Origin of the sequence: Caballeronia arvi, from assembly GCF_001544695.2 — a bacterium.
GTDB lineage: Bacteria > Pseudomonadota > Gammaproteobacteria > Burkholderiales > Burkholderiaceae > Caballeronia > Caballeronia arvi.
This window is the reverse complement of record NZ_FCOM02000035.1, coordinates 1-57102: the sequence shown is the minus strand read 5'-3', so window position 1 is coordinate 57102 and position 57102 is coordinate 1. Positions and strand designations below refer to the sequence as shown.

The window sequence follows — 57102 nt, the reverse complement described above, 5'->3', positions numbered from 1 at the left end:
CTGCTTGAGCCGATAGCCCGGCACATACGACTGCACTTTCTTCACCATGTCATGGATGCTAGCCTCGATACGTTCCTGGTCAGCCAGGTCGGAAAGCGTGAACACCGTGTCGCGCATGATCAATGGCGGCTCGGCCGGATTCAGAATAATGATGGCCTTTCCACGGGTGGCACCGCCCAACACTTCGATGGCGCGCGAGGTGGTCTCGGTGAACTCGTCGATATTGGCGCGGGTACCGGGGCCGGCCGACTTACTGGAGATCGACGCCACAATCTCGGCGTAGTGAACCTTGGCAACCTGCGATACCGCGGCGACCATGGGGATGGTCGCCTGCCCACCACAGGTCACCATATTGATGTTGGTGGAGTCGAGCTGTTGATCCAGGTTGATGGCCGGAATCACATACGGACCGATAGCGGCCGGTGTCAGGTCAATCACGCGGACGCCATGTTCCTGCAACTTCGCATTGTGGTGTTCGTGCGCACCGGCCGACGTCGCGTCGAATACCACGCGGATGTCCTTAAATTCCGCCATCTCCGACAGCCCGTCGATACCACCCGCCGTGATGGGGACGTTGAGACGAGCGGCGCGTGCGAGGCCGTCTGATGCGGGGTCGATTCCGACCATCGCGCCCATTTCCAGATGCTTACCGTGCCGCAAGATTTTGATCATCAGATCGGTGCCGATATTACCGGAACCAATGATGGCGGCTTTAATCATGTTGCTTTTCATCATGAACTTCCTCCGTATGCTTGCGCCGAGCATTGCGGTCCCCTTGCTTGAAATGGAGGCGACACGCGTGGCTCTTGCAGGTGCAGCGGATATTATTGACCTACCTAGCAACTGTCAATATATGAGTTTTACTCTCTCATGTCCGGAGTAGACCTAATGAGTTCGTCGCGTGGATGGGGAGCGCTCGAGCGCTGACATCGGCTTTGATAGATCAGTTTTTGCGTGCATATGCAGCAGCTTCGAGACACGTTTAGACGCACTTCTCGATGCGTGAGTTTTCCTGTTGCATAGGGGCTTTTAATTTCGGTTGTTGTGTGGCGCGTGTCGCACTACTCTGCGGGATCGGCTAGAGAAAAACTGAGCATGCGGCATCGGTTTAATTTCCATAACGGACGCAGTGCGAACGGGGTGGTGGTGCAGATGCGCCGCGTTGACCGCGTCGAAGGCCATGCACTTAGAATATCCACGACGTGATAGAAAGTTTTTTTGATATGTATACAGTGCACATTGTGCCGTATTAGCATGTTCGAGGGTGCACGGGGGAAATGTTGGGTGAACTTCGAGGATCGCAACGGGCGATTTCCGAGATTTGAGGGGCGTGTGCTCCCGTTAGGCGACGAAGCCGGCCCGGAGTGTCTTGCCTCCAGCGTGGGGTCGCCCGGAGCCACAGCATACCCCACAAAATGGCCAGGCAGTTCAAACGACAGCGGGTCGGATCGATATTGCCCGACACCAGCAGTGGTATCGGGCCCGGTCGTCTGCCGCAGTCGTGGAGGGCAGGTTGCCTCTATAAAAGTTATCGGATCATTCCCGATATTGACGAGCCGCTACCGAGGCAATGTGTGCAGCGTCATTGAGGTGTCGAGAACAGGGGAAAGTAAATTACACCATTCCCCGTTCCATGTGCGCGGTGACTATTCGCGCTTAAACTACGGAGAACCCTATGGCAAAGATTGTGATGGGAATTGGCTCCTCGCATAGCCCAATCCTCTTAATGAAGCCGCCCGCATGGTTGGTCCGCGGAGCAACTGATGATCAAAATCGTCACGCGCTTCATGACGATACCGGAACACGGGTGAGCTACAGCGAGTTGCTCGCCAAGGCGGACCCGGCGATTCTCAACGAAATTACGCCTGAGAAACTGGAACAACGGCATGCTCAGAATCAGGCTGCAATAGCACGCTTAGCTGAGTTACTCAGTGAGGCAAAACCGGACATGGTCGTTATCATCGGCGATGATCACAAGGAGGTTTTTCAAGAAGACAACATGCCCGCGTTGTCGATTTATTGGGGTGAGACATTGCCATATGAGCCGAAGGGCATCATGAAGTGGAAATACGATCCGGACCTCGATCAAGAGCTTTGGTATCCGCAGGGGGCGAGAGACTACCCTGTGGCAACCGCACACGCTGAGCGTTTGATTCGCGGCATGATGACCGACGGCTTCGACGTAGCCCAATCAAAGTATTTCAAAGACGGGCAGACGATGAGTCATTCGTTTGGATACATCTATCACAAGCTAATGACTGACGGGGCTGTGCCGGTGATCCCCGTTACCATCAATACCTACTATCCGCCTAACAACATTACGCCACTCAGAGCGTATCAGATCGGCCGATCGATCCGTCAGCAGATCGAGTCGTGGGACGAAGACCTGCGCGTCGCGGTCGTGTCGACTGGAGGATTGAGTCATTTCGTGGTCGACGAAGCATTCGATCGCGAATTTCTGGAAAAACTCGCGCTTGGCGGCGAGCAACTTCATGCTAATTTGCCGTTGGAACGGTTACAGTCGGGCAGTTCGGAAGTTCGTTGCTGGTCTCTTTTGGCCGGCGCGGTCGACGGAATGGAAATGTCACTCATCGACTATGTGCCGTGTTACAGAAGCCCCGCAGGAACGGGTTGCGGGATGGCATTTGCTACGTGGTCGTAGAACGAGCGCCGCCGCGCAGATAGTTGTGCAAGACCAAGATGAGCACTGAGTTTCCCAAGTGCTAGATGCATGAGAAACGATGCTTGGCCCCGTGCAAAAAAATGCGTTGTGGCGAAATTTTGGCCTTAATAGCATTTGATTCAACGAAGGGATTCCACCACGTCGGCTGCGGTGGTACCTGCGAGCGGGGCAAGGCACCAACAAGTTACAGAGAGCGCTTATGCACAAAGAAGCAGATGGTCGAACGCTGAAAGTTGGCATCGCTGTATTGGGAACAGTCGGAAAGTCGTTAGCGACGTCCCTGGATCAGACACTTCCAAGTGTCGAACTGGTTGCTGTTGCGGCTCGAAATGCACAGGCTGCAAAGGAGTGGCTCGCGCGATTGACGACCCAACCAAAGGTAGTTGGCTTTGACGCAATGGCCGAAATGTGCGACGTAGTAATCGAATGCGCTCCCCCACATCTGTTGCCAGAGATAGCGGTGCCGGTTTTGACGGCCGGTAAGGAACTTGTTGTGTTGAGTTGCGGTGGGCTCCTCCATCGACCGGAACTCATCGAACTGGCAGAAACGCACGGCGGTCGGATTCATGTTCCGACCGGTGCGTTGCTTGGCCTGGATGCAGTGGCAGCTGCGGCAGAGGGCGAGATCACGTCGGTCAAGATGGTGACGCGTAAGCCATTGAAAGGCTTGCAGGGCGCACCGTTTCTGAAGGAGCAGGGAATCAGCATTGATCAAATCGCCGAGCGAACCTTAGTTTTTTCGGGTTCGGCTCGTGAGGCGATCAAAGGATTTCCGGCAAACCTGAACGTTGCCGTGGCGCTTTCTCTTGCCGGGATTGGACCGGATCGGACGATGCTCGAAATTTGGGCGGACCCGGAGATCACGCGCAACATGCATACCATCACCGTTGAATCTGACGCGGCAATGTTTTCGATGTCGATTGAAAACATTCCTACGGACAATCCGAAGACTGGCCGCATCACCGCGCAAAGCGTTTCGGCTTTGGTTAGGAAGCTGTCAGCGCCGCTGCGAGTAGGTACCTGACAATCATTACACGAGGGCGCGGAGTCGAGCATATTAGTGCTAGGCGCCTTTAGAGCCTATGGTAGACGTGTCTTGATACTTCACTCACAACCGGACGCGCCATTCCCCTCATTTTAGTATTAGGCTAGGGTTTTCCATTAAATCATAATCTGTTGATCTGTGGCAAGAGACAGTGGTGCTGGTTTGTGTTTTGATCACAAAAAAATCAAAAAACTATAGGTGCAAACACTTTTAATTGAGCCCGCGAACATTTGCCACAACTTCGCACGGTTCTGTAGGACTTTGCGCGGAGATTGGTCGCCAATTAAAGATTTTCGAATCGATTCGATTTTAGGATATTAACGGAGGAGAATTTCATGTTGACTTCGCCAATACCATTCAGTCGTCGGGACTGGATGTTTGTCATATTGGGCATGTTCGGTGTGGCGGTTTCGGTTGTTCCGGTCGTGATTTTTGCATTCGGCGCATTCATCAAACCTTTGTCGCACGACTTCGGCTGGGGGCGCGGCGCAATTTCTGCGGCGTTCACGTTCCTGCTCGTTGCAATGGCGGTCGCCATGCCAGTGGCCGGCACGGTGATCGATCGTTACGGTTCGAAAGTACCTGGCGTCATATCGCTGGTGCTCTACGCAGCGGGTATGGCTACTCTGCCAACCCTTCTGCAACGCTTCGGGCTGAATGGGCTTTATTCTGCTAGCTGCTGGATCGGTGCGACGGGAGCGGTATCCAGTTCGATTGTGTACACCAAAACTGTATCGCGCCGCTTCGACAGTCATCGTGGTCTTGCGCTGGGTATTGTTACTACAGGTGTTGCAGTGGGCGCTGCATTGACACCTCTGCTGGCGACGTATCTAATCGGCCACATCAACTGGCAAGCCGGATTCTATGGACTGGCGTTACTGCCTGTCGTCATTGGCGTGCCAATTATGCTCACGATCGGCGAATCCCGAAGTTTGTCGAATGCGCCTGCTGTTACTGCGACTGTCAGCGCAGACACTTTAGAATCCGAGAGCAAACACTTCCGCGGGATAGCTTTCAGCTCAACCTTCTTGGTATTAGTTGCGACGTTTCTGATCTCGGCAATGGCAATCCACGGTATTCAGCTTCACCTATTGCCTATTTTTAGCGATAAAGGGTTCCCTCCGGTCGTCGCAGCTCAATATTATGCATACTTCGCGTTTGTGTCACTTGTCTCGCGACTAGTTTCGGGCTACCTCGTTGATCGATTTTTTGCACCCTATATCGGGGCACTCAGCTATTCGTTGGCCGCTATCGGGATCGTGGTTTTTTCACTTCCATCAGTGCCTATTACAGCGCTTGTCACTGGCGCATCGCTGCTTTGGATTGCGGCTGGTGCTGAGAGTGATTTGCTGGCAATTCTCGCAAGCCGCTACTTCGGCATGAAGGTTTTTGGACGAGTTTACGGTTGGCTGTATGCAGCCTTCTTGGTCGGAAGTGCGGTGGGGCCGTTCGTCCTGGGAACGATGTTCGATAAAACCGGAAGTTATCACAGCGCACTAATCGCCTGTGTAGTCGGCTTGATCTTGACAGTATTGCTGCTCTTTTTGCTTCCGAGTTTTCCTGGTAAAGAAAAAGTGTCTTTCCTGAAAAAGCTGACGAGGGCCTAACCGACTTCACGAGGCTGACCTTGGGTCGGCCTCTCGTGAACGCAGTTACAACTTTTAAATCGAGGATGCAATTGCGTTGCACCAGCTGTTAGCCTCTCGAAATGTTCAAAATTAATCGAATATACGATCAAAAGATTATGCTGTCGGCTTCGTGTGTCTGCAGTGAGGTGGAAATGCGAAGGTTGTCGAATCACAGGCAACGTCAGCTTCCAAAGCGCGCTCCTAATCCGACGAAATCCGGTTGGCGTTTGCTCTTTCACTAAGCGGTCGAGCCTCCGCAAGGCTCAGCGATTTTCATTGATGACGAGAGGATGAATGGCCCGACCGGCTCGGATCCCCGTGCATGTAAGTATCGCCACTTATCGCAACCAGCGAAGAAGGATATTGCCGAGCTATAACGCCGAAGTTCTCCTGACTATGCGAGAAACATTATGTTTCATATTGAAGGCTATTTCGGAAGGTGGAGGGTCGACATTTCGGTCAATGGCGAAACGTTGAATTGTAATTTCGAGTAGTGGTGGCATCCGGGAGGATGATTCAGCATATGGCCACGTCCCTGAAAACCGGCGTTGGAAAATTTTGAAGTTGGCAAGCGCATTTCGCTGAAGTCATTTTCGGCGATGGATTTCATTGCAACACCGATGTTCGAAAACGCATCGGCCACGATAAAAGTGCTTCTTTCTTAGACCACGTTTGCGATCGATTTAACGGGAAGACCCCATGAAACGAGTTTGCTCTGCAATGTTGTTGACATCGGTTATCGCCTCCCCGGCGGCATATGCCCAGTCGTCTCCGTCGAGCAGCGTCACGCTGTACGGCCTCGTGATGGGAGGCCTGATCTACGCAAATAACTCCTTGAAAGGACCGTCGGTGTCGACGGCGACCGGTCCAAGCAGATGGGGCCTCAAAGGCGTCGAAGATCTGGGAGGCGGCCTGCGTACGCTCTTCACACTCGAAGGCGGTTTCAACCCGAATACCGGCTCAATGTCCCAAGGCGGTCGTGAATTCGGTCGTCAGGCGTTTGTCGGCTTGCAAAGCGATACGCTCGGCGTGGTCACATTCGGCCGTCAGTACGACCTCACGCAAAACTGGCTCGCCCAATATTCCGCGGCACTGAAGTGGAACGGCTATGCGGCGTCTATCGGCGATAACAACAATTTCAACTTCCAGTTCCGCACGAGTAACGCGGTGAAGTATTTGTCGCCGAATTATAGTGGGCTGCAGGCGGGCCTGATGTACAGCTTCGGTGGTGTGGCCGGCAGCTTCGGCAATCAGAGTGCCTTAAGCTTCGGGCTGAACTACGCCAATGGTCCGCTGAGTCTCTCAGCTGCGTACATGCGCATGAACCATCCGTCACTGGCGGCGCCCGAGGGCATCTGGAATACGGCGCTGTTCCCGTCGATCACCGCGCAGTCGCCGACGTTTGCGTACGCGCTTACGCCAACGAATATGGAACTTTATGGAGGCGGCGGATCCTACGTGCTCGGTACGACAACTGTCGCAATGGTCGTCACGCATAGTCGTTTTGACAACCTTGGTGTGAGCCAACTTGGCCTCGCGACGGCACGCGCTGGCTTCACCAACATTGAAGCCAATGTGAGCAAATACGTTACGCCGGCTTACCAGGTCGCACTCGACTATATCTACACCATGGGCAAAGTTCAGCCAACCGAGTTCGCACCGAAGTATCATCAGATCTCACTGTTCAACAATTACTCTTTGTCGAAAAGGACGACGTTGTATCTCGTCGGAATTTTCCAGCTTGCCGCCGGTGATGCGCAGCATGCGAACATCGAATACGCGAGCCCTGCTGGCGCGTCAACGACCAAAAGACAGGTGGCAGTCACGGCCGGCATGTTTCACCGCTTCTAACCCCGGCGATGCGTTGCGACCCGCAGCAGTCTCTGATGAATCACTGGGTGCGGGAGGCAACCTCCGCTTGAGCGCAGGAAGTCGGTTGATATATTTGAGCGACAAAATTGCAAATCGCGGAGCTCGCATGTCAGTGAAATCGTCGGGTATGCACTCGGCCCAGCAACACACAACGTGACGGCGCGCTAATAGCGTCAACGAATATGCAGCAAGAGGTCATCATGTTCGATAAGACATCACTCGATCAATTCTCTCTTCTCGATGAGCTTCCGTCGACCACGCCGGTATGGCATCCCTTCGTACCGCATCGGACAGATGCCAAGCAAGATTCCAAACAGGACGTCGAGCTCTGAACGAGAGGCGCGGGAATAGGGCCCGCGCGTTTTTTCATCAACCGCCCGCGCCGATTTCGCCCACGATGTATAGCAGTCGCAGCGGTCCTTGCGGATCGCCGCATTCGCACCGCATGTTGCGCATTGGCGGCCGTGCATCTAGGGAAGACGACCACTTCGAGGCATTTTCTGCTTCATCGGTTACAGCCGCCGGATGCGCGCTGCGGCTTCCTCAATTCAATCGCAATCAAGTACCGTCGCGCGTCCTTGCGCGTGAGGGTGCCGATCGCGCGGCGATGAAGAAGCTTTTGAATCGCATACGCCCGCGCTGCGAATTCCGAATCGTGCGGCGCGGACTGAGATGGCCGTCGAGACGCTCGACGTCGCCGAGACGTGCCTGTCCGCGAGCCCACGAAACCTTGCGCATTACCCTATGCGTGCGCGAGCAAGGACCATGTTGATGCGTTTGGCGGACGTGCTTTAGGCGAGGACACATGAGGAATTATGCGTCCATGCCCTGAGCATAAATCGGTTGTCGCGGGAATATCGACCGCGTAATTTAGCTGATGAACCATGTGCAAAGTGCAGTCTTGGTGTCCGATTGCATACAGTACGCAATGGTAGAAACCTAATCTATTGTCTCCAGGAGATCACTATGGAAGCCTCCAGCAGTTTTGTCGATGAAGCCCTCCTGAATCGCGTTCCGCGGTGGAATAGATACCTAGAAGCGAAGCTTGGTTTCCGGAACCACTGGTATCCGGTCCTTCTTTCGCGCGATATTACAGAGGCGCAGGTCGTGCCAACGACCGTCTGCGGCGAAGAGATTTTGCTCAAGCGTATCAAGGGGCAGGTGAAAGCTTTGCGCAACCGCTGCTTGCACCGGGGTGTGAAATTTTCGGAAAAGGTGGAGTCCTATACCGAGGACACCATCACGTGCTGGTATCACGGTTTCACCTACAAATGGGACGACGGGAAGCTTTGCGACATTTTGGCCTCACCCGATAGCAAGGCAATCGGGCGTCGCAAGGTGAAGACCTATCCTGTGCAGGAGGCGAAGGGGTTGGTTTTTGTTTTCGTGGGCGACGACGACGCAAAGGTGCCTCCGCTATCCGAGGATGTACCGCCGACATTCCTTGATGAAGACCTGTGCATTCAGACCGCGATCTACGAAGTAGATTCCAATTGGCGCGTGGGCGCCGAAAACGGTTTTGACGGACTGCACGTGTATATCCATCGCACTTCGGAGCTCGTCGAGAATACCAAGCGTTCTTTGCCGATCGGTCACCTCGCAGACTCGTCGAAGCTCGACATCTTGGAGACGGACGGCGAGCCGAAGGGCATTTATGACCTTTTTGCCCACCATGTCAGCGTGTGGGAGGGCAAGGTCAAAGGCCAAACGGTTGTGACTGGGATAAAACGGGAATCCGACAAGCCGACGCGAACCACAGCCGCTTCGATCTGGCTGCCGTGCTCGCTGCGTGTCGACAATTTTCCTGACCAAGGGATCAACCAATACGAATGGTACGTCCCGATTACGGCCGATAAGCATCTGTACGTCATCACGTTGGGCAAGTATGCCGCTTCTGACGAAGAACGCGCAGCGTTCGAACACGAGTTCTGGTCGCGATGGAAGCCAGTGAGCTTAGAAAACTTCAACGCGCAAGATGTCACCGCACGCATCGCGCTTCAGAAGTTTTATCGGAATGACAATGCGTGGCTCGACGAGATGCTGATTGAGGGCGATACCCCGATCATCAAGTGGCGCGAGCTGTGTCATCGCCACGCGCGTGGCGTACAGAAACCCGAGCACATGTAATTGATCTGGAGGCAGTGTGATGGCTGAAAAGATTTTCCTGTGCCGCCGCAGTGACATGAGCAACGGAACCATGCGCCAAGTATGTCCGAGTGGCGTAGATGTGGAACTGGCGGTCTACAAGGTCGACGAGAAGCTTTACGTTACAGACGATTTGTGCACGCACGGCATGGTGTCTCTGACCGGTGGCGATCTCGAGGGCACCACCGTGTATTGCCCACTGCACGGAGGGGCCTTCGATGTGTGTACCGGTAAGGCCACGGAGAAGCCTTGCACTACGGCGCTTCGGACGTACGAAGTTGTCGTTGAAGACGACGACATCTTTTGTCTGTACGGCGAGTAGCGGACCCCCAACATCCCCCGGAGTGAATCATGTTTACCCAAGAAGATAATGAGCGACTGTGCCGGGTTGGCCCCGGTCAGCCTATGGGCGAAGCGTTTAGGCGCTTCTGGATCCCTTTCTTGCTGCCCGAGGAACTGACTGCAGACGGCGCACCGCTGCGTGTGCGCCTTCTCGGCGAAGAACTAATCGCCTTTCGTGATACTGAAGGTAAGCTGGGCTTGCTCGACCGCTACTGCCCGCACCGGCGCGTAGACCTGTTCTTTGGCCGCAACGAACAGAGCGGGCTGCGTTGCCCGTATCACGGCTGGAAGTTCAACACGGAAGGCAAGATTCTGGAAATGCCGGCCGAGCCCGAAAACACGCAGATGTTGCAGGACACACGCATCAAGAGCTATCCGATCATTGAGTGGGGGGGTGTGATCTGGGCCTACATGGGCGATCCGGCGCATCAGCCTGAGAAGCCGCCGTTGATGGAATGGGCGACCGTGCCTTCGACGCACCGCTACGTATCAAAGCGCCTCCAGAGGACGAACTATGCCCAGGGCGTGGAAGGCGGCATTGATTCAAGTCACGTTGGCATCCTCCACGGCCGCCTCGATCCGGAAAAGGAGCATTTGCCGTTCCGGCAGAAGCAGGTTTCGCCAGTCACAACGGTGCCGTATCTGGCGATGGACACGGCGCCCAAATTTTTCGTGCGCCCTACCGATCACGGGATGACGATCGGGGCGCGGCGCAACGCGTCCGAAAACGAGTACTACTGGCGCATCACGCAGTTTTTGCTACCGTTTTACACCATGATCGCGCCTCAGCAAGACAATGGCACCGTCATGGGACATTCGTGGACGCCGATCGACGACCATAACTGCTGGGTGTTTACGATCACCTGGAATGGACGGCGACCGTTATCGGCGGAAGAACTGAGCTATAGCACGGTGCATACCGAAACGAAGGACGATGGGAGCTATGAGCCTCTAGTGGGTGCGGCCAAAGACTACGGCATTGATCGCGAGATACAGCGTTTGCACACGACAACCGGTATCGATGGTATCGGGCTGCAGGACACCGCCGTGCAGGAAAGCATGGGTCCGATCGTGGATCGCTCGCTTGAGGTACTCGGCTCAGGGGACGCGGCCATCGTCCGGTTTAGGCGTATGCTGCTTGCTGTCGCCGATGAGCTGGAAAAAACCGGCGAGGTTTCGGCGGCAAATAAGCCCGAACTCTACAAGGTGCGCTCCGCAGGTGTCGTGTTACCTCATGGCGTCGACTTCCAAGAGGGGGCCGCGGAATACATACATGTGAAATGACAATGGCGGTCAGGGACGTACCGTAACCGCGCTTCATGTGTGACATGTACGTGCTGCTTTGCTGGCACTGCCTGGTATTGAGATGCTGTGGCCGATGCATTAATGACGGTTGCGCACGCGGGCAGGCCGGTGAAGTGCCTTGAGAAAGGGCATAAACGATTCCTGAGATACCATCTTCGAAACGACTGGGTCGGTCCGTTGCGTGATCGACCCCGATGACGCGGCAATGGCCGAAGCGCTGCAACCGGTAAATGTGGCGCACGTCTTGAACGTCGTAGTAGTACCTTGGTGACGTGATCGCGAACACAAGTTCGGATATCTTCCGGTACGGATGAGCCCCGATAACTTCATCAAGGCGGCCTTGCGCCGTCACTAAACTTTTTTGCGTCAGGAGTGTGAATCATGCAGGCAGCCCCATTTCATCTCGCGTTTCCCGTCCATGACTTAGAAACGGCGCGCCATTTCTACGGCACCGTTCTGGGGTGTGAAGAGGGCCGCAGCAGCGATCACTGGATCGACTTCTCGTTATTCGGCAATCAGATTGTGACACACCTGTGTGAAAACGCCGCTGACGCTTCGAACAGCGACGTCGATGGCCACGGGGTGCCGGTTCCACATTTTGGCGTCGTCTTGTCGATGGAAGTTTTCGACGCGCTCGCGCAACGGGTTCGCGAAGCGGGGATCAAGTTTGCCCTTGAGCCGCAGGTTCGCTTCAAGGGACTGGTGGGCGAGCAGGCGACGATGTTCTTCAAGGATCCGTCGGGCAATGCGCTCGAATTCAAGGCATTTGCTGACATGAGCCAGTTGTTCGCGAAGTAGGCGGCACTTGGAACGTCCATTCACGACAACATGATCGACAAACTGTCCGTTTGTCTAAGATTCCGCACGAAGTCTTCTAGATAGTACGTCAAGAGACCGCCAAAGAAGGCTGGTGCGTTCGTAACCAGCATGACGAGATGCAATTGACGCTCATGAATCCGGTCTCTTGAAGCTGTGGGTGAAACAAAGTGAACAATACTGCTATGAAAAGCGTGGCACATCGCGACGCGAGTGCGCCAAGTTTGGCAAGTGATGCGGATCTAACTTGGAGTGACGCCCGACTACTCGGTTTTGGGCCGATGGATGATGAGCATCGCGAGTTCTACGACGTCACGCTCATGCTCCTACTTTGTGACGGGGCCGGCGCGCTTGCGGCGATCGATGCATTCGAGGCGCATGCGATCAAGCATTTCGGCAAGGAAGACGAGTGGATGCAAGCGACAGGCTTTCCACCGCGTAGTTGTCACATGGATGAGCATGCGGCAGTGCTTGAATCGGTCCGTCAAGTTCGACAGGCGGTAGCTGATGGCCGGGCGGGCGCGGAGGACGTGCATGATCTCGGTGCGCATCTTTTTGAATGGTTTCCCGGCCATGCTGACTACCTAGACTCTGCGCTGGCGGCATGGATGAGCAAAAAGACGCACGGTGGCAAGCCGGTTGTCCTGCGCAGAAAGCTTGACCTTTAGTCTCCGATCGCCGCGAGGCACGCTTCATAAACGCGTGAAGCCCTCTCGATTGGTCGAATGTGCAACTGCGGCTCGGGCTGTGGAGAAATAGTCGCTCGGTGCGAACTTGTGCATACGACGACAGGCCCGGATTTCGGTCGCGGCTTTGAATGGCGGATTCTTCAAGCAGCCAGTCGCGCATCGCGAGGACTGCGGGATCGTGCAGGTTCGTCTCACGCACCACCACGAAATATTCTCGGGCGCTTGGAACGCGAGGTAGCGCCGGGCTTGACAGACTGGCGCTGTCCTCGAGGCTGTCGTAGTTCACCCTCGGCATCAGCAGCCGTATTGGTTTTGCTTTCAAGCCCATGCCCCAGTATCGAGACGATGAACCGGTAGCTCAGTTCCTTGAGATCGATGGTCAGCAGGCAAGCGGCTTCCAGCCTGTCATGCCCGAAGCCCATTGCCCATGCGTAGCGCACCCAGACAGGCTCGGTAAGTCTGTCGTTGTTGTCGATGCTGGAGGCCGCCCAGCAGATGCTCGATCACCCGGCGGTATCGTTAAGCGCCATTTTGGGCTATGTCCAATCGGATCCGACCCATGACTGAGACGAATGCGTCGCCCTCAACTAAATGGTTTGTCGTGCTGTTTGAGGGCTTCTACCATCGTTTTAGTTCCTTGCATTGTGAAGGAGAGTTGGACCAATTTTTTATTGCAGGAAGAAGCGAATGCAAAGACGAATGACGAAGGTCGGTATCGCGGGACTGGGCGCCGTTGGCAAGCGAGTGGCCGCAGCGATCGATAGAGGGGTGCCAGGCGTAAGTCTGGTCGGGGTGGCCGCGCGCGACGCGGACGTAGCCGGTGCGTGGCTGGAGCAGCTTCAAAGCCGGCCGCGTCTAATGTCTTTCGACGAAATGGCGCAGGAGTGCGACGTGATCGTCGAGTGCGCTCCACCGGCGTTACTGCCGGGCATCGTCGAGCCTGCACTGCGGGCTGCAAAGACTGTGGTGGTCCTAAGCTGTGGCGCGCTGCTGGCGCGCCCGGACCTGATCGATCTCGCGCGCGAAACGGGTGGCCATATACAGGTGCCAACCGGCGCCCTGCTGGGTCTCGACGCGGTGACGGCGGCAGCGGAAGGAAAGATTTCGTCGGTGCAAATGGTCACGCGCAAGCCGGTAAAAGGCCTTGTAGGTGCGCCATTTTTGAACGAAAACCGGATCGACATCAGCGATATAAAGACGCCTTTGAGGGTCTTTGCCGGAACGGCGCGCGAGGCGGCGGTGGGCTTTCCTGCCAATCTTAACGTGGCGGTGGCCCTTTCGCTGGCCGGAGTCGGACCGGACGCCACACAGCTCGAGATATGGGCCGATCCAGCACTGACGCGCAATACGCATACGATCGTGGTCGACTCGGACTCCGCCCGCTTCGAGATGACCATCGAGAACATCCCGACCGAGAACCCGAAGACCGGTCGTATCACGGCGCAGAGCATTGTGGCTGCGCTGCGGAAGATGGGCGCGCCGCTTCGCGTCGGCACCTGATGAGCCAAGCGCTATGAAACCACCAGTCGAACTTCACCGTCTGATTTCGGCGGCGCTGAAAAACAAAGAGCTGGCAGCACAGCTGCGTTCTAGTCCGGACGAGGTGTACGCCGCATATCGTGTGCCGCGCTGTCAGCAGGCACTCCTGAAGGGGGACCTCTCCGAGGCGATGGAACAGCTCGGCGTTCATCCGAATCTGCGCCTCAAGTTTCTCGCGCTACGCGGACTGCTTCAACTGAAGCCTGCGTCTGTCGCGCCTTTTCTCGATTCACTAGAAGAACGGCACTGAGGGGAATCCATGGGACGAATTGTTAGCGCAGCGGCTACTTCTCACACGTTTGGTGATTCCGAGGGCGAAGCGGAGGCTATTAGCCGGGTGTGTACCGGCATGGCCTCGATCGGCAGGGCAATTGCCGACAGCCGGCCAGACGTTCTCGTGGTCGCTTCGAGCGATCATCTCAACAATTTTACGCTCGACGCACAGATCCCACTGGCTATCGGGATCGCCGACGAGTACCAGCCGCTGGGGGACATGGGCATGCCTCGCACCCCCGTTCGTGGCAATCGCGAGTTCGGTCTTGGCTTTGCCGCATTCTGCGCGCAGGCCGGGTTTGACCTGACACCCGTTGAAAACGTTCTGCCCGACCACGGCGTTGCATTCCCGAACGCGTTCAGCAATCCGGACGCTAAGGCGGCACTGGTGCCGCTGTATCTGAATACTGTGATGTCACCAACGCCGTCGTGTGCCCGGGCTTATGCACTGGGCGTGGCGCTGCGAACTTACGTCGAAGAGGAGCGCTCGGCGCAGGAGCGCGTTGCCGTCATCGGCAGTGGAGGACTATCGCACTGGATCTGCCATCCCCGTTCTGGCGAGGTCAACGAGAAGTGGGATCGGTACGTCATCGATCGCCTGGCTTCCGGGAACGGCTCGGAGCTTACGAAGTTCACGCGTGACGACATCTTAGAGCAGGGTGGCAATGGGGGGCTAGAAATTGCCGCGTGGGCGTTCATTGCCGGTGTCGCTGGGACTGCGCGCGGACGCGAAATCTACTACGAGCCGCTGACCTCTTGGTGGACCGGCATGGGCGGCGTCCTGATGGACACCGACAATGAAACTCCATAAGTTGTTGATGCAATTATCTTTTGGACATGATCGTGATGAATGAACTGAAACTGCCCGGCTGGGCCGAAGACGCTTCCCGTACCGTCACAGTGGATGGCGTCGAGACACATTACTTGGAACTTGGCGACGGCCCGGACCTGATTCTGATTCATGGTGGCGGTCCGGGCGCTGACAGCTGGGGCAACTGGCGTGCGTGCCTGCCCGAATATGCGAAGAACTTCAGAGTTATCGCCTACGACATGCCTGGATTCGGCCGGTCGGCGAAGCCGTCACCCGACACGTATGCTTATGACCAGGCAAGCCGTAACCGTCATCTAACTGGTCTTATTGAGACTCTGAAGCTCGCACCCGTCAGCGTGATTGGGAATTCGATGGGCGGCGCGACCTCATTGGGCGTGTGTATCGAGCGCCCTGAGTTGGTCGGCAAGCTTGTCCTCATGGGCAGCGCTGGCCTCGCGATCAGTAATCCTGATCCGACTGCAAAGGCAACCTTAAGGCGCTACGACTATACGCTGGAAGCAATGCGTGCAGTGATGCAAACTCTGACCGGTTCCCGCTTCAAAGTGGAAGACGAAGTCCTGCAGTATCGTCACGCGTTGATGCAGGATCCCGCTGCCCAAGCCGCCATCACCCGGATCGCGCGATCCGATCTGACCTATCCCGAAGAACAAATCGCAGCGGTGAAGACGCCGACGCTCGTGGTCGCAGGAAAGGAAGACAAGATCGCCGTGCCAGCGCGCAATGTCCGCTATCTCGAGTTGCTTGAAAACTCGTGGGGAGTGTTTATTCCGCACGCCGGTCACTGGGTCATGATGGAAACGCCGAAGCTTTTCGTCGACGTGACGACCAGATTCCTTCTGGAGGATTGGGAGGAGTAAGCATCTAGGCAGGGGGTGGTCCAGCGCCGTCTTCTTTTTAAGGAGGACGGCGCTTTTAGCTCTTGGGTCCAGAGCAGGAGGATGAGTTCCTCCCCGGGGCGGTCGCAATCGTCTGTGGCGTGTACGTATCAAACCGTAGGTTTCGTTTGTGCGTTCCTAGACCCGGACGGGTCAGTCGCGATCAGTAGCTCAATATATTCTTTCGCTACGCGAGTTGCAGCTTTCGCATCTCGGGTCTCGATCGCCTTCAGAAGTAGTCCGTTGTGCTCAATTGCGGTTTTGCGATTTTCGTCCTTCTTGAAATATTCATTACGCACGAGTAAAAATTGGTCTTCCAGGACGGCGCACACACGCGATAGGGCGGTGTTATGGCTCATTTCCAGTAACAGAGTACGGAATTGATGTAGCGCCGTGACAAAAGGCACGAACTTTGCCGTCTCGGCGGCTTTCGTCAGTTTTTTGTATGTAAGACGCAGTTCTTCAATCTGTTGGTCCGTCCCGTTTCGGGCCGCATGGGCCGCGAGCGATGGATCGAGTAGCAGTCTGACTCCCATGCGCTGAACGAAGTCCAGTGGGGTATCAGCCATCAGTGCGTAGCCGCGGTCCGTTTGCGCGACCAGTCCCTCCCGTGCGAGTTGAAAAAGTGCCTCCCGAACCGGCGTCCTGGAGACGCCGTACCGCTGGGCCAGATCGAGTTCGACAAGACGGGTACCTGCCGCTAAAGTTCCGCTGAGAAGATCTTCCCGCAACAACTGATAAACCTGATCGCGCAACCGGTCGCTCTGAATAATTCTACGTGTGCCGTTCATATGCTTTGATAAATTGATTCGGAAAATCGGATAACCGAGGCGACAATGCTTGCTGACCTGTTCTCTTTCAAATCAGGCGCTCGAAGTCTCCATGTATGTAATCAATCGTTCACGACGTGACAGCTCACATTGCGCTAACCGACGCTCTCGGCTTCAATTTACGGGCGCTGCGGGACAGCGAGTACGTGCCACAATCTCTGCATTTTAGCAATATCTTCGAAAAACAATTCTGGCTTTGGAGTCGATTGTAGCGGTCCGGCGTACGTGGCCGACAGTGCAGGAGAGAATAAAGCCCCGATGGAGAAGTTGCCCTAGCTGCAGCGCTTTGTTGAGCGTGCAACGATTGCGCTCGAACGAGGGCTCTCCGCGCTTGAGTGCCTCACCGAGCGTTCTAATCCGGCATGGCGACGGTTCGCTTTAGATGGCCTTCCAGGGTCGCCGAGCGAGCGAGCGCCCCGCCGTCGCGCATGCGTGATCCCGCGTCGTAATCGAGGGTTAGATTTTTTCTAACGACGACTACGGCGCTGACTGAGTGAGCTGCCCCGCCTCTTCAGCAATCCACTCGCACAGCAGTCGGACGGCCTGATCTCCGAGTGCATCCTCACGGGCTAGGAGATAGTACGCGCCGGCGCTGGGAAACTCGCCAGCTAAAGGCATGAACAAGTCGCCGCGATTATCACATTTTTCGAAAATAATGCGAGGAACGAGAGCGACGCCTTTGCCATGTTTTGCGGCTTGTAACGCCATGAAGAAATGCCCAAAGTCGAGCATTTCAATATCGTCGGACAACTGCAAATCATAACAGGCAAGCCAATCTATCCAGGCGTAGCGGCGGCTTGCCATATTGATCAATCGAAACTTCAGCACGTCGGCTGGCTTCTCGATCGGCCCAACCTGATCAACCAGGCCGCGGGAAACGATAGGAACCAATACATCGGGAAACAGCGGCTCGATATGCAGACCGTTCCAGCTATCGGTCATGTTGAGATCGATTCGTGGCGCGCGCCGGTCGTGCCTAGTGTTTGGAACTTTACCAACCCGAATCGCGACGTCAGCTTCGTTATTTAGCAGATCGACAGGTTCAATTGATGAAACCAAACGCACTTCGATATCTCGATGACGCTCAGTGAAATCTGAGAGTCTTGGAATTAGCCAATAGGTTGCGAGGCTTGGCAAGACATCGAGAGTTAGCACTCGATGCGTGTCCCGTGTGGCGACGTTGGTCGCTTTAGAAATAAGTGTTAACGCCTGTTGCACTGATGAAAAGTATTCCTGGCCAAGTTGGGTCAGTTCAATTTTTCGAGTCAAACGGAGAAACAGCGGATGACCAAGGAAGCTCTCAAGTATTCTGATATGGCGGGAGATCGCCCCTTGTGTGAGATGCAGCTCAGTACCCGCTTTTGTGAACGAAAGGTGCCGGGCAGATGCTTCGAATGCACGCAAGGCAAGAAGTGGAGGAAGCCGATATTTCATGATTGCACCCAGTTCAACACTAATGTTCAGACTCAGAATGCCCATTGGCTATCGCCTTGAGTCGATCGGAAGATCGAATAACATGACAACCGCTATCGGGGCGTTAGCTATCTTCCGGCGTCGCAAATAGCTGAACACCGCCCATGCCGGTATCCCATTTCTTAATCGGCTCGTAGTAGATAATCTCTCCGACCGCACGGCCGAGGGAACCCGCCATTAATAACCATGCTGTGAGTTCGAGGCCTCCATTTCCTGTCTCGTTCTCCAGCTCTTCGGTACTAAGACGGGCCAGTACGTCAGAGTGGCCCTCGACCATGGCATTCAAGAAGCGTCGGTCAAAATCTGCTGCGATCCGACCTTGCCCTGGTACACGCAACCAGTGCGACATGCCGCCACTGCCGACGACAACAACCCGCTCACTGCCTGATCGCGCATTGTTGACCATCTTTCGCAAGACATCACCCAGCGCAAAACTCCGTGCGGGAGAAGGGGGAACCGGCATATTGCTGTTGATATATATGAGTACGGTGGGGATTAAATCCGTCGGATCCACAGCAAGCTTTGTCAGCGCCATGCCGTGATCGGGTCGCACCTCTTCCACTTGCACCAGATCGAAGCCGCATTCGGCTGCGTAGCGAGCCAAACTTTCTCCAAAATCCCGATGACCGCGGAAGGGCGTCTGCGCAATCCCCATGTCCCCGAGTGGAACATATTCATCCGCGACACCGACCGCAAGTGTGACTTGCTGACGCAGCGTAAAATTGTTCGCGTGGTCACTGCCGGCAATCACCAGAACGTCCGGCTTTAAAGCGTGGAGACGGCTGCGGATTTCAGTCATGCCTTGAAGAACGCGCTCTGCTTCCGCTTCGACGCTTTCCGGAGAAAACAGAACGTGAGAGGTGGCGAAACCACCAACGATTTGTCCCATTACGATTGTCCAGTCAAGCGGGTAAGAAAAGCCGACAGCGCTCCCTTGCCGTTTCCTCCAGCGGGACCTCTAACACACGCGCGCAAAAATTTCATCTGCAAATTCGGATGCACTCCGAGCTCGGCCATCGCTTCAATTGAGCTAACTTCAAGAAGGGCGCATTCGCGTGCAGTGAGACCATAGCGTTGATAGACCACTGGGCGATTCGCTCGAAATGCATGCAGGATCATCGCGTTGGAATTAATGTCCTGAATCATCCTGTGAATTCGGTACGGCCCCAGCTTCATACGGCAACCTTAAAAATTTGGTCGTTGAAGAAAGCGGTTGTAATAGCCACGAATGCTTCAGGTGCTTCCATCATCACCCAGTGATGGACATGGGGAAGAACAAAACCCCACGAGTTCGGCAGCAGCTCGAGATATCCGTACGTCCGGGCGAGAACCGCGACCTGATCCTCCTTGCCGCCGACCACTAGCGTGGGCGTCTTGACACCCGAAATCTTTGCGTCGTCGTAGGTCAGCTTGCCGCCGCGTACCGCGTCCATTGCTGCACGGGCTTCCGGAGTCGAAACCAACGCATAGCGATAAGCCACCATCTCTTCGTCGATTGGAAAATGCGGGCCGCCAAGCGCCCTCATCAATCGACGCATTCCGTCATGCGTGTGGTCATACGACGTAAGGCGAGCCCGAAGCTCCGGATTCGGGTTAGAAATGGCGAGGCCAGCGCTACCCATCAGCACTAGGCGGCGCACCTTTTCTGGGTGATCGATGACGAGTCCAAGACTCGTCGCTCCGCCCATCGAATTCCCAATCAGGTCGACGTCTCGCAGATTCAGTGCGGTCAGAAAGCCTGCCAAATGCCGGTTGCGCGAGGCCTGATCATATGGGTATACGGCAGGCGACGGTTTGGCGCTACGTCCAAATCCTGGCATGTCAGGCACAATGACGCGGAAGTTCGTCGCGAATCGCGCAATGCAACTACTCCAGTTGCCCCAGCCGTCCGCGCCTGCTCCCCCGCCATGCACCAGAACCAGTGGCCGGCCGTTGCCGGACTCCAGATAATGGGTCAACAGGCCATCCACGTCTACGTAATGGCTTTGATAGCCTGCGGCCTCACTGGTCTTAAAGCTCATCGCATCTCCTCAGCTTTTTTGAATGTCGCGTTCGGACGTTTGGAAACGTCCCCACCACGCATCAAGGGATGCATCACATTCTAATATTCAGAAGATTTCATGATGCCGTCGTGTCTTGAAGCGCGAGACGCACTATGTGCACTGTATGCAGTACACAATCTGTCGTCAAGTAGTTTTAGCATCCTGCTGTTTGCAAGCCATCGTTGGGCATTGCTCTTCTGACTCGGCCCGCCGAGCGGAGCGTCGAGTCTTGAGGAAGGCTCCGAACCTGTTGCGAACGCATTCCAAAAGATGCGCCTTACCATGAAAATTAAGCGTACGTGGGTTGTTGACTTAATGTGTACTGTACACAAAACTACAGGTGCAGCGCATGTTGCATGGAAGGCAGCACCTTTCGTGCGTATCAAGACTATGGAGAGCTGAATGAGTATCGCCGGATTGGAACTCGATATTGCGTCGCGCCTCAGGGCTGCCTATCACAATGGCCAGATTCAGCCATTTTCTGCGGAGGTCGAGAACAGCATCGAATCGGCTTATCGCATTCAGGACCAAAATACTGATCATGCGTTGAACAAAGACGGCCGGACAATCGTTGGACGAAAGATCGGCTTGACGTCCCTCGCAGTCCAGAAACAATTAGGGGTCGATCAACCCGATTATGGTGTCCTGTTTGCTGACATGGCGATCGACGACGGTCGCAACACTACGGTGACTGGTTTGCTGCAGCCAAAAATAGAAGCTGAGATAGCGTTTGGATTCAAGCGAGACATGAATGATAGTAAGGTCGACTTGGCAGATCTGATCGCGTCGATTGAGTGGGTCGCCCCCGCTCTGGAGATAGTCGACAGTCGGATCGCGGACTGGCGGATTGGAATCGTTGAGACAATTGCGGATAACGCGTCATCAGGGCGCTTTGTGGTGGGAGGCAGAACGCCTTTTTCATCGACCATCGATGTCATCGGCTGCGAAATGACTCTCCACGAAGGGGCGGAGCTTGTATCGAGTGGTAACGGCGCAGCATGCATGGGAAGTCCGTTGTCGGCGACTCTTTGGTTAGTTCGAAAAATGGCGGAGGTGGGTCGACCGGTTCGCGCTGGCGAACTGGTTTTGAGCGGCGCGTTGGGCCCAATGGTGAAGCTGCGTAGCGGTCAGCAATACCAGGCGGTGGTCGACGGCCTGGGGGGGGTTTCAGTGTCATTTGGTTGCGACTGCTGAATCGAGATGTCGGCAAGCTCGCCGGTTTGCGGGTGCGCACCTCGTTCTACCAATGAGAACGTCTGAGAGGGACTAGGTTTGCCTTATATAGAACGCGGCATTAGCCGCCAGTATTATGAAGTTCATGGCGAAGGCCCACCTATTGTTTTGCTGCACGGCGTGGGCGGGAATCATGCCAGTTGGTTCAAACAGGTCGTTGCGTGGCGCAATCGCTTCCAGTTGATTCTCGTTGATGCACGCGGCTTCGGAAATTCGACAGACGGTGAGCTGATGGGTCGTGCAGCATTTACAGACGATCTCCTCCTCGTTATGAACGAGCTGAGACTTCCTCGTGTCTCAATTGTGGCTCAATCAATGGGTGCTGGGACTGCAATCGATTTTACCTGCCGATTCCCGCAACGCGTCGAATCGCTGGTGATTGCAGATTCACTGGTCGGCTTAGCGTTGCCGGAGCCTCTCGCATCGAGCCTGAGCATGCTACGTCGCGAGACAGCGAAGCTGTCGCAGGTTGAGCGAGTGCTCGGTCGGGCATACGTGGAACGCGAACCAGAATCGACGATGTTGTATCTGCAGTTGGCGAGCTTCAATCGATATAACGCCAAGAACATTACGGGGCACCAGGCATCGCATTCGCCTCAAGAACTCGTTAAAACCGGCGTGAGAATCGCATTCGTGTCGGGCTCCGAAGATGTTTTATTTCCCGAGGAACTCATTGCAGCCGCATGCGATTGTGTTGTTGGCGCGGAACTTATCAGGTTGAGCGGTTGTGGGCATTCTGCCTATTTTGAAGATGCCGAGTCGTTTAATTTGCTTGTCGGCGCATGGTTGGAAAGAGGGACGGTTCAGCAAATACAGCAGTCAGGAGGGTAGAAGCCTTGCCGGCGGAGTCTATCTGTCATTTCAAGGGTGAGAGTAGAGACGGAAGATACAAACCGGTCGGCGTTTCGTCTGAGAGTTTTATTGTCGGAGTAGAGATTAGCAGGCAAGGACCATTCCACCACGAGCAATTAACGGAAAGAGAGTGGCGATTTACATCGCCTGCACACCGTCCGCATTCGTGCCAGTCGTGTCGACTGCTGCTTCGCCGGGGCCACTGCCACCCACACCTGACGCCGACTCCTTCAATCGCGCGCTTGGGAGGCCGCTGGGTTCGCGTTCGAAGGAGATGAAAAGGTGTACTAATCACATCTTCTAAATCCGTACGATCGCTCACCGCGACGTTTTAGCATGATGGAGAAGGCTATGGCAAATGGAGGAAAATCACTGAGAAGCATGGTTCAGAATTGGCTGGCACCAGATCCAACGAGAGGGTTTAGAGTCAGTCACTTTCGACGATCTGGGCGCGGGCGCTACGTTCGTGTCGTTGCAGAAAGTGGGGCGGGCTCAAGGGCAATGTTCTTTTTTCGCCACAGAGATGGGTCGTGGCGTATCTTCCCACCCGAGCCTGAACTACCAGCTATGCAGGTTGAACAATCTGCCTGGACGCTGGAAGCAAAGATCAATTGAACATCCGGTGCCGCGAGGGCAGTCGACTTCGGCTCGTTCTGCGGCCAACGGAGATCAGATCGCCTTCAACAGCGGAGGAACACGTGCAGAGCGCATGCGAATAGCGAACGATCGATTCCCCAGAGCACGACGCACAGAAGTGCCGAGTGCATCGCGGCGAATTTGTACGTGGGCCGCCGCGACTACAGCATCGTCGAGGCGGTCGTCGCGACGCGGAGTGATGCGCTAAAGCTCACATTGGCTGGCAGATCTGTCTTTCATGCGCATGCTGCTAGCGCGGTAGTCGAGCGTATCGAGGACGAGAAAACGTTGTCAGTTTCCGCGGCGCAACGGGAAACGCGCTCTGAGATCCAAATTGTTGCTCGGTCGTCGGCTCCCGACATATAAAGTCTGCTCCTGACCGCACGCAACTTGGCAGATGCCTGTGAGTGTCCACTCGGAGACACCAACGGGAATCCCGTGAAGGGCGCGCTCGATGCTCCCGAATCAGGAGGTCGGTACAAAAATGCCGTCGCGGCAAGGCGGAACGTGCCGCTTGAGCGCTCCGTGCCATTCGACGTCACGTGAAGCGCAGGACTCACGCCCATCACGTCTTCACGCAGGCCGGCACGATGTCTTGGCACGTGGCCGGGCAGCGCGAGGGCCCGGTCATCGGTTTAATGGGATCAGCCTTGCAAGCGTACGCAGCAGATTGGTGGAGACGCGTTCAACGCGCGCTTTGCGATGCGTGAGTTTTTCTGTTGCATACGGGTTGTAAATTTCGGTTGTTGCTTGACGCGCGTCGCATTACGCTGCGGGAATCGGCTAGAAATCGATAGAGCAGTTTGCCGTTGTTTAAATTTCATAGCGAACGCGATGTGAAGGGATCGTGGTAGTGCTTTGCACCGCGTTGACGACGATCGAAGGTCATTCCCTTCGGCATTAATCCACAACGTGATGGAAGCTTTTGTTATGTATACAGTGCACATTGTGCAGTGTTTGCATGGGTGATCGTCATGACCGAGCGAGCATGCTCGAGGGCGCATGGGGGAAACGTTGATGAACTTCGAGAATCGAAACGAGGCGATTTTAATCGTTGGCGCAGGCTTGTCCGGGGTGAGTGCCGCCGATGGTATACGTCAGGCGGGATTTGAGGGGCGCGTGATCTTGGCAAGTGACGAACCAGAAAGTCCTTACGATCGGCCACCTCTGTCGAAAGAGGTTTTGCGCGAGCCCGATGCACTCCAGCGCCTGCAGTTACGGGATTCAGATTTCTATGCCCGAAATCGCATTGAAATGATGTTGGGCCGTGCCGCTGAGCGGATCGAACGCGACACTCGTCGCGTACGTTTTTCGGACGGCACAATCGTGCATTATGAAAAGCTGCTTATCGCAACCGGCTCATCATTGCGAGCATTGCCGATCTTGCCGACTGGTATGTCGATGGTGTTTTATCTGCGAAGACTTTCCGACGCGATTGCACTGCGCGATGCTCTCCCAAAGATCAGCCGGCTGTTGATCATTGGCGCGGGCGTCATTGGTCTGGAAGTCGCGGCCGTTGCCAGGGATCTCGGTATCGCGGTCACGGTGCTCGAGGCTTCGGCCAGGCCCATGGCTCGCGCTACGTGCGAGACAATGTGCGATTTTATCGTCGATCGACACATGAAGCACCAAGTTGATATCCGGACACAGACCACGATCCTCGGTGTTGAAAAACATGCCAATGGGTATCGGGTCACACTTTCGGACGGCAGCGCGGTATTTGCGGACGCGATAGTCGTCGGCGTGGGCGTAGTCCCGAACATTGGACTCGCTGAAGCAGCCGGTCTTACCGTTAGTGCGGCGGGTATTCATGTAGATGGTCAGGGTCGGACTGACGATGACCATATCTATGCGGCAGGCGAAGTAACATTTCACTACAACTCGTTGCTTGAACGGATGGACCGCCAAGAAAATTGGGCGCATGCGTCCGCGCATGGTGAACACGTGGGGCGGGCAATGGTCGTGGGTGGACCCGACTACGCCGAGATTAGCGGCTATTGGTCGGATCAGTACGATTTCAGCGTTCAATCGTTCGGCGTCTCCGCTGGGGATCGGAACGTCGTGCGCGGTAATCCCGACACTGGCTCGTTCGCGATATTTCACTTAAGCAATGGCGTGGTGATAGGGGTGAGTGCTGTCGGTGCGGCGCGCGATATGCGCGCAGGCAAGGCTTTCGTCAACGCGGGCGCAGAGGTTCCCGAAGACGTTCTGTCCGACTTGACGATAGATCTCGGAAAGTGGCGCCAACAAGTTTCGACCTGATCTGCTCGCTTTTATCGAAAAATCACGAAGAAAGCCGCGAAATCCCTCGAATTAATAGGTATTGCAAGGATGACGAACACATTGCGCCCATTTCATCTGGCATTTCCTGTCTACAATCTGGACATCGCTCGTAAGTTTTATGGCGAAGTACTGGGGTGCCATGAAGGACGAAGTACCGACCACTGGATTGACTTCAATCTGTTCGGTCATCAGATCGTGGCGCATCTCAGCGATGCTCCCCGGCCATTGAACAAAAGCGACGTAGATGTCGAGGCAGTTCCTATTCCTCGTTTCGGTGTCGTTCTGACGTTAAACGAATGGAGTGCTTTGGCCGAACAGGTTCAAGCGGCCGCGATTCAATTCATTGTCAAGCCGCAGGTCCGTTTTCGTGGACAGGCCGGCGAGCAGGCGACGATGTTTTTTTTAGACCCATTTGGGAATGCGATCGAGTTCAAAGCGATGTCGGACTTGACTCAGCTCTTCGGCGTCTGACCGATCATGAAAATTCTAGTCGCGATGACCGGGAAAGACCCTGACCTCTGGCTACCGTTATTACGTGGCGCATTGCCGGATGCGGAGATTCGCAGCTGGGCGGACGGGGACGATTTGCCGGCAGATTACGCGTTGGTGTGGAAGCCGGCTCCCGAGGTACTGACCGGACGCGTCCACCTGAAGGCGATTGTCAACATGGGCGCGGGTGTCGATGCCATGTTGGATCTCCACTGCAGCCACCCTGGCGCGATTCCGGAAGGCGTGCCGATCTATCGGCTTGAAGATGCAGGGATGGCCATACAGATGGTCGAATACGCCACCTATGCAACCTTGCGGCACTTTCGGAGTTTCGATGAATACGAATTCCAGCGTAGAGAACGCCTATGGCAGCCGCTTTCCCCGCGAGTTGCGAGCGATGTGGTCGTTGGCGTAATGGGCCTTGGAAGCTTGGGCGCCGCAGTAGCAAGCCGGTTGGCGCTTCTTGGCATGGAGGTTCGAGGGTACAGCCGCTCACATAAATCTATTGACGGCGTGCTCAGCTTTAGCGGTACGGAGCAATTCGAGTCGTTCCTGCATGGTGTTCATGTCTTGATAAACCTCCTTCCGAATACAGCGGATACACGCAATGTTCTAGGAAAGGGAACCTTTTCTCTCCTGGGTAGGGGCGCTTATATCGTCAATCTGGCGCGCGGTGTTCATCTGGTCGAAAACGATCTACTCGACGCGATCCACACCGGTCAAGTTGCGGGCGCGATGCTCGACGTATTCCGTGAAGAGCCGTTGCCCGCTTCGCATCCGTTCTGGGACGAGCACCGTATCACGATTACACCGCATATCTCGGCTCAAACGATGCCGGGCGAAAGCGTCAGGCAGGTAGCAGAAAAGATCAGGGCTATCGAAGACGCGCGAGTCCCCACAGGCCGTGTTGATCTGTGCCGTGGCTATTGAAGAAGGTTGAAAGCAGTGGAAACGAAGTTTTCTGTGTCCCAAGGGCGGTGTCGCACTCGGAAGCGTGATCCAGGTGTGACCGAAAAAAGCCGCTGTATGCCGGGCTTCCATAAAGCCCTACGTTGATCTTTTGCTTCGACCTTTTCTTCAACCACGTTTGCGATCGATTTGACGGGGAAGACCCCATGAAACGAGTTTGCTCTGCAATGTTGTTGACATCGGCTATCGCCTCTCCGGCGGCATATGCCCAGTCGTCGCCGTCGAGCAGCGTCACGCTGTATGGCCTCGTGATGGGAGGCCTGATCTACGCAAATAATTCCTTGAAAGGACCGTCGGTGTCGACGGCGACCGGTCCAAGCAGATGGGGCCTCAAAGGCGTGGAAGATCTGGGAGGCGGCCTGCGTACGCTCTTCACACTCGAAGGCGGTTTCAACCCGAATACCGGCTCAATGTCCCAAGGCGGTCGTGAATTCGGTCGTCAGGCGTTTGTCGGCTTGCAAAGCGATACGCTCGGCGTGGTCACATTCGGCCGTCAGTACGACCTCACGCAAAACTGGCTCGCCCAATATTCCGCGGCACTGAAGTGGAACGGCTATGCGGCGTCTATCGGCGATAACAACAATTTCAACTTCCAGTTCCGCACGAGTAACGCGGTGAAGTATTTGTCGCCGAATTATAGTGGGCTGCAGGCGGGCCTGATGTACAGCTTCGGTGGTGTGGCCGGCAGCTTCGGCAATCAGAGTGCCTTAAGCTTCGGGCTGAACTACGCCAATGGTCCGCTGAGTCTCTCAGCTGCGTACATGCGCATGAACCATCCGTCATTGGCGGCGCCCGAGGGCATCTGGAATACGGCGCTGTTCCCGTCGATCACCGCGCAGTCGCCGACGTTTGCGTACGCGCTTACGCCAACGAATATGGAACTTTATGGAGGCGGCGGATCCTACGTGCTCGGTACGACAACTGTCGCAATGGTCGTCACGCATAGTCGTTTTGACAACCTTGGTGTGAGCCAACTTGGCCTCGCGACGGCACGCGCTGGCTTCACCAACATTGAAGCCAATGTGAGCAAATACGTTACGCCGGCTTACCAGGTCGCACTCGACTATATCTACACCATGGGCAAAGTTCAGCCAACCGAGTTCGCACCGAAGTATCACCAGATCTCGCTGTTCAACAATTACTCTTTGTCCAAAAGGACGACTTTGTATCTCGTCGGAATCTTCCAGCTCGCCGCCGGTGACGCGCAGCATGCGAACATCGAATATGCGAGCCCTGCTGGCGCGTCAACGACCAAAAGACAGGTGGCAGTCACGGCCGGCATGTTTCACCGTTTTTAGTCCGCACGTTGTATCCAAAAAGCCCGAACACTCTTCAGAACGGGAGTTCCGCGATAGTTTTGGGCAAATACGTGCGGACGCGGGACTTATTACTTGCGTTTCCTGAGGAGATTTAAGCGATCGTCGCCCGCGACTTTGACGCTATGTATGCGTTCGGTATCGGAGAGGCGGCCCCCGCGGGTAATTTTTGTACAGCACGTAAAGTGTTACGCTCACCATCGCATCGCAGGATTGGAAGACGTCACCGCAACTACTAGAGGAGTCGACATGCAAGCAAGCGTCAAAAACATCGCTGTGTTATTGGTTGTGACCGTTCTGGGCGCTTTCGGAGCGTCCCATGCGAACGCTCAAAACAACGGTTTGACCGGTACGGATACGACAAAAGCAGCGTCCACCACGAAGGCACAAAAGAAGGCGGCTCGAAAACAAGCGCGCGCGAAGAGAAACGCAGAGTTGAAGAAACTTGAAGACGCTGGTTATAACCCTGGTACGAGCAACGATATCGATTATCCGCAAAATATCCAGGATGCTCAGAAAAAAGCCAATAGCGGGGCAGGCACCAGCCAGTAATCGATGCCCCGCGGCCTGATAGTAAGCGGCCGGCGAGCCCCTCTTACCGGGCAATGAGCGAGTCGACAGATATAAAAGGGCGCCAGTTTTGAGGCAGCAATGCTGCGATGACGCTTGCCCTGTGGGTCGGCGCTCTTCGTCGGATCGCGCCGCGCAGGCTAACATGCGGATGCGATCATGGGGCTCATCCCCTTATGACTTTGCCGCTCCTATTGGGCCTCCGGCGAAAACCGCAGGCCGTAGAATCTTGGCGCATGGTCGATCGTGCAAGCACTGGCTTATCCACCTAAACTGCCGCAGCGAAAGACAACGCCTAGTCCCGTTCTCTCGGGTTCTTGCAGAGCCGATCTGCCAGACCTTTTTCGCCGCCTTGGGAGCGGGGTTATTTGCATGGTTTATGCATAGAGAGATTGATCGCGTTCCTGACACAACGCAAAGTAGAACCAAGCTATTGGGCCCGGAGCAGAGAAAAATAGGTGGCTTCCCATTCGACACTGCTCGATTTGTTACTTGGTCCATTCCAGATCCAGACCACTGTCCTCCTCAGTTCGCACGTTCCATCGATGGCTGCTTTAGTCAGTGTCGCGAGGCCCGCCGCCAAACAGGCAGACGCCCAGAAGGGATTGACAAGTACAGAGAAGTCCTCAAACTTTCACACCGTCTTTCCGTTTCTCCGCCAAATCCTAGGTAGATACCCGGGGAAGCCGAAACGTTCAACAGAATGTCCGCCCCCTTCAATCCAACACGTTTTCGACTGGATACTATCAATCACAGTTGCTGTTGGGCCCGGACGCGACCTCAGTCACATGCGATAAAGGCTTATGTCTTTAAGCTCATGAAGCGAACTCGTGTTAGCTCACTGAACGGAATATGCGTCCAGGAGGACGGGTCGGGTGGTATTTGATAGCAGTTCTCTGAGGGCGTTTCACCTCACATTCTTGGCGTGTTAGGAGATCGGTATGTTGAAGGAAAAAATATACGTAGGTGTACTAGCCATTGGTGCGGTGGCAGCATCAATGGTCAACCCTTTGAATGCCAACGCAGCACAAGTGGTAAAGATTGGAGTGTCCGCACCACTAACGGGCGGTGGTGCCTCCCTCGGAAAGGACACCGAGAACGGCGTGCGTATGGCGATCGACGAGGCGAACTCACAACACATCAGTATCGGTGGCGAGCCAGTGGAGTTTGTAATCAATTCCGTTGACGATCAGGGCGATCCACGCGTGGGGATGCAGGTTGCGCAAAAGCTTGTGGATGACGGGACAGCCGTCGTCATCGGTCCTCTGAACTCTGGAGTCGTGTTGCCCACATCGCAGGTGTATGCGGCCGCTGGTATTCCCATGTTGTTGGCCTCGGCTACCAATCCGAGCATCACACAACGCGGATTGAAGACGGTTTATCGAATGATTCCGACGGACGCACAGAACGCTGGGATTGCCGGCAAGTATGCAGTTACTGTGAGCAAGGCAGCACGTATCGCGGTATTGGATGATCGAACGGCCTTTGGGCAGGGCGAAGCCGAGGAATTCGTCAAGGCAGTCAAAGCGGCCGGCGGCAATATTGTCGGGCAGGAATACACAAACGACAAAGCGGTCGACTTCCGTGCTCAACTCACTCGGATAAAGGCCGAGAACGCTGACCTCGTCTACTTCGGCGGCTTGGACAGTCAAGCGGGGTTGGTGATGAAGCAAATGAAGCAGCTCGGGATGAAGGCGCAGTTTCTTGGAGGAGGAGCCGTTGCGGACTCCGTGTTCACCCAAACTGCTGGGTCGTCTGGAGAAGGCGCGCTTGCCTGGGAATACGGCCGCCCACTCAGTGAACTTCCGCGAGGAAAGGAATTCGCTGACAAATACAAGAAGAAGTATGGTACTGAGAACCTCACGTATTCACCCTTTGCTTACGATGCAACGTGGCTTGCTATCGAAACGATGAAGAAGATGGGCTCGACGAAGCCGGCCACATTTGGGCCAGCTATCAGACAAACAGAGTTCACCGGGATTACTGGAAAAATCGCGTTTGATTCGAACGGTGACCAGAAAAATCCGATATCGACGCTTTACCAGGTGAAAGACAATAAATGGCAGCCCGTAAAGACAATGACGGGTAACTAGGTGGTATCCGCGAGCGTCTCGTGCGCTCGATGCGCTCGCGGCTGACGAAGTTAAGCTGACCACCGGATGCTGATGACGACGTCGTGAAAGTGTAAGTATGACGGTCCTTCTCAAATGAACCGCTGAAGCGGGCGGCAGCACGTGGCGACACGGTGTCTTTGGAAAGCGTTGTTTTACGAACGATGCAATTCGGTCCGGCACCGCTCTTCAGAGTACGGCGCGTCACAATCTGAGCGACCGTTTTCGCGTCCCATTGGCATGAAAAGCTTACGACACCGACTTCCTCCGTTGCCAAGTCTTCTCGTGTTTGAAGCGGCTGCTCGAACTTCGAACTTCACGCGCGCCGCTACCGAATTGCACGTCACTCAGGCGGCGGTGAGCAAGCAAATCAGAATGCTTGAGGAGGGGCTTGGCTTCAAGTTATTCCAGGGTCCTAACGGACGTGTTGTGCTCACTCCTCGCGGGAAACAGCTCCAAAATAAAGTAAGTTCGGCTTTCAATTATCTGGCCGATGCGGTCGAAGAAATCGGCGTAGCAAATTTGAGGGTCTCCGTTACCCTTGCAGCGAACAGCGCAGTTTCCCACTATTGGTTGGACAGGTACTCCGGGCGTTCTGAACGGCGGCCTCAAAAGCGAGGTGCAACACTTATCTCGTATAAGGTGTTGCATTGCCCGACACAACTACTTCATACCAGCACCTTCAACCTGAAGAACGCCTCGCCATCGCAAGGCTACGATTGCAGGACGTGAGCATTCGGGCCATGGCCCTAATGCTCGGGCGCTCGCCCTCCACCGTGAGCCGTGAACTGACGCGCAACAGCTCTCCTGCTGGCTACGCATCAGTGCCAGCTCAAGCGCTGTTAGATAGCCGTGTAAATGGTTTCATGCGATACGTGCTGGGCGGGGTCGGTCGGAGACATCCGCCTAAGTGTGTCCGATATCTGCTGAGGTGACCACTTCCAGTCCAGCAACGTGAGCACAATCCGCCAGCGAACGCCTTGCGTGCAAAGGGTTGGCTTGCTGAGGCGAGCGTGGCGGCGAAGACCTCGAATGGCGAATGGAACGCGTGGGTTGCGCGCGGCCGGTTGTTCAGGCTGTCGGCGATAGCATCGAGTTCGTCCTGTGTGTAGACCGAGAGGTCGGTTCCTTTGGGCAAGTATTGTCTCAGCAAGCCGTTGGTGTTTTCACATGTGCCGCGTTGCCAGGGGCTATGGGGGTCACAGAAGTACACCCCCACGCCGGTGGCCGCGGCGAGTTCCTGATGGCACGTAAGTTCCTTGCCCTGGTCATAAGTGAAGCTCTGGCGCAGGGGTTCAGGAATCGAGTTGAGTTTGGCCGAGAAGCCCGTCAGAGCCGAGGCGGCGGTAGCATCGTCCATCTTGGCAAGCAGCACCAGCCGGCTGGTGCGCTCAACCAGCACGCCAACGGAGGATTGGTTCCCAGCGCCTTTTATAAAGTCGCCTTCCCAGTGGCCAGGCAGCAGGCGGTCCTCGATTTCGGGCGGGCGTACGTGAATACTCACCATGTCGGGAATCTGCCCGCGTCGGTCTGTGCCGCGCGTGCGCGACATGCGGGTGTTGTGGCCGTGGCGCAGGCAGGCAATCAACTGGCGGCGCAATTCGCCACGCGGCTGAGCGCTTGGCGGGGCCGCGACCAACCCTACGGCGGGCGGCCTCAAGGCGCTAAACATTACCCCCCTGTTGCACCTCGGCTTGAAACCGCCCTCGGGGATTACCTTTGCTGATTTGCCGCTGAAGTCATATTTAAGCCCGTCAGACCCTTCACGGCATCATCATTTTGCCGGCCTGCAGGTGCGGACGCCGCCACAGCCCTCACGTCCGTTGACCGTTGATCTCCTGTGGCGCAGTCCATCGCTGTTCCGCCGCGGTCACCGCAGGCGACGAGCACGTCAGCGACGTATCCCTGCCAAAAGATTGGTGATCCGACTGACGAACGTGCTATCTCACGATTCGCCGGCGGCGCCGAAATGCGTCGGGCGTTTCTTTATACGCTTTTTTGAACCACCGACTAAAGTGAGCAGCGTCCGCAAAGCCGCACTCGTTTGAAATCTGCGCAATGCCTCGATCGGAGTTGAGCAAAAGCCAATGACCATGTGCAAGCCTGATATTTCGCCACGTATCCGCGGGAGTGTCGCTTCCATATTTCGTAAAGAGACGACTCAACTCACGTTCGCTGCATCCGACTTTTTCGGCGAGATCGCTGATCGAGATTGGAGCCGCGATATGCCGCTCCATGATTTCGACCGCGGTCTCTACTTTGCGATTCCCGCATGTGGCCAATTGACCATATGGGCGGTGCGGAAAGCGTGACGCCGATCGTTGATGCTCGATGAGAAGTGAAGTAAACCCCTTTACCGCCCGAGCCTTCCCACATCGCTCACCGATTACGTGAAAAGCTAGATCGAGAGCCGATGTCCCGCCTAGGCACGTCATGACGCCACGGTCACTAACATACATCTCATCGGATACCGATTCTACGTCTGGAAAAAGTCGTCGAAACGCCGCCTGATGCTCATGGTGTACTGCGCAGCGTCGCCCGGCGAGCAACCCGAGGTCCGCTAGGATAAAGCTGCCAGTACAGAGTCCGACAATACTGATGCCCGCCTCGTAGGCTCGGCGGATATAGTCCCGAGACACCTGATCAAGTTCAAGACAATCCGGCAGCAGCCCTCCTGCCACGACGATGAAGTTCAAGCTATCGAAGTCGCCCAGTTTTCCGTCGGGAAGAATCTGTGATCCACAGCTTGCTTGGATCGGCTTTTGAGGATCTGCAGCCAGAGTCTTCCAGGTGCAATAAATCTGGCGGCTGTGGTCTGCTTCGTCCGCTGCATGGCGAAGACTGTCGATAAACGCAGCAAACGGCAAGAGCGTAAACTTCGGGCAAAGAATAAAGGCCGCTCGGATGTCTGGCTCGATGCCAGTCAACGCAGGGGGTTTCACTTCTTGGTTATCTGCTGCGATCAGTAACTGGTCTCGCTTCATGAACGGATGCCTGGTGTCGGTTGCACGAACCCGGACGACACCAAGAAATCGCCCAACCTGATCGCCAAAAAATAGGGGCAGGTCAGGCTGAAAGATTCATTGGATTGTCCGTTTTGTTCAATACTAGCTCACATTTGGCCCGAAGACATCCCTCATCGCGCCTTGAGAGCGGCGCACGACGCTGGTTCTTTACAGACCTTCTTCGCTGGTGCCCCGTCAGCGGTGACATAACCATGTCGAGCCAGCATACGAGAGCCCGACTTATGTCAGCCTACGGAAATTGGCCGTTATGAAGCCAACGAGTCATTCACCCAGATATGCCGCTTTGACTTTTGGATCATCGAGCATTTGCTTCGCGTCGCCAGACATGGTCACCGCGCCTGAATCCATCACATAGCCCCGGTCAGCAGCCTGCAAGGCAAGTCGAGCATTCTGTTCGACGAGCATCACCGTGATCCCTTCCTTCGAGATCTCCCGGACTACTTCGAAAATCTTCTCGACCATGATCGGCGACAGTCCCATTGACGGCTCATCAAGCAGCAGCAGCTTCGGCTTTGAGATAACTGCACGTGCCATCGCCAGCATCTGTTGTTCACCGCCCGACAGCGTACCGGCCAGCTGCGTCGCGCGTTCCTTCAAGCGCGGGAAGAAACCGAACATCCTCTCGACGTCATTCTTAACGCCGTCAATATCGCTCCGCAGATACGCACCCATCTGCATGTTCTCGACGATCGACATACGTGCGAAGATGCCACGTCCTTCAGGCACCATCGCGAGACCGCGCCTCAGAAGCTCATGCGGGGGCACGCCTTTGATCGACTGACCCATGTACTCGATGTCGCCTGCCGAGTAAGGCTTCAGACCCGTGATCGCCTTCATCGTCGTGGTCTTGCCAGCGCCGTTCGCGCCGATCAGTGTGACCAGTTCGCCATGTGCAATCTCGAGGTCAACGCCTTTCACCGCCTGAATGCCGCCGTAGTTGACCTGAAGGCCCTTGATTTTTAACATTGCCGTAGCCATCAGTGGACCCCCGCACCCAGATAAGCCTCGATCACTTTCGGGTCCTTTTGCACGTCCTGCGGCAGACCTTCGGCGATCACCTTGCCATAGTCGAGCACTGTCATCCGGTTGCACAGGCCCATCACCAGTTTCACGTCGTGCTCGATCAGCAGAATGGTCTTGCCGTCCGCGCGGATCTTATCGAGCAGCCTCGTCAGTTCGACCTTTTCCGTTGCGTTCATGCCGGCTGCCGGTTCGTCGAGCGCGAGCAGCTTCGGGTCGGTCGCCAATGCGCGGGCAATTTCCAAACGGCGCTGATGGCCATACGACAGGTTGCGCGACGTGTAATCCGCATACTGTAAGACGCCGACGTATTCAAGCAGTTCGAGCGCGCGCTCCTTAATCTCGCGTTCTTCGCGACGCTCGGCGGGTGTCTGGAACACCGCGCCCAATAAGCCATGCTTTGTACGAACGTGACGGCCGACCATCACGTTCTCCAGCGCGGTCATGCCGCCGAACAGTCGAATGTTCTGGAACGTCCGCGCGATGCCAGCTTTCGCTACTTGATAGACGGCTGTCGGCGTGTAGTTCGTGCCATCGAGCTTGAACTCGCCTGAGTCTGGGGTGTACAGGCCGGTGATCACGTTAAAGAATGTGGTCTTGCCTGCGCCGTTCGGCCCGATCAGACCGTAAATCGTTCCTTCTTCGATCTTAAGGCCAACATCCGACAATGCTTGAAGACCGCCGAAGCGTTTGTTCACGCTCTGCACGGACAGACGAATTTTCTTGTCGCTCACGTGTATTCTCCAATCCGGGTCGTTAGGCACGCACCGGCTTTTTGCCGCTACGTTTCGCGATCTTCGCGATTTTGTCTTCGTGCTTTGGAGAAGGCCACAGACCTTCCGAGCGGTACAGCATGATCAGCACCATAGCGAGCGCGTACACCAGTTGTCGGATCACTTCCGTATCGACGACTTCATGACCGAAGATCATGTGCTGCAGCGGACCCATCGTCGAGCGCAGGAATTCGGGCAACACGGCGAGCAGTACCGCGCCGAGAATGACACCCGGGATGTGACCCATGCCGCCCAGCACCACACAGGCCAGTAAGACGATCGATTCAGGCAGCGTGAATGATTCCGGGGACACGAAGCCCTGGAACGCGCCGAACATCGCGCCGGACAGGCCGCCGAACGACGCGCCCATCGCGAAGGCCAGCAGCTTAATGTCGCGTGTGTTGATGCCCATTGCCTTTGCGGCGATTTCGTCCTCGCGGATGGCGGCCCATGCGCGGCCGATACGCGAATGCTGCAGACGCGTACAGACCCAGATCACGAACAAAGCGCACAGCACGAACAAGTAGTAATACAGATACACCGAAGGGAACTTGAAGCCCAGAAACTCGTGCGTCTGAGCGAGGCTGAACTCCCCGACATGAACGGGAGCGATGCCCGTGATGCCCTTAGGGCCGTTAGTGATGTTGACCGGACGATCAAGATTGTTCATGAAAATCCGGACGATTTCCCCAAAGCCAAGGGTCACGATCGCGAGATAGTCGCCGCGCAAACGAAGCGTCGGTGCGCCGAGTAGCACGCCGAAGGTCGCCGCGAGCGCCATCGCGATCGGCACGATGATGAAAAACGGGAAATGAAGCCCGGTCGGCGCGAGCGCCGCGATCCATTCGAACTGCGACGACAGGTGCGGCGACGACAGCAAGGCTGCCGTGTACGCGCCTACCGCGTAGAACGCGATGTAGCCCAGGTCGAGCAGGCCGGCGAAGCCGACCACCACGTTTAGACCTAGTGAGAGCATCACATACAGCATCGCGAAGTCCAGCACGCGAACCCAGTAGTTACCGCCCGTAGCGCCGATGACTATGGGTGCGACGATCACAAACACGGCGGTGATGATGCCCACTGTGAGTGTCTTCTTCAGACTCCGTTCAGGGATGAGCGTTGTGGACGGCTCAATTCGCGGGACCGAGGTCATGGCATGTCTCCAATATCTATGCGATTCATTTCATCTTTGGACGAGCCGCGCAGCATGCATGCTCCGCAAGCTTGCCAGTTGTCAACAGCGCCACTTCAGGCGCGATCCGCAACACGTTCGCCCAGCAAACCCGATGGACGGAACACCAGTACGATGATCAGCACGATGAATGCGAAAACGTCCTGATAGTTACTGCCGAACACGCCACCCGTGAGGCTGCCGATGTACCCAGCGCCCAACTGCTCGATTAGACCGAGAACGACGCCACCAACCATCGCGCCGCCAAGATTGCCGATCCCACCGAGTACCGCCGCGGTGAACGCCTTCAGGCCAGGGATGAAGCCCATGTAGAAGTGTGCGTTACCGTATTCCGACGCGATCATCACACCCGCCAGCGCAGCGAGTGCCGAGCCGATCATGAACGTCGCCGAGATCACGAAGTTCGGGTTCACGCCCATCAGCGACGCGACGCCCGGGTTCTCAGCGATCGCGCGCATCGCGCGGCCGAGCTTCGTCTTGTGCACGAGCAGCAGTAGGCCTGCCATCACGAGGAATGCGACCACGATGATCACGATCTCGGTCATCGAAATGACGGCGCCCGGCGTCGTGTCGGTGGCCTTAATCACGTTTAGCGGATCGGTCGGCAGCAACTGCGGAAACGGCAGCGGGTTACGCGACCAGATCATCATCGCAAGGGTCTGCAGCAGGATCGACACGCCGATTGCCGTAATCAGCGGTGCGAGTCGCGGCGCCTTACGCAATGGACGATACGCGAGCCGCTCGATCGTATAGCCGACGGCGGCACAGACAACCGCCGCGATGGCCAGCGCGATACAGAGCGTCGGCACGTTGCCCAGCCCTGGAAAATGGTTCTGCAACACCCCAATGGCCGACAGTGCGACCATCGCGCCCACCATCAGCACGTCGCCGTGCGCAAAGTTGATGATGCCCAGGATGCCGTACACCATCGTGTAGCCCAGTGCGATGATGGCGTAGACGCTGCCAAGCACCAGTCCGTTGAGGATCTGCTGGATGAAGATGTCCATATCGTTCCGAAAAATGAGTGATCAACAGAAACACCGTCCAACCGCGGCGCTCGTGACGGAGCGACGAGCCGTCTATTCGATGTATGGGACGCGAGCTTAGGCGACAGCAAAGCATGCGACGGCCGGAACCGGCTCGACGAAAATCAACAAGTTTCCCCCGGATTGTCTGCGAGCCCGTCGCACGTTTGACGTTCTTGTAAAACGTCAAAACCCTCGCGCCAAGGGAGAACCGGTCGCGGGCGCCAGGGTAGGACTCGCAGCCTTGAAGCGATCGTGCGCATACCTCGCAAGTGAAGATGCGAAATCAATTCACAGCAGAAACTCGTCTTCCAGACAAACCGCAATCTGCAGCAGTTGTTAGCTGTATGGTGAGAGCGATACTACCGGGCCTGAATTGAGCCAGTATTGAAGGTAGCAGACCAATTGTTGAAGATTTTGGTTGCTACGTGTTTTCACTGAGGTCAAACAAGCAGCGCCACTTGGCCTCTGAATAGGACACCGATTGCAGGACATGCGCGGCTGCCGCGTGGCAACTGGTCGCTCGCGGCAGTATCCCAAGGGCGGGTGGGGGTGCTGCTCATCGCACGCAGAGGACATAGTTCTGGACGCCGAAACGCAGATGTCGCCCGGGCCCTTCAACCGTGCGCATGAGTGGAAAGCGCACAATACTATGGAAAGCGCACAATACTGCAAAACCCTTTCAGCACCTAACGCGGAGACGGCAATCGCATCGCACATAGGGAAAACACTCTATGTCGGAAAACTACAATGGGTCGTCCGTTCCGTTCAATACGTCCGTGCGGTCGATTGGTTAGCATTCGTCCTAGAACTTGCCGCAAAGAAGTTTCGCGGTTGGGGTTACGGGATGTCTTTCCCCGCGCGCCGTTGGTCCTGTACGTGGAGATTTCCTGTGAGAACGCGTTCAACGCGTCGCGCGTGTGGCCACAGGACCGCATGTCGTGCACAGCTAACAGCTAAGACAGATATGTCGCTTGGAAACTACCCTCAACTGCTCGCGCCCCGCTGAGCGGAGAAAGCATGAAAATCGTTGACATCAAGACCACGCCGTTGCTCATTCCATACACCCGCCCTTACTATTGGGCGCACGGTGTCATCCGCGGTGCGAGCGTCATCCTTGTCGAAGTACATACCGACGAGGGTATCGTCGGCTACGGAGAATCGATTGCGTCGCCTTCGCCTACGGCGATCGCTGCCTATATTCAAGAGGCGGCGAAACTATGTATTGGACGAAATCCATTTGGAAATGCTCGTCTCATGGCTGAGGCGTATCAACGCCTCTTCCAGGGACTCGGCACCTGCAGTTCACCCCGCTTTTCCGGACAGGTTTTCGCGGGGCTCGAAATGGCTCTGTGGGACGTCATGGGCAAGGCAACCGGTCAACCGGTACATGCTCTTCTCGGTGGCGCCGTGCGAGATGAGATTCGGTACTTCGGCTTTGCACAAGGCGAATCCACGCAGGAGGTCGTAAAGGACGCAGTTAGCCTGGTCGACAAGGGTTTTGACGTCATTTACTTCAAGGTAGGTCTGGGCGACGCACTAGACCTGGAAACGGCACGGGCCGTTCGCAACGCGGTTGGGCCTAATATCCGCATGCGCGTCGATCCCAATGAGCATTGGACGCCCATCCGCTTGTCGAAAATGGCGCGCGAACTCCTGCCTCTTGGCGTGGAGGTCATCGAGCAGCCGACTCACTGCGAAAGCGTTTCTGTCCTTGCGCAAGTGCAACGAACCAGCCCGATCCCGATCTCCGCGGACCAGTCGGTGTTCACACCCTTCGACGCTTTCGACGTTTGCCGGCAGCAGGCTGCGGACATGATTGTTGTCGGACTTCATGAGACTGGCGGGTTGACCCGAATGTCGAAGATCGCCCATATCGCCGAGGCCGCAGGAATCAACGTCTGCATTCACGGCCTTTACGAGACAGGAATCACAACCGCAGCCTCTAATCAGATTGCTGCAACCATTCCGAACCTGGATGACGCAAATCAGCATATGACCCGGTTCCTGGAATGGGACATCGTCGCTTCGCCAGATCTGACTCCGAACAATGGGAGTTTGCCTGTCCTCAAAGCGCCAGGTCTCGGTTTTGAAATCGACTGGGACGCTGTAGAACGCAGTAAGCAAGCAATCTCGCAAGCGAGTTAGCGAGAAAGAGACGTGCTTTAACTAGCTTAAGGAACCCGCAGGAAGAGTCATGAATATTGACGATAAGGAATCCGAATCTTCGTACAGGTCTTTGGAAAGATTGTTTCCGGAGTCGATGATGGTTCATACCATGCATGTGCTCTGCCTTGCGCAATTTCTCGTTCTTTCGCGCATGCTTTCGTGTCTTGCGGGGTATGACCATACGTTGAAGTCACTTCAGGGTACACGGGACGGCGAAATGCTCCATCAACGCATTGTGTTGATCGGCATCAGTGAGCGCGAGGCAAAGAGTATCAAATTGCGACTGTCTCAGTGCGAAGGGGTTGTACGGGTGCAAATTGAACACCTCATCCGTCGAGTACAAGCGGATTAACGTTGATCTAGCGGACGCGTGTGGCCGAGCACGCGCAATCTCGGCGTGAGGAGATGGCAGCGGTGGAGTGGTAGAGGGCCCCGACTGACGTTCTCAAATTCTTGGTTTGTAAAGGCTTGCCTTTACGTGTAGTTCATTGCGGGGAAAGCCAAATGGGCTGGAAAAATTACTCTCTCTTAAGCTTGGTGTCCGGAGCGCTGACAGGCCATAAGCACTGGCAAGCAGCATGGCGCTCTCCTGCTCCGAAACGCCATTACGACGTGGTGATCATCGGCGGCGGGGGCCACGGGTTGGCCACTGCATACTACCTTGCCAAGGAGCATGGCGTCACCAATGTCGCGGTCATCGAAAAGGGCTGGATCGGGGGCGGAAACACCGGGCGTAATACCACCAACGTTCGCTCGGATTATATGTTCCCTGAAAGTGCGGCGTTGTACGACCTCGCCTTGAGGCTGTACGAGGGCATGTCCAAAGACGTTAACTTCAACATCATGCTGTCTCAGCGAGGATGGGTCACGCTCATTCATAACCATCATCAGATGGAATCCGCATACCACAAGGCAAATTGGCTCCGTTGCAATAACGTAGACGGGGAAATTATCGATCGCGAGACCGTTCAACAAATGATGCCGCATCTGAACTTGGATGCTAACCCACGCCACCCGGTCTTGGGGGCGTTCTTGCAGCGGCGCGGCGGGACCATTCGGCACGACGCTGTAGCGTGGGGATACGCGCGAGCCGCAGACCGCCTGGGTGTCGACATCATCCAGAATTGTGAAGTGAAAGAGTTCGTTAAGTCAGGCGACAAAATCACCGAGATCATTACAACGCAAGGAAAAATCTCGTGTGAGCGCGTCGGTATGGCAGTCGCGGGACATTCGAGCGTCATCGCACAACAAGCGGGATTTTCCCTTCCGGTTACCAGCCGGCCACTACAGGCAATGGTTTCTGAACCAGTTAAGCCATTGCTTGACCATGTGGTCATCTCGCCCGGGACTGGCGTGTATATCAATCAGACCCAGAAGGGCGAGCTGGTGATGGGCGGCGTCTTGGATCTATACCACTCGTATGCCCAGCGAGGTAACTTCCCGACGATCGAGAAGGTGGTTACCTCTGCCGTCGAAATGTTTCCTATCGTTGGCCAGTTGCGGCTGATGCGACATTGGGCTGGGATCGTGGATATTGTTCCAGACAGCTCGCCGATTCTCGGGCCTACACCCGTCGACAACATGTTCATCAACTGTGGTTGGGGTACTGGGGGCTTCAAGGCGATTCCCGCTGGCGGCATGCTCCTCGCCCATTCGCTCGGCACGGGGCGCACTCATCCCCTTGCGGAGAAATTCGGCTTGGACCGCTTCCGCAGCAACCGCCTCATCGATGAAGGCGCTGCTGCAGGTATTGCACATTGACGGCAGGAAATCATGATCATTATTCGATGTCCTCACTGCGGTGAGATCCGTTCGGAAGAAGAGTTGGTGTATGGGGGCGAAGCAGATGTTATGCGCCCGCCCAATCCCGACGCCGTAACCGACGAGCAATGGACCGACTATCTATTCATGCGCAACAACCCTAAGGGGTTGCTGGTCGAGCAATGGTGCTGCGCCGCCGGATGTGGTCAGTGGTTCAAAGTCGAACGCGACACTGTTAGCCACCGAGTGGGTGCCGCGTACGGCTTTGAATACGTAATGAGCAATGTCGAGGAGCCTGCACGATGAGCCAGACCGTTCAAAGTCACCGTCTGATCGATGGCGGAGTCATCGATCGTTCCCGCACGGTGAGCTTTACCTTCAATGGCGTACGCATGAAGGGGCATCCGGGTGACACGCTCGCCTCGGCATTGATTGCTAATGGCGTGAGCTTGGTCGCCCGCAGTTTCAAATACCATCGTCCCCGAGGCCTCTATGGCGCCGGGCTCGAAGATCCCAACTCGATGTTGGCTGTCCGCGACGGCTACGCTTATTACCCAGCTCTGCGCGCAGGTCAGATTCGCTTGGTCGAAGGACTGCGCGCCAACTCTGTGAGCGGCTGGCCGTCGACCAATTTTGACTTCGGCGCCGTGGCCCAGCTTGCGTCCAAATTCCTCGTTGCCGGCTTCTATTACAAGACCTTCAAGTGGCCTGATTGGAAGCTCTTTGAGCCAGGTATCCGCCGAACGACTGGTTTCGGCCTGCCCGAGGCGACGGCGGATCGTAATTTTGTCCAACACCGCCATGCTTGTTGCGACGTCTTGGTAATCGGCGGCGGCCCGGTGGGACTTGCCGCAGCTAGTGCGCTGCTTAACGCAGGTCTTAACGTGTTCGTGGTTGACGATCAACCGGTGTTGGGCGGATCCTGCCTCTGGGAAACGGCAAAGATTGACGGTCAATCGGCGCGTGCGTGGAGTGCGACGATTGTGCGAGACATGAACGCACGCGCAGGGTTTACAGTGCTTCCCGCCACGACTGTGACCGGAGCGTATGAGAACAACGTCTTCACGCTCACCCAATCAATCGGTGATGACCGGGGCGTGCGAGGCGAGTGTCACTGGAAGGTTAGTGCGCAGCACGTCATTATGGCCACGGGAATGGTCGATCGGCCTATGCTTTTTCATGGCAACGATCGTCCTGGAATCATGCTGTCGTCAGCGGTACGTCGCCTCATTGGAGAGTTCGCGGCAGCTCCGGCGAAGGAACTCGCGGTGTACACCAACAATGACAGCGCATACCTGACAGCCCTTGAAGCGCAGCGTGCCGGCATCAAGGTTGCTGCCATTATTGACACGCGCAAGCAGGCCCAAGCCGTGCATGCCAAGGACGCCTTGGCACAGGCGATTCCCTGTTTCTTCGAGAGTCAGATTGAGAAGACGTCAGGGTACAAACGACTGTCCAGCGTCACCATTCGCGACGTCGGAAGGAAGAGCCGCACCCTTCGTTGCGATGGGCTCGCTGTTTCAGGCGGATGGACACCGTTGATCCACCTCGCAGCCCATCGTGGCGTCAAACCAGTGTACGACTACGAAAACGGAACCTTCGTATGCCGTGATGCGCCGCCAAACTGGTTTATCGTCGGCGGAGCAAACGGCACCGTCGATCTCGATCATTCGATAGACGAAGCGGTCAAGGCTTCGGCAGCCATCGCAGCAGAGCGGAAGGTAAGCGTACGGGCGAGCGTCCCGGGTGTCGTTTCACGTACTTTCGGCTCAGTCACTGCCGTGTTCAAGCCAAGTTGCGGCTCGGCAAGCAAGATGTGGGTCGATTTGCAGAACGACGTTAAGGTGTCGGATGTTGAACTCGCCGCACGTGAAAATTACGTTTCGGTAGAACACCTCAAACGCTACACGACCCTCGGCATGGGAACAGACCAAGGCCGCACCTCCAACGTGAATGGTCTTGCCGTCATGGCCGCCATGACTAGCCGGGAGATTGGCGCCGTTGGGACGACGACCTTCCGACCGCCTTATACCGCGGTTCGCATGAGCACGATTGCCAATGCGCGCACCGGCGATCGATATCAGCCCCGCCGCTACCTGCCGGCAGATGCTGTTCATCGCGAACTCCGCGGACTCATGGAAGACTTCGGTTGGGAGCGGGCGGACTGGTATGGCGTCAACGGCAATGATCGCGAAAATGCAGTTGCTGCCGAGATGTCGGCCGTCCGCAACCATGTCGGTGTCTTCGACGGTTCGTCGCTTGGCAAGATCGAAGTCACCGGACCCGACGCGGGGGAGTTTCTGGCGAAGTTCTACGTCTCGAATATTGCGACGTTAAAGCCAGGACGCATTCGCTATTCGGTCATGTTGCGAGAAGACGGCGTTATCTTCGATGACGGAGTCGTGACCTGCATCGGAGAAAACCACTTTCTGGCGGGTCCGTCCTCTGGCAATGCTGAAGCAGTCGCCGCGTGGTTCGAGCGCTGGCGTCAGACCGAATGGCCGAACATGCGCGTCGCAATTTCGCCAGTCACATCCAACTGGGCCTCCATTGCAATCGCGGGCCCACAGGCGCGAGAACTGTTACGTAAGCTGGAACCGGATTTCGACATCTCGCACGAAGCATTTCCGCATATGGACTTCCGCGAAGGCAAGCTTTGCGGTGTTGCCGCACGCGTGGCGCGAATCAGCTACACCGGAGAACTACAGTATGAGATCTCGGTTCAGGCGCGCTTCGCAGCGGCTCTGATGCGCGTGATCCTTGATCAGGGGAAGCAATTGGGGGTGCGTCCGATCGGTATGGAAGCTTGGTTGCGCCTCCGCCTCGAAAAGGGGTACTTGCACCTTGGCTCAGACACCAATGGGCGCACAACGCCTCTTGATGTCGGTATGGCTTCGATTGTTTCGAAGCGAAAAGGTGACTTCATCGGTAAGCGCTCACTCATCCTTCCGTTCGCGACTAGCCACGAGCGCGAGCAATTGGTTGGTCTGACTGCAGTCGACGGCAAGCTTCGCGTCGGTGGCCGGGTGATGGCAAACGGTCACGAATCTGTCCCTTGTCCGACGGTTGGGTACGTGACTTCCGCCTGTGAAAGTCCATCAGTCGGAAAATCAGTTGGCCTCGCCCTAATCGAGCAGGGCTACCAGCGCGACGGTGAAACGGTGTCCGTGTACTGCAACGGCGAAATCGTTCGCTGCAAGATTTGCAGCCCGACCTTCTATGACCCGAGCAATGAGAGGTTGCAAGCGTGAATCTCAAACCTGATACAGCACTTGGCTTTGCTTTCGGCGGGGCGGCGGCCGTTCACGGCTTCGACCCTGAATTTGTCACGCTGACCGAGCGCTCCGATATTGGATGCGTTCTCGTCAATTGCGCCTTCGACGTAAAGGATGTCGCCTCGTCGGTTGGCAGCGCGCTTGGTTTGGCGCTTCCGTCAGACGCGGTCGTTGCGACAGGAAAGGGAAACATCTTCGCGCTTTGGCTGACGCCACGCTCGTGGCTGATCCACTGCCCGGTTGCCGAAGAGTTCGCGATCATCACGCGAATTAACGCTACCTTCCCCGATAAGCGCGTACACGCTTCGGCCTTCACCGATTATCTGACGTGGCTTGAAATCGCTGGAAAAGACGCTCACAAGATACTAACGTCTGGAGGCTTTGTGTCGCTCGAAATCGACGGTCTGCAAATCGGGCAAGCGAAGCGCACGATCCTCGCGAGCGTTCCGGTGGTGGTGGTTCGAAACGCAAAGGACCGTTGGACGCTGGGGGTCGAGCGCAGCCGGACGGCCTATTTTGTCGACTTTCTCAGGCAATCAGCGAAGCAAGAGCGGGGAGTGTCGCTGCAAGCAAGCTGAAATTTGCCCTCCGGCGTGCGCAGGAGGGCGCTTCTCTGAAAGCTCTTCGGGCGATTCCGTAGCAGACGCGGAGGAATCAACCGCCTAACGCGGGCGGAAGAGCCACCTCCATAAGAACCTGACATCTACTGTGCTCACACATTTCTGAAGGAAATTGCTATGTCGAACAACCTGGAACAATTACAGGCACTCGTTGCGGAGTCGATCGCCGCAGATGAAGATGTGTTCGCGTCCATCGCGCGGGAACTTGGGCGTCAGCAGGACCAGATTGAACTCATCGCATCTGAAAACATCGTCTCGACAGCCGTACTTGCGGCTCAGGGCTCCGTGCTCACGAACAAGTATGCCGAGGGCTACCCGGGGCGTCGGTATTACGGTGGCTGCGAATACGTTGACGTTGCCGAAGACATCGCCATCCACCGCGCCAAGAAGCTCTTTGGATGCGAATATGCAAATGTCCAACCGCATTCCGGTGCGCAAGCAAACGCTGCAGTGATGTTTGCACTGCTTCAGCCGGGCGACACCATCCTCGGTATGTCGCTGGCCGCTGGTGGCCACCTCACACACGGTGCCCCGCCGACCCTTTCTGGGAAGTGGCTTAAAGCCATCGGCTACGGCGTGCGACAGGAAGATGCATTGATCGACTACGACGAGGTCGAAAGACTCGCAAACGAGCACCGTCCGAAGGTGATTATTGCTGGTGGCTCCAGCTATCCCCGAATCATCGACTTCGCCCGCTTCCGGGCAATCGCGGATGCAGTCGGCGCATATCTGATGGTCGACGCGGCTCACTACGCTGGGCTCATTGTCGCGGGCGTCTATCCGTCCCCGTTCCCGCACGCCCACATTGTAACTTCGACTACTCACAAGACTCTTCGCGGGCCACGTGGCGGCCTGATTCTCACCAATGACGAAGCGCTCGCGAAAAAGATCAATTCGGCCGTTTTCCCCGGCTTGCAGGGTGGACCGCTGATGCACGTGATCGCGGCCAAGGCCGTCGCGTTCGGCGAAGCACTGTCCCCCGCGTTTCGCGACTACGCGGCGTCGGTTGTTGAGAACGCCAAGGCTTTGGCCGCGCGTCTAGCCAACCACGGGGCGACGATCGTCTCTGGTGGCACTGACAGCCACATTGTCCTGGTCGATCTTCGTCCACTAGGTGTGACGGGCAAGGACGCCGAAATTGCGCTTGAACACGCCGGACTGACATGCAACAAGAACGGCATTCCCTTCGACCCCGAGCGCCCGGCCATCACCTCAGGCGTGCGACTTGGCACCGCAGCTGGCACGACTCGTGGCTTCGGCGTTACAGAGTTTGAACAAATCGGCGACTGGATCGTTGAGGTGCTCAAGTCTGTCTCGGCCAAGAGCGCAAGCGGTGAAGCTCAGGCGGTTGCTTCGAAAGTTCGAGGCGAAGTCAAGCAGCTGTGCGACCAATTCCCGCTTTACGTTCGCCATCAACAGTAATGCAAAGCGGCGCATGGCGCCGCGAGAGCGCATCAGTTCGGTATATGCACCGTTAAAAAATGCACGAATTTTGGAGGTAGGAACATGTCAGTCGTAGATGTCGGTTTGACGGTGCACGCGCCGGCTTCCAGCGAGATCCAAACTGCAGCGGCAGGATCAGATCGCTTCGTGCTGACGGTGACCAGCCGCGGTGCGCTTGGTCTTGTAGGCGCTATCGGTGGCTTTTTGGCCGAGCGCTATTGCGACATCACGGAGATGTCGCAATATGACGATCTCGATGCAGACCGTTACTTCTCACGTGTCGTGTTCCGAGCGCGCGGTGAACAACCGCAGACTCTCCAGAGTCTTCGCGAGGCGTTCGAACGTATCGCTCGAAAGTTCGAGATGCAATGCAGCATTCAGACTCAGGCATACCGTCCACGCGTTCTGATCATGGTGTCGAAAGCCGATCATTGCCTTGAGGATCTCCTCTATCGCGTGAGGACTGGAGACCTTCGAATGGACGTGAGTGCAATCGTCTCGAACCATGACGCTCTTCGACCAGCAGCAGAACGACATGGCATCCCATTTTATGTTTTGCCGGTCACTCCCGAAACGAAGGCGGCGAAAGAAGCCGAGTTGCTTAAGATTGTCGAGGAAACAGCGAGCGAGCTAGTCGTGCTTGCGAGATATATGCAGGTTCTCTCGAATGATCTCTGCGAAAAGCTGGCAGGGAGGGCTATCAACATCCATCATTCGCTGCTACCAAGCTTCAAGGGGGCGATGCCTTACCGTCAGGCGCACGACCGGGGGGTGAAATACATCGGCGCCACCGCACATTACGTTACGCCTGATCTGGACGAAGGCCCGATCATTGAGCAGGCAGTCGAGCGAGTCGATCACGTTTATTCGGCGAACGAGCTTGCAGCAGTTGGCAGAGACCTGGAATGCCTTGCATTGGCGAAAGCCGTCCGCTACCACATCGAGCGAAAGGTTTTCCTCAGTGGAACTCGAACCATCGTGTTCCGGTAATGAGGCGTGAGATGAGGTCGTCAAATCTCGATTACGTGATGATGGATCAGTCCGGCGTCACCGGGGGCTTTCCGGATGCCGTGTGCAAGATTTTTGTAACGGGACTGCGTGTCAACGTTCGCGTCGGTGTGTTTCCGCATGAGGAACTTGGACCGCAACCTCTCGTTATCGACGCCGAGTTGAGGTACATCAATGCGTTACCGACAACCGACGACTACATCGATTACGACGCCTATTGCACAGCGCTCGTCGAGTTCTTGACTGCCAAGGGGCACACAAAGCTGCTCGAGACGCTGGCGGTGGATATAGCGGTGTGGTCCTTCCGGAAGTTCGAGGTGCTTGAGGCCATCCACCTAAGTATCCACAAGCCGAAGCTCAGAAAGGATGTCGATAGGCTCGGGATCACGTTTGCATGGACCCGTTCGTTCTTCAGCAAGGTGGCAACTGGCGCCGTTTGATCACCGACGATCCAAACAGCAGCTAAACGAGAAGGCAGTACGGCGCGCAAGAGCAGTCACCAGTTCGTTTCTCTAATGCAGTTTTCCTGAGCCTTCCATGATCAGCGCATTCGATTTGTTTAAAGTGGGAATCGGTCCTTCGTCGTCTCACACGGTAGGACCCATGGTGGCGGCTAAGCGGTTTCGCGATGGCCTCGATTCTCGAACGTCGCGTATTTCGGCTGAGCTGTTTGGATCGCTCGCCTGGACCGGACATGGTCATGGTACCGACGCAGCGATCTGCCTCGGTCTTTTAGGCGAAGACCCGACGCACGTTGATCCCGATGCAGTGCTCGATCTTGTCGCATCGCTGGAGCGAACGAAACAGCTTTCGCTTCCAAGCGGCGGATTAGCTTCGTTCGACCCAAAGTCCGACTTGGTATTTGATTTCGATACGCTTTTGCCAGGGCACACGAATGGCATGCGCTTTCGTGCGTTTGATGACGATAATGCCATACTCGTCGAGACAGTGGCCTATTCCATTGGTGGAGGATTTGTCACCATCGAAGGGGAGCAACCATCGACAGTTTCGCAGACCCCGGCTCCTTATCCGTTTCATAGCGGCGCCCAGATCCTGGAGACATGTAAGCGCACCGGACTCACGATCGCGGAATTGCAGCGAGAGAACGAACTGGGCCTGCGTACGATGAAAGAGATCGATGCAGGTTTGGACGTTATCCGTGACGCAATGTTTTCCTGTATCGACCGTGGACTTCGACGTGAGGGGCGGCTACCAGGGAATCTGAATGTCCAGCGCAGAGCGAAATCGCTCTTCGCGAAGGTTCAGGACAGTCACGCGGCCGGGCGCGCGTTGCCGCACGAGGTGATGGACTCCGTGTCTGCGTTCGCGATAGCGGTCAACGAAGAAAATGCCGCTGGTGGCCGCGTTGTGACGGCTCCCACGAACGGCGCAGCGGGCATTGTTCCCGCAGTCCTCAGGTATTACCGCGACTTCTGCCCGAACTATTCGGAGAGTGGGGCGCGAACTTTTCTCCTCACGGCTACGGCGATCGGCGGATTAATCAAAACGAACGCTTCTATCTCCGGAGCTGAAGTCGGGTGCCAGGGCGAGGTGGGTTCGGCCGCAGCGATGGCTGCAGCGGCCCTCGCTGCTGTGCTGGGCGCCACTCCGGAACAGATCGAAAACGCAGCCGAGATAGCCCTGGAGCATCACTTGGGGATGACGTGCGACCCGGTGGGCGGGTTAGTCCAAATACCGTGCATTGAGCGCAACGCGTTCGGCGCAAACAAGGCAATCGTCGCGGCCTCACTTGCGTTGAGAGGGGATGGGATACACCGGGTGTCTTTTGACGAGGCTATCGAGACGATGAGGCAGACGGGTTTGGATATGCTCTCCAAGTACAAGGAGACATCGCAAGGGGGGCTCGCCGTTAACGTCGCAAACTGCTGAAGACGATCCAACGTTATTCAATCTCGCGGTCAACGACTGCGGCTTAATGAGAAGGTCACCCAATGAAAGATCAATTCCTCGCCACTTTGCGGTCGACGCTCGACGAACTGCGTGCGGCTGGCTACTACAAGACAGAGCGCGTCATTGCCAGTCCCCAATCGTCTTGCATCCAACTTGAGAGCGGTCGAGCCGTTGTCAACTTTTGCGCAAACAACTATCTCGGATTGGCAAACGACCCTCGTTTGGTAGACGCCGCGAAGGCCGGGTTGGACGCGGACGGATTCGGCATGGCCTCTGTCCGCTTTATCTGCGGAACGCAGACCGTCCACAAGGCACTCGAACGGGACCTCGCAGAGTTTTTGGGCACCGATGACGCCATCCTTTATTCGAGCTGCTTCGACGCTAACGGCGGACTGTTCGAGACACTGCTGGGCGAGCAAGACGCGATTATTAGCGATGAGCTGAACCATGCAAGCATCATCGACGGCGTGCGTCTTTGCAAGGCCAAGCGATTCCGCTACAAGAACAATGACCTCACGGACCTTGAAGCCAGACTGAAAGAAGCGGACGCTGCAGGGGCTCGCTTCAAACTCATCGCAACCGACGGTGTGTTCTCAATGGACGGCATCATCGCCGATCTGGCGGGAATCTGTGATCTCGCCGACCGTTACAACGCTTTAGTTATGGTTGACGATTCCCATGCAGTGGGATTCATCGGTGAAAACGGGTGCGGAACGCCTGAGCATTGCGGTGTACTGGACCGCGTCGACATCATCACGGGGACCCTCGGCAAAGCGCTGGGCGGATCTTCAGGTGGCTATGTCGCGGCACATCAGGAAATTGTCGATTTGTTGCGGCAACGGAGTCGTCCTTACCTCTTCTCAAACACGCTGGCTCCGAGCATCGCTGCGGCATCCCTAAAGGTCCTTGAATTGCTCGCAAGCTCAGAAGGAGCGGAACTGCGTCGTCGCGTACGGGAAAATGGTGCGCGTTTCAGGGCGGCAATGAGCGCATTGGGCTTCGAGTTGGTCCCCGGAGAGCATCCCATCATTCCCGTCATGCTGGGTGATGCGGAAGTCGCTTCGAAGATGGCAGACGCTCTTTTGCAAGAAGGAGTCTACGTAATCGGCTTCTCCTATCCGGTCGTGCCCAAGGGGCGCGCTCGCATCCGTACGCAAATGAGCGCGGCGCACACCCCAGAACAGATAGATAGTGCAGTTGCAGCATTCGCGAAGGTTGGGCGCGCACTTGGTCTGATCGGCTGACTGAAGTTCCGCTTCGTTCCGCCGAGGCCAGTAGGCCGCGGATACATTCCAAAATCGCTCAGTCGAGACAAGTCTACTGTCAGGATTAACCAAAATGAAAGCTCTAGCTAAACTGGAACGCGCGCCCGGTCTCACATTGACCCAAGTGAAGGCGCCAGAGGTTGGCCCAAACGATGTCTTGATCCGAATAACCAAAACGGCCATTTGCGGGACAGACATTCATATCTGGAAGTGGGACGATTGGGCGCAGAAGACGATCCCCATCCCGATGCATGTCGGTCACGAGTATGTTGGCCGTATCGTGGAGATGGGCCAGGAAGTCCGAGGCTTTTCGATCGGCGATCGCGTGTCGGGGGAGGGGCACATCACATGTGGCTTCTGCCGAAACTGCCGCGCTGGACGACGGCATCTTTGCCGCAACACGGTGGGCGTCGGCGTGAACCGCGAAGGCGCCTTCGCAGAATTCCTTGTTATTCCGGCCTTCAACGCCTTCAAGATCCCCGACGACATTTCTGATGACCTTGCCGCGATCTTCGATCCGTTCGGCAACGCAACCCACACGGCACTTTCGTTTAACCTTGTCGGTGAAGACGTCCTCATCACGGGCGCTGGTCCGATCGGTGTCATGGCAGTCGCGATAGCCAAGCATGTTGGAGCACGCAACGTAGTCGTTACGGATGTCAACGAGTACCGGCTCGACTTGGCCCGAACGATGGGTGCAACCCGCGCGATCAATGTTGCAAAGGAAAGCTTGCAAGACGTCATGCGCGATTTGGGGATGACGGAAGGATTCGATGTGGGCTTGGAGATGTCGGGGGTGCCCAGCGCATTCACCTCGATGCTCGAGGCCATGAACCACGGCGGAAAGATTGCGCTTCTTGGGATCCCACCTGCACAAACCGCGATCGACTGGAATCAAGTTATCTTCAAGGGCTTGGAGATCAAAGGCATCTATGGTCGGGAGATGTTCGAGACATGGTACAAGATGGTCGCTATGCTCCAGAGTGGACTCGATCTGTCGCCGATTCTTACGCATACGTTCCCAGTTCAAGACTATCAACAAGCGTTTGACACCATGCTCTCAGGCAACAGCGGTAAAGTTGTATTGGATTGGACCACCGCTTAAGACCCGGCCAACTCCGTAGCAACACGACGGAACTACATAGGCGTAGGCCGCTCATTTCGCTATTGCATTCTCGGCGGAACAACCCTGCCGAAGCGGAAGTCCTTACAATGGACGGTGATTATGCGCACGGCCTTCATTGCGTGAGCAACCGGCACCGACTGCGGGCAGTGTGGGCACCGTCTGCGGGTCATTGCGTGCACTTCGCAAACTTGGGGCATCGGACGAGCAAATGAGCGATCCTTGGATGGTCATTGCGCTTACTGGCGCTGTCTTCGCGGTATGGGGCTCATATGCCGCGAAGACCAGCGGATGCTCCGTCGAGACGAGCATCTCGGCAGCCATGGCCGGTGCCTACCTCACTTATTTCTTAGGCGGCAACCGCAAGCAGATTGTTGGTGGTGCTTCGATCTGCCGGATGAACACCCTTGGGCTCATGTGATCCAGTAGCGGGGAGGTCGGGATTTCCTGCCATGCGAGAGACATCGCCGGAGTGGCGCATGCGTGGAACGCGACGACGGTAGGGCTAAGTGGTTCAATGCAGTGATCTCCTTTGACGAGCTGGTGAGAAAACAGTAGCGATCGGTGAGAAGATGCATCCCGACCTGAGCTGCACGGCCCGCGGTGGACGCGCCGCACCCGAAGACAGCTGTACGACTGCTCCATAGGCGCGTTGTATAGAGTGCCTTTGCCCAGAGGGTCGCCCTCAGATCGGTTAGCGATCCTTAACATGCAGTCATGCGGCACTCCGGCTATTAGCGGCAGAAATCGCCTACGTGGGAGCGGCACGCTACTACGTTGAGTCTTCCCGCCTGACCGAGCTCCGGAGCGGTTCGTGCGCTCGTCGGCAGGGCAATGACATGCTGATGAAGTGAGGCTTGACCTGCACGCTTCGTCACGCGTTTCCGAATCTGCAGACATGGGCAGGCATCGAACAAACTTCAAGACGATGCGTCGGCGACAACTACGAGCGCGTGGTCGTTGCACTCGGTCAAGGGACGTTCGACGCACCGAAGGCCGATCGACCGAAGCGGGTAGCGTTTTGCCGACCGCCGTCAAGCCCGTGGTCGACCGTCGATGAACCGGCATCCGCGATAGGGCGCTTTTTTGGTGGAGATCTCCCAAGCATGGCAATACGCAAGGAAACCCACGATCGCAAGCGGCTTCAGACTTTGGCCACCCCAATGCGATACTGATTTACGAAAGCGGGCCAGTCGACATGTTGCGCCAGCGGGAGATCATCGACTACCACGACTTTCGCTCGTGCCCGGTGGAAGAGAGCGATGCATGTCGCGGGAAAATTATTCCGGGAGGGATAGAGGAGGCCGTCGAAGGCTGGGATGCCGCTGTTGTCGAGCGCTTCGTAAATCTGCCGAGAGATACGCTGAGTGTGGATGTAACGTCGGCTCGCTAGTTGGCCGAGATTGAGGCCGAACTCCCGCGCCATAACGCCTGGCGCTGTCATGTCAGCCAAGTTCAGTCGCTCGACTACGCCGACAGCACGCACAATGCGTCCACGAATCTCGCTTAGGGTAATGGTCCGCGAACGGCTTCGGTGCCATCGGTGCTGATGAAAGACCGACTCCATCAATACTGTCGGAAGGTCGAAGCCAAGGTACACAACCCCATAGCCACCTATCGGATCGTCGTAACGATTTGTGAAGCCTGTACCGAAATAGAGCGGCGTGGCGGCGTATTTGACTCGGCTGATGTGTTGGAGCAGTTCTCCGGCCGCAATGACGCGGCTTGGAATCGACAAAGTCAAACCGCTTCCTCACCGTGAATACCGACCGCGTTCAGCACAAGCTCGACAAGTCGTTCGAAGTTGCCTGGCGTCACGGCGTCGATAGGTGAGCGACCACCAAGCGCATCATTTCGAGACGACAGCGCACGATAGAGCGTCCATGAGTCAACCGACGCCGCTCGGGTGAGCGCTTCGCGCGTGAATTTGAGCTTCAGCGGATCAAGCTGCCAGTCGGGCAGTCGCTGACCTCGACGACCCACATCTAATGAGAGAAGGCGCCGAGGCTGTGCTGACAGATCTTTATAAATCTGTTGGCGCGACTTGTGTGCGAACCGCGCAAACTCCGTCAGCGGAATGTTCCCAGGTGCATCGTATGCGCGCAACAACGCTGCACGTCCGCGCTGCACATCGGTCGCCGACGGCTGCCAGGGTGACTCCGCCCGAAGCGAGCGTGCTTTCGCTCGCAGGTTCGCGGTGAGTTGGAGGGGCGAGGGTACGGCTCCCGCAAGTTTCTCTCGAATCAACGCGTTCAGCTCGGCGATGAAGGCGTCCTCGTCATCGATGCGTACGGCGCGTTCGAAACGATGAGCGTCTTCTGCGGTGATTTCAGGGAACTCCATGGCGGGCATTGGTTTAGACATGGTTCGGCCTCTCGCGAGACACAATATCAACACATTGAACGCTTTTGTCGCGTTTGTCAACTTTGTCGCCTTTGCTCGGGCTTCACGTCACACGGCGAACGATGCAGTTATTGGGCTTGACGACGGTAGTGAAGGCGACTGGTAAAATGGGGCGACTGATTTCAGGCACGTACGATGGGATTCGAACAGCTCGCTGCGCTCAAAGCGCAACTAAACCGAGGCGAAAACAGCACAAGGGTTGCTTCACGCTCGACGTCATCGCGAGTGGACGTCAAACGAGAAATCAAGCAGCCACCGAAGCCTCCGCGAACGTCCGCTAACGCAGCGGCGCGCGCAGTGACTACGCTGCAACGACATTTTCCCCCCGCCTTTCCGCGCAGTCCCGCCCCGAAGGTGCCTCTCAAGGTTGGATTCTTAAGGACGTGCTTGCCCGAGCGGCGTCGCTCGGACTGAACGAGCGAGACGCTCGTAATGGCGTCAAGCTCTGGTGCCGCGGCCAACGCTACTGGAGCTGTCTCATAGAAGGCAATGTGCGCGTAGACCTCAACGGTGCGAATGCCGGCGTGGTCACCGCGGCCGAAGCCGAGTACGGGACCAGTCAGGAGAAGACTCGGCTCGCGCGCCGACGTGAGCAGATCGCGGAAACGCTCACCGTAAACCGCGTTGACCGGCAGAGCACTCTGCAACGTCACACAAATTTGACATAAATAGTATTATCGCATTTTCTATATGTAGTTGCAGAGTACGGTTTTCTGGAATGCCTTGCATGGTTTCACGTGAAATTTCGTCCAATCGTGCACGTTAGCGCACAATATTTGCACTAGCACCGCCTGTTTATACCGCCCCTATTTTTTGCTCGAATCAAGCCGTAAACATGCAGCGCCGTCAAGCGAGGAGAGACGTCGGTTTTCGTACTCGGTGGTGGCATTGATATTTGTGCTAAAATTGTTCATATTATGTGCTTGGAGCAAGCCATGAATTCGGATACCGGTGCTATTCCCAGTGCAGACGTGAGCTTTGACCGTTTCATGGCCTCATTACGCGATCCCGAAGACCCAGCCCCGATTGTCTCCGCTCGGCGCTTCGGCGAGGCCTTGCATATTGACTTGCAAACCCTTGCCCAGCAAGCACACGTACATCGGAACACGATCAGCCGACAGCCTGCGTCCGAAAGCGTGCAACGATTCCTCCGCGACGCTCTGCGGGTCATTCGTGCCGCGACGGATATCTCAGGCGACGTCACGAAGGCGCTGTTCTGGTATCGCAACGAACCGCTGCCCGTGTTCAACTACAAAACCGCCGAGCAATTGGTGTCCGAAAGTCGGGCGGATGACGTCCTTCGTTACGTTTCGTCGCTCGAGGCGGGCGCGGCAGGATGATCCTCACAGAATTGGCTGGGGTAACGGTCTATCGTATGCACGTTCCCAGGTGGGCTGTTGCGCCGACGAGCGGCGCGGGAGCAGGAACGCATGGCGGTCGCGCGAATCGTGTCGGGCTGAATGCGCTCTACTTGGCCTTCGACCACGACACGGCCATCAAAGAGTATCAGCAGCTGTCGTCCTTGATGCCACCGGGGACGCTGGTCAGCTACAACCTCACGGCCGCTCCGATTGTCGATTTCACCGGAGGGTACGAGAGCGGAAAGTGGTCTCCGTTGTGGGAGGATTTCTATTGCGACTGGCGCCACTGCTGGTTCAATGAACGGATCGAGCCGCCCAGCTGGATCCTTGGCGATGAGGTCGTCTCCAGCGGTGCCAAGGGTATCCTCTTCAAATCACGACTGAAGCCCGACGGTACGAACCTCGTACTGTACACAGAGCGTCTTGACTCGAAGGACCACTTCGACGTCTACGATCCATATAACGCTCTGCCGAGGAACCAGTCTTCTTGGGATTGAGCTCGGAGAGCTCGACGGAGATCAGGAACCGTGCGCCCTTGCCTCCCCAACGGAATCGATATCCTTAAGACATATCGGGTCAAACATGCCCATGTGGCCGACGGTTTAGCAAGATCGATTGTTCGCACGGGTACTATACTTCGCATTACGAATGATCAGTTTCATTATGTATAATTGCTCCACGCGGGTCGGCAGACTCGTCTGACGCGACAACTACTCGCCTCGGCCTGGTCTCATAGAAAAACGGTACGTTTCGAAAGTGCTCAAGAGAACGGGTTGATCACCGTCAGCCGGTCGAAGATGACTTGTCCATGGTGCATGTCTTCGCTGTAGAGAACCTGGCAATCTGCGAGCAACGCGAAAGCAATGATGCATGAATCAT

54 protein-coding genes and 2 pseudogenes (1 of these 56 only partly in view) are annotated in these 57102 nt (G+C 56.2%); 40 read left to right on the top strand and 16 right to left on the bottom strand.

The features are described 5' to 3' along the window. On the bottom strand, positions 1–735 hold the 5' portion of the coding sequence (locus AWB74_RS29035) for an acetaldehyde dehydrogenase (acetylating) (protein WP_061150115.1). It extends 210 nt beyond the left edge of the window; 735 of the gene's 945 nt are visible here — the first part of the coding sequence; its start codon is at positions 733–735; its stop codon lies off the left edge, out of view. Positions 736–1675: 940 nt separating this feature from the next. Between AWB74_RS29035 and AWB74_RS29030 the strand changes: the two genes are divergently transcribed. The 3 genes from AWB74_RS29030 (at position 1676) to AWB74_RS29020 (ending at position 5335) form a co-directional block, all read left to right on the top strand. After that, on the top strand, positions 1676–2662 hold the full coding sequence (locus AWB74_RS29030) for a DODA-type extradiol aromatic ring-opening family dioxygenase (RefSeq protein WP_061150089.1): 987 nt from the start codon (positions 1676–1678) through the stop codon (positions 2660–2662). Between the two features lie 220 nt (positions 2663–2882). Then, positions 2883–3707 carry an aspartate dehydrogenase gene (locus tag AWB74_RS29025; protein WP_061150088.1) on the top strand — a complete coding sequence of 275 codons (825 nt, stop codon included), beginning with the start codon at positions 2883–2885 and terminating at the stop codon, positions 3705–3707. A 356-nt stretch (positions 3708–4063) separates the two neighbouring features. Further along, positions 4064–5335, top strand: coding sequence for an MFS transporter (locus AWB74_RS29020; RefSeq protein WP_087039248.1), 1272 nt, complete (start codon positions 4064–4066; stop codon positions 5333–5335). Positions 5336–5783: 448 nt separating this feature from the next. Here the strand turns inward: AWB74_RS29020 and AWB74_RS45790 are convergent, their stop codons facing one another. Next, positions 5784–5999, bottom strand: a complete 216-nt coding sequence (locus AWB74_RS45790; RefSeq protein ID WP_143749322.1) for a hypothetical protein — start codon at positions 5997–5999, stop codon at positions 5784–5786. A gap of 77 nt (positions 6000–6076) precedes the next feature. Here AWB74_RS45790 and AWB74_RS29015 point away from each other — a divergent pair, with 77 nt between their 5' ends. The 7 genes from AWB74_RS29015 to AWB74_RS28985 all read left to right on the top strand — a co-directional run bounded on the left by AWB74_RS29015 (position 6077) and on the right by AWB74_RS28985 (position 12504). Continuing rightward, entirely contained in the window at positions 6077–7207 is a 1131-nt protein-coding gene (locus AWB74_RS29015; protein ID WP_235024712.1) for a porin, read from the top strand. Positions 7208–7428: 221 nt separating this feature from the next. Continuing rightward, complete coding sequence (locus AWB74_RS48230; protein ID WP_268811211.1) at positions 7429–7560, top strand: hypothetical protein; 132 nt, start codon at positions 7429–7431, stop codon at positions 7558–7560. 634 nt (positions 7561–8194) lie between these two features. Continuing rightward, positions 8195–9355, top strand: coding sequence for a Rieske 2Fe-2S domain-containing protein (locus AWB74_RS29005; protein WP_061150084.1), 1161 nt, complete (start codon positions 8195–8197; stop codon positions 9353–9355). A gap of 19 nt (positions 9356–9374) precedes the next feature. Further along, positions 9375–9695 (top strand): non-heme iron oxygenase ferredoxin subunit, encoded by a 321-nt coding sequence (locus AWB74_RS29000; protein ID WP_061150083.1) that lies wholly within the window; start codon positions 9375–9377, stop codon positions 9693–9695. 29 nt (positions 9696–9724) lie between these two features. Next, positions 9725–10999 carry a Rieske 2Fe-2S domain-containing protein gene (locus AWB74_RS28995; protein WP_087039247.1) on the top strand — a complete coding sequence of 425 codons (1275 nt, stop codon included), beginning with the start codon at positions 9725–9727 and terminating at the stop codon, positions 10997–10999. Between the two features lie 402 nt (positions 11000–11401). Then, the gene (locus AWB74_RS28990) at positions 11402–11818 is read left to right on the top strand and encodes a VOC family protein (protein WP_061150082.1); all 417 of its coding nucleotides are present in this window, start codon (positions 11402–11404) and stop codon (positions 11816–11818) included. 203 nt (positions 11819–12021) lie between these two features. Next, positions 12022–12504 (top strand): bacteriohemerythrin, encoded by a 483-nt coding sequence (locus AWB74_RS28985; protein WP_061150113.1) that lies wholly within the window; start codon positions 12022–12024, stop codon positions 12502–12504. Between the two features lie 212 nt (positions 12505–12716). Here the strand turns inward: AWB74_RS28985 and AWB74_RS45785 are convergent, their stop codons facing one another. Next, positions 12717–12965, bottom strand: a complete 249-nt coding sequence (locus tag AWB74_RS45785; RefSeq protein ID WP_143749321.1) for a hypothetical protein — start codon at positions 12963–12965, stop codon at positions 12717–12719. Positions 12966–13224: 259 nt separating this feature from the next. On the opposite strand from AWB74_RS45785, the gene AWB74_RS28980 reads away from it, so the two are divergent. From AWB74_RS28980 to AWB74_RS28965, 4 genes are read left to right on the top strand one after another with little or no spacing between them, the layout of a single operon-like run. Then, a complete protein-coding gene (locus AWB74_RS28980) occupies positions 13225–14025 on the top strand; it encodes an aspartate dehydrogenase (protein WP_061150081.1) in 801 nt (266 codons plus the stop codon). Positions 14026–14038: 13 nt separating this feature from the next. Next, positions 14039–14314: a hypothetical protein gene (locus AWB74_RS28975; RefSeq protein ID WP_061150080.1), complete on the top strand. Its 276-nt coding sequence runs from the start codon at positions 14039–14041 to the stop codon at positions 14312–14314. A 9-nt stretch (positions 14315–14323) separates the two neighbouring features. Next, positions 14324–15148, top strand: coding sequence for a DODA-type extradiol aromatic ring-opening family dioxygenase (locus AWB74_RS28970; RefSeq protein ID WP_061150079.1), 825 nt, complete (start codon positions 14324–14326; stop codon positions 15146–15148). 35 nt (positions 15149–15183) lie between these two features. Further along, complete coding sequence (locus AWB74_RS28965) at positions 15184–16026, top strand: alpha/beta fold hydrolase (protein ID WP_061150112.1); 843 nt, start codon at positions 15184–15186, stop codon at positions 16024–16026. A gap of 128 nt (positions 16027–16154) precedes the next feature. On the opposite strand, the gene AWB74_RS28960 is transcribed toward AWB74_RS28965, so the two are convergent. The 5 genes from AWB74_RS28960 to AWB74_RS28940 all read right to left on the bottom strand — a co-directional run bounded on the left by AWB74_RS28960 (position 16155) and on the right by AWB74_RS28940 (position 20368). Next, a complete protein-coding gene (locus AWB74_RS28960) occupies positions 16155–16835 on the bottom strand; it encodes a GntR family transcriptional regulator (protein ID WP_061150078.1) in 681 nt (226 codons plus the stop codon). Positions 16836–17351: 516 nt separating this feature from the next. Then, complete coding sequence (locus tag AWB74_RS28955) at positions 17352–18353, bottom strand: LysR substrate-binding domain-containing protein (RefSeq protein ID WP_087039245.1); 1002 nt, start codon at positions 18351–18353, stop codon at positions 17352–17354. A 58-nt stretch (positions 18354–18411) separates the two neighbouring features. Beyond that, positions 18412–19236, bottom strand: coding sequence for a DODA-type extradiol aromatic ring-opening family dioxygenase (locus AWB74_RS28950; RefSeq protein WP_061150076.1), 825 nt, complete (start codon positions 19234–19236; stop codon positions 18412–18414). Further along, a complete protein-coding gene (locus AWB74_RS28945; protein WP_143749320.1) occupies positions 19236–19493 on the bottom strand; it encodes a hypothetical protein in 258 nt (85 codons plus the stop codon). Before AWB74_RS28945 ends, AWB74_RS28950 begins: the two co-directional genes overlap by 1 nt. 26 nt (positions 19494–19519) lie before the next feature. After that, positions 19520–20368 (bottom strand): alpha/beta fold hydrolase, encoded by an 849-nt coding sequence (locus tag AWB74_RS28940; protein ID WP_061150074.1) that lies wholly within the window; start codon positions 20366–20368, stop codon positions 19520–19522. A gap of 423 nt (positions 20369–20791) precedes the next feature. On the opposite strand from AWB74_RS28940, the gene AWB74_RS28935 reads away from it, so the two are divergent. The 10 genes and pseudogenes from AWB74_RS28935 to AWB74_RS49045 form a co-directional block, all read left to right on the top strand. Next, positions 20792–21583, top strand: coding sequence for a 2-keto-4-pentenoate hydratase (locus AWB74_RS28935; RefSeq protein WP_061150073.1), 792 nt, complete (start codon positions 20792–20794; stop codon positions 21581–21583). Positions 21584–21661: 78 nt separating this feature from the next. Then, entirely contained in the window at positions 21662–22453 is a 792-nt protein-coding gene (locus AWB74_RS28930; RefSeq protein WP_087039244.1) for an alpha/beta fold hydrolase, read from the top strand. 1674 nt (positions 22454–24127) lie between these two features. Then, positions 24128–25372, top strand: a complete 1245-nt coding sequence (locus AWB74_RS28915; protein ID WP_160110321.1) for an NAD(P)/FAD-dependent oxidoreductase — start codon at positions 24128–24130, stop codon at positions 25370–25372. Between the two features lie 69 nt (positions 25373–25441). Further along, positions 25442–25864, top strand: a complete 423-nt coding sequence (locus tag AWB74_RS28910; protein ID WP_061150069.1) for a VOC family protein — start codon at positions 25442–25444, stop codon at positions 25862–25864. A gap of 6 nt (positions 25865–25870) precedes the next feature. Continuing rightward, a complete protein-coding gene (locus AWB74_RS28905) occupies positions 25871–26812 on the top strand; it encodes a 2-hydroxyacid dehydrogenase (protein WP_061150068.1) in 942 nt (313 codons plus the stop codon). Positions 26813–27018: 206 nt separating this feature from the next. Continuing rightward, a complete protein-coding gene (locus AWB74_RS28900) occupies positions 27019–28149 on the top strand; it encodes a porin (protein ID WP_235024711.1) in 1131 nt (376 codons plus the stop codon). 267 nt (positions 28150–28416) lie between these two features. Then, complete coding sequence (locus AWB74_RS28895) at positions 28417–28719, top strand: DUF4148 domain-containing protein (protein ID WP_061150111.1); 303 nt, start codon at positions 28417–28419, stop codon at positions 28717–28719. 1016 nt (positions 28720–29735) lie between these two features. Beyond that, the gene (locus AWB74_RS28890; protein WP_235024713.1) at positions 29736–30830 is read left to right on the top strand and encodes a branched-chain amino acid ABC transporter substrate-binding protein; all 1095 of its coding nucleotides are present in this window, start codon (positions 29736–29738) and stop codon (positions 30828–30830) included. Positions 30831–31133: 303 nt separating this feature from the next. Continuing rightward, positions 31134–31580 carry a LysR family transcriptional regulator gene (locus AWB74_RS48435; protein WP_407642476.1) on the top strand — a complete coding sequence of 149 codons (447 nt, stop codon included), beginning with the start codon at positions 31134–31136 and terminating at the stop codon, positions 31578–31580. Continuing rightward, positions 31499–31702 (top strand): annotated as a pseudogene (locus AWB74_RS49045) (helix-turn-helix domain-containing protein); the annotation flags it as partial. The gene AWB74_RS48435 and the pseudogene AWB74_RS49045, both read left to right, overlap by 82 nt. 146 nt (positions 31703–31848) lie before the next feature. Here the strand turns inward: AWB74_RS49045 and AWB74_RS28875 are convergent. The 6 genes and pseudogenes from AWB74_RS28875 to AWB74_RS28850 form a co-directional block, all read right to left on the bottom strand. Further along, positions 31849–32466, bottom strand: a pseudogene (locus AWB74_RS28875) (IS30 family transposase); the annotation flags it as partial. Between the two features lie 322 nt (positions 32467–32788). Continuing rightward, positions 32789–33832 carry a GlxA family transcriptional regulator gene (locus AWB74_RS28870; RefSeq protein WP_061150065.1) on the bottom strand — a complete coding sequence of 348 codons (1044 nt, stop codon included), beginning with the start codon at positions 33830–33832 and terminating at the stop codon, positions 32789–32791. Between the two features lie 303 nt (positions 33833–34135). Continuing rightward, positions 34136–34852 (bottom strand): ABC transporter ATP-binding protein, encoded by a 717-nt coding sequence (locus AWB74_RS28865; RefSeq protein ID WP_061150064.1) that lies wholly within the window; start codon positions 34850–34852, stop codon positions 34136–34138. Continuing rightward, positions 34852–35628, bottom strand: a complete 777-nt coding sequence (locus tag AWB74_RS28860) for an ABC transporter ATP-binding protein (RefSeq protein WP_061150063.1) — start codon at positions 35626–35628, stop codon at positions 34852–34854. Before AWB74_RS28860 ends, AWB74_RS28865 begins: the two co-directional genes overlap by 1 nt. Positions 35629–35650: 22 nt before the next feature. Further along, positions 35651–36820, bottom strand: coding sequence for an ABC transporter permease subunit (locus AWB74_RS28855; protein ID WP_061150062.1), 1170 nt, complete (start codon positions 36818–36820; stop codon positions 35651–35653). Between the two features lie 95 nt (positions 36821–36915). Next, complete coding sequence (locus AWB74_RS28850) at positions 36916–37866, bottom strand: branched-chain amino acid ABC transporter permease (RefSeq protein ID WP_061150061.1); 951 nt, start codon at positions 37864–37866, stop codon at positions 36916–36918. A gap of 1038 nt (positions 37867–38904) precedes the next feature. Here AWB74_RS28850 and AWB74_RS28845 point away from each other — a divergent pair. From AWB74_RS28845 to AWB74_RS46975, 13 genes are all read left to right on the top strand, one after another. Beyond that, the gene (locus AWB74_RS28845) at positions 38905–40032 is read left to right on the top strand and encodes a mandelate racemase/muconate lactonizing enzyme family protein (RefSeq protein WP_061150060.1); all 1128 of its coding nucleotides are present in this window, start codon (positions 38905–38907) and stop codon (positions 40030–40032) included. Positions 40033–40081: 49 nt separating this feature from the next. Further along, positions 40082–40405, top strand: a complete 324-nt coding sequence (locus AWB74_RS28840) for a hypothetical protein (RefSeq protein ID WP_061150059.1) — start codon at positions 40082–40084, stop codon at positions 40403–40405. 152 nt (positions 40406–40557) lie between these two features. Beyond that, positions 40558–41814 carry a sarcosine oxidase subunit beta family protein gene (locus AWB74_RS28835; protein ID WP_061150058.1) on the top strand — a complete coding sequence of 419 codons (1257 nt, stop codon included), beginning with the start codon at positions 40558–40560 and terminating at the stop codon, positions 41812–41814. Between the two features lie 12 nt (positions 41815–41826). Next, positions 41827–42120, top strand: a complete 294-nt coding sequence (locus AWB74_RS28830) for a sarcosine oxidase subunit delta (RefSeq protein WP_061150057.1) — start codon at positions 41827–41829, stop codon at positions 42118–42120. Continuing rightward, the gene (locus tag AWB74_RS28825) at positions 42117–45065 is read left to right on the top strand and encodes a 2Fe-2S iron-sulfur cluster-binding protein (RefSeq protein ID WP_061150056.1); all 2949 of its coding nucleotides are present in this window, start codon (positions 42117–42119) and stop codon (positions 45063–45065) included. The genes AWB74_RS28830 and AWB74_RS28825 overlap by 4 nt, the downstream gene beginning before the upstream one ends. Next, positions 45062–45667, top strand: a complete 606-nt coding sequence (locus AWB74_RS28820) for a sarcosine oxidase subunit gamma (protein ID WP_061150055.1) — start codon at positions 45062–45064, stop codon at positions 45665–45667. The genes AWB74_RS28825 and AWB74_RS28820 overlap by 4 nt, the downstream gene beginning before the upstream one ends. A 171-nt stretch (positions 45668–45838) precedes the next feature. Then, positions 45839–47131 carry a serine hydroxymethyltransferase gene (glyA, locus tag AWB74_RS28815; protein WP_407642477.1) on the top strand — a complete coding sequence of 431 codons (1293 nt, stop codon included), beginning with the start codon at positions 45839–45841 and terminating at the stop codon, positions 47129–47131. 84 nt (positions 47132–47215) lie between these two features. After that, the gene (purU, locus tag AWB74_RS28810; protein WP_087039242.1) at positions 47216–48142 is read left to right on the top strand and encodes a formyltetrahydrofolate deformylase; all 927 of its coding nucleotides are present in this window, start codon (positions 47216–47218) and stop codon (positions 48140–48142) included. Between the two features lie 38 nt (positions 48143–48180). Then, on the top strand, positions 48181–48600 hold the full coding sequence (locus AWB74_RS28805; RefSeq protein ID WP_087039253.1) for a dihydroneopterin aldolase: 420 nt from the start codon (positions 48181–48183) through the stop codon (positions 48598–48600). Between the two features lie 97 nt (positions 48601–48697). After that, complete coding sequence (locus AWB74_RS28800) at positions 48698–50050, top strand: L-serine ammonia-lyase (protein WP_061150052.1); 1353 nt, start codon at positions 48698–48700, stop codon at positions 50048–50050. Positions 50051–50112: 62 nt separating this feature from the next. Then, positions 50113–51315, top strand: coding sequence for a glycine C-acetyltransferase (locus AWB74_RS28795; protein WP_061150051.1), 1203 nt, complete (start codon positions 50113–50115; stop codon positions 51313–51315). A 94-nt stretch (positions 51316–51409) separates the two neighbouring features. After that, the gene (gene tdh, locus AWB74_RS28790) at positions 51410–52441 is read left to right on the top strand and encodes an L-threonine 3-dehydrogenase (protein ID WP_061150050.1); all 1032 of its coding nucleotides are present in this window, start codon (positions 51410–51412) and stop codon (positions 52439–52441) included. 136 nt (positions 52442–52577) lie between these two features. After that, positions 52578–52880, top strand: coding sequence for an L-serine ammonia-lyase, iron-sulfur-dependent, subunit alpha (locus tag AWB74_RS46975; protein ID WP_268811210.1), 303 nt, complete (start codon positions 52578–52580; stop codon positions 52878–52880). 723 nt (positions 52881–53603) lie between these two features. Here the strand turns inward: AWB74_RS46975 and AWB74_RS28780 are convergent. Together AWB74_RS28780 and AWB74_RS28775 are read right to left on the bottom strand one after the other, a co-directional pair. Beyond that, positions 53604–54203, bottom strand: a complete 600-nt coding sequence (locus AWB74_RS28780) for an RES family NAD+ phosphorylase (RefSeq protein WP_061150048.1) — start codon at positions 54201–54203, stop codon at positions 53604–53606. Continuing rightward, positions 54200–54823 (bottom strand): integrase, encoded by a 624-nt coding sequence (locus tag AWB74_RS28775; RefSeq protein WP_235024709.1) that lies wholly within the window; start codon positions 54821–54823, stop codon positions 54200–54202. The genes AWB74_RS28780 and AWB74_RS28775 overlap by 4 nt, the downstream gene beginning before the upstream one ends. A gap of 422 nt (positions 54824–55245) precedes the next feature. Here AWB74_RS28775 and AWB74_RS48675 point away from each other — a divergent pair, with 422 nt between their 5' ends. From AWB74_RS48675 to AWB74_RS28760, 3 genes are all read left to right on the top strand, one after another. Then, on the top strand, positions 55246–55530 hold the full coding sequence (locus tag AWB74_RS48675; protein ID WP_061150046.1) for a ProQ/FINO family protein: 285 nt from the start codon (positions 55246–55248) through the stop codon (positions 55528–55530). Positions 55531–55797: 267 nt separating this feature from the next. Continuing rightward, on the top strand, positions 55798–56202 hold the full coding sequence (locus tag AWB74_RS28765) for an MbcA/ParS/Xre antitoxin family protein (RefSeq protein ID WP_061150109.1): 405 nt from the start codon (positions 55798–55800) through the stop codon (positions 56200–56202). Then, on the top strand, positions 56199–56720 hold the full coding sequence (locus AWB74_RS28760; protein WP_061150045.1) for an RES family NAD+ phosphorylase: 522 nt from the start codon (positions 56199–56201) through the stop codon (positions 56718–56720). The genes AWB74_RS28765 and AWB74_RS28760 overlap by 4 nt, the downstream gene beginning before the upstream one ends. Positions 56721–57102 lie beyond the last annotated feature (382 nt).

Excerpts from the sequence above, each read along its gene's own strand:
- AWB74_RS28995 (WP_087039247.1), top strand. The coding sequence starts at position 9,725 with ATGTTTACCCAAGAAGATAATGAGCGACTGTGCCGGGTTGGCCCCGGT.
- tdh (WP_061150050.1), top strand. The coding sequence starts at position 51,410 with ATGAAAGCTCTAGCTAAACTGGAACGCGCGCCCGGTCTCACATTGACC.
- AWB74_RS28775 (WP_235024709.1), bottom strand. The coding sequence starts at position 54,823 with ATGTCTAAACCAATGCCCGCCATGGAGTTCCCTGAAATCACCGCAGAA.
- AWB74_RS28990 (WP_061150082.1), top strand. The coding sequence starts at position 11,402 with ATGCAGGCAGCCCCATTTCATCTCGCGTTTCCCGTCCATGACTTAGAA.
- AWB74_RS28855 (WP_061150062.1), bottom strand. The coding sequence starts at position 36,820 with ATGACCTCGGTCCCGCGAATTGAGCCGTCCACAACGCTCATCCCTGAA.
- AWB74_RS28760 (WP_061150045.1), top strand. The coding sequence starts at position 56,199 with ATGATCCTCACAGAATTGGCTGGGGTAACGGTCTATCGTATGCACGTT.
- purU (WP_087039242.1), top strand. The coding sequence starts at position 47,216 with ATGTCAGTCGTAGATGTCGGTTTGACGGTGCACGCGCCGGCTTCCAGC.
- AWB74_RS28955 (WP_087039245.1), bottom strand. The coding sequence starts at position 18,353 with ATGGGCATTCTGAGTCTGAACATTAGTGTTGAACTGGGTGCAATCATG.
- AWB74_RS28840 (WP_061150059.1), top strand. The coding sequence starts at position 40,082 with ATGAATATTGACGATAAGGAATCCGAATCTTCGTACAGGTCTTTGGAA.
- AWB74_RS28825 (WP_061150056.1), top strand. The coding sequence starts at position 42,117 with ATGAGCCAGACCGTTCAAAGTCACCGTCTGATCGATGGCGGAGTCATC.
- AWB74_RS28800 (WP_061150052.1), top strand. The coding sequence starts at position 48,698 with ATGATCAGCGCATTCGATTTGTTTAAAGTGGGAATCGGTCCTTCGTCG.
- AWB74_RS29005 (WP_061150084.1), top strand. The coding sequence starts at position 8,195 with ATGGAAGCCTCCAGCAGTTTTGTCGATGAAGCCCTCCTGAATCGCGTT.
- AWB74_RS28765 (WP_061150109.1), top strand. The coding sequence starts at position 55,798 with ATGAATTCGGATACCGGTGCTATTCCCAGTGCAGACGTGAGCTTTGAC.
- AWB74_RS28850 (WP_061150061.1), bottom strand. The coding sequence starts at position 37,866 with ATGGACATCTTCATCCAGCAGATCCTCAACGGACTGGTGCTTGGCAGC.
- AWB74_RS28795 (WP_061150051.1), top strand. The coding sequence starts at position 50,113 with ATGAAAGATCAATTCCTCGCCACTTTGCGGTCGACGCTCGACGAACTG.
- AWB74_RS28805 (WP_087039253.1), top strand. The coding sequence starts at position 48,181 with ATGATGGATCAGTCCGGCGTCACCGGGGGCTTTCCGGATGCCGTGTGC.
- AWB74_RS28830 (WP_061150057.1), top strand. The coding sequence starts at position 41,827 with ATGATCATTATTCGATGTCCTCACTGCGGTGAGATCCGTTCGGAAGAA.
- AWB74_RS29020 (WP_087039248.1), top strand. The coding sequence starts at position 4,064 with ATGTTGACTTCGCCAATACCATTCAGTCGTCGGGACTGGATGTTTGTC.
- AWB74_RS28980 (WP_061150081.1), top strand. The coding sequence starts at position 13,225 with ATGACGAAGGTCGGTATCGCGGGACTGGGCGCCGTTGGCAAGCGAGTG.
- AWB74_RS28865 (WP_061150064.1), bottom strand. The coding sequence starts at position 34,852 with ATGGCTACGGCAATGTTAAAAATCAAGGGCCTTCAGGTCAACTACGGC.
- AWB74_RS28915 (WP_160110321.1), top strand. The coding sequence starts at position 24,128 with ATGAACTTCGAGAATCGAAACGAGGCGATTTTAATCGTTGGCGCAGGC.
- AWB74_RS28890 (WP_235024713.1), top strand. The coding sequence starts at position 29,736 with ATGGTCAACCCTTTGAATGCCAACGCAGCACAAGTGGTAAAGATTGGA.
- AWB74_RS29015 (WP_235024712.1), top strand. The coding sequence starts at position 6,077 with ATGTTGTTGACATCGGTTATCGCCTCCCCGGCGGCATATGCCCAGTCG.
- AWB74_RS29030 (WP_061150089.1), top strand. The coding sequence starts at position 1,676 with ATGGCAAAGATTGTGATGGGAATTGGCTCCTCGCATAGCCCAATCCTC.
- AWB74_RS28895 (WP_061150111.1), top strand. The coding sequence starts at position 28,417 with ATGCAAGCAAGCGTCAAAAACATCGCTGTGTTATTGGTTGTGACCGTT.
- AWB74_RS28945 (WP_143749320.1), bottom strand. The coding sequence starts at position 19,493 with ATGATTCAGGACATTAATTCCAACGCGATGATCCTGCATGCATTTCGA.
- AWB74_RS28835 (WP_061150058.1), top strand. The coding sequence starts at position 40,558 with ATGGGCTGGAAAAATTACTCTCTCTTAAGCTTGGTGTCCGGAGCGCTG.
- AWB74_RS28900 (WP_235024711.1), top strand. The coding sequence starts at position 27,019 with ATGTTGTTGACATCGGCTATCGCCTCTCCGGCGGCATATGCCCAGTCG.
- AWB74_RS28965 (WP_061150112.1), top strand. The coding sequence starts at position 15,184 with ATGAATGAACTGAAACTGCCCGGCTGGGCCGAAGACGCTTCCCGTACC.
- AWB74_RS48230 (WP_268811211.1), top strand. The coding sequence starts at position 7,429 with ATGTTCGATAAGACATCACTCGATCAATTCTCTCTTCTCGATGAGCTT.
- AWB74_RS28845 (WP_061150060.1), top strand. The coding sequence starts at position 38,905 with ATGAAAATCGTTGACATCAAGACCACGCCGTTGCTCATTCCATACACC.
- AWB74_RS28870 (WP_061150065.1), bottom strand. The coding sequence starts at position 33,832 with ATGAAGCGAGACCAGTTACTGATCGCAGCAGATAACCAAGAAGTGAAA.
- AWB74_RS28905 (WP_061150068.1), top strand. The coding sequence starts at position 25,871 with ATGAAAATTCTAGTCGCGATGACCGGGAAAGACCCTGACCTCTGGCTA.
- AWB74_RS28910 (WP_061150069.1), top strand. The coding sequence starts at position 25,442 with ATGACGAACACATTGCGCCCATTTCATCTGGCATTTCCTGTCTACAAT.
- AWB74_RS28940 (WP_061150074.1), bottom strand. The coding sequence starts at position 20,368 with ATGAGCTTTAAGACCAGTGAGGCCGCAGGCTATCAAAGCCATTACGTA.
- AWB74_RS28975 (WP_061150080.1), top strand. The coding sequence starts at position 14,039 with ATGAAACCACCAGTCGAACTTCACCGTCTGATTTCGGCGGCGCTGAAA.
- AWB74_RS28970 (WP_061150079.1), top strand. The coding sequence starts at position 14,324 with ATGGGACGAATTGTTAGCGCAGCGGCTACTTCTCACACGTTTGGTGAT.
- AWB74_RS28985 (WP_061150113.1), top strand. The coding sequence starts at position 12,022 with ATGAAAAGCGTGGCACATCGCGACGCGAGTGCGCCAAGTTTGGCAAGT.
- AWB74_RS28960 (WP_061150078.1), bottom strand. The coding sequence starts at position 16,835 with ATGAACGGCACACGTAGAATTATTCAGAGCGACCGGTTGCGCGATCAG.
- AWB74_RS29025 (WP_061150088.1), top strand. The coding sequence starts at position 2,883 with ATGCACAAAGAAGCAGATGGTCGAACGCTGAAAGTTGGCATCGCTGTA.
- AWB74_RS28950 (WP_061150076.1), bottom strand. The coding sequence starts at position 19,236 with ATGGGACAAATCGTTGGTGGTTTCGCCACCTCTCACGTTCTGTTTTCT.
- AWB74_RS28935 (WP_061150073.1), top strand. The coding sequence starts at position 20,792 with ATGAGTATCGCCGGATTGGAACTCGATATTGCGTCGCGCCTCAGGGCT.
- AWB74_RS29000 (WP_061150083.1), top strand. The coding sequence starts at position 9,375 with ATGGCTGAAAAGATTTTCCTGTGCCGCCGCAGTGACATGAGCAACGGA.